Raw genomic sequence first — 57,671 nt, forward strand, 5'->3', positions numbered from 1 at the left:
GGCAGTAGAAAGTGTGCAGGCACATAACAAAAAAATTAAGTTCGCCCGCTGCGCGGGCTGGGACGCATACACGCAGGGCGGCTTCGCCAGTATGCCCTGCGCGCCTGCGCCCCTTATTTAAAAGTTAAACCCTTATTCAGCATCAAGTCTCTTTAATGCTTTTTTGTAAGCCTCATTTCTTTCGCGTTTTCCCACTGCAAGCACTGTAACTACTACTACGTCATCAAGTACCTGATACACCAACCTATATCCTGATTGACGTAATTTTATTTTATAAACATTATCGGCACCTAACACTCTATCTGGGGCTACGTGCGGTGTTTTTAACCTCTCTGCTAACTTCTTCTTCAATTGCTGCTGCAAAGTACTACCAAGCTTATTCCATTCTTTTAGGGCGCTTCTTTTAAACTCTAATTTATAGGTCATCCAAATTTACCGAAACGCTTTCTTCACCTTGCCTTTCTTTAACAAGCTGTAGTAGTTCCAGATCCTCCAAACGATCCATCATTTTTTCGTAAATCTCAGCTGGGACACAATAGAATGCGGGTTCATTCCTATTCAATATGGCGACAGGATCGCCATATGCACTGCTCGCAACTTTCATAGGGTTTGCTTTTAGTTCTGTAATACTTGCAGCAACTTCAGCCAAAACTCTAGCCGCCATAACGGTCTCCTAAAAGGTCTTTAATTAGGTCATTTTAGGCTATCATTGTTGGTTTAACAAGCGCATAAACTCGCTCACTACGTTCGCTGGGACAAAAATACGTAGGCTCCCAGCGCTTCGCTTGGTATTGTAGCCTACATATTTTTGCCCGTTATGCGGGTGTTATGTGACTCACTTTTTCATTTCGCGATAAACCGTATAGAATAGCATTTACGCCGTTTAAAGGAGTCAACCAAACCATGCCCGTAATTAGCCGGTTCTATGGAATTATTATCGCAATGTATTTTAACGATCATAATCCTCCCCATTTTCATGCTAAATATTCTGGTTACGAGGCACTCTTTGCCTTTGACGGCTCAATACTTGAAGGGGAGCTTCCTAATAGAGCCACAAAATTCGTTCAGGAATGGCTTTCAGAGCATCGAGCCGAACTAGAAGATAATTGGCATAAGGCTCAAAATGGCGAACCGCTAAACTACATTGCACCATTGGAGTAAAACTATGCTTCACGTTAGAAACGCAAAATATCTGGACGGCTTTAAACTGTGGGTAACATTTGACGATGGTACAGCTGGAGAAGTCAATTTAGAAAACAAGTTATCTGGCAGTGTCTTTGAACCTCTGAAGGACTCTTCGTTTTTTTCTAAAGTTGCTGTAGACCCAGAATTAGAGACAGTGGTTTGGCCGAATGGTGCTGATCTAGCGCCTGAGTTCTTAAAACGTCACATAACAAGGCGCTAAAGTTCACTCCCTTCGGTCGTTCGGACGCATTTACGCGGGGCGGCTTCGCCATTATGCCCCACGCAACTGCGCCGCTTAGCTTAAAGTTAGCTTTCAAATGAGTAACAAACTAGGTCTAGTCACTTTTTCAGTTGTCACTTTTTTAATTGTAGTTTTATATGCACAGATTTGGGTGACCGGTCCCGTTTACAGTAATCCGTCTCGGATGCAAGGTGTTGTATATTTAGGTTTCGAAAGTAGATTTTTTAAACCATGTGGCTCTGAAGAATCATGGTGGATTGCTATAGACGAAAGCAGTTTTATTAATCGCCTTTTTTATGAATTTAATGAGAAGACTAAAGGAACTAGAAAAAATGGCGTATTTGAAATTTACTTAGATGCTGATATCAATATTTCGAATAGAGGCAGGTTTGGTCACTTAGGTATGTCTGATAGAGAAGTGGAAATAATACAAATTCACGAAATAATAGACACTAAATCGAAAGGTTGTTTGAACAATGAAAGCTAACAAAAACATAAAGACGGACGTTTTGGAAGAGCGCCAAAATGTCGCTTATCCAAGGTGTTAATGTTCGATTTGGACCTGCAACCCGTCGAAAGATGGCGCTATAGTTATTACCGCTTTGTCGGATCAGCGGACATTATCAATGGGCTTTCTCATTGTCTGCAATTCACTCTTAGCAGCCAAAATTTTGCAATTAGCCAACGGCAACTTCACGTACACAGCTGCCGTTAAAATTGTTTAAACTCAACGACATCTTTTGGCACATAGCAGTAGTTGTAATTCTCTAAGCGAAACGCCCCATCCTTTTTTTGCTGATGAGCAGCCTTTCAAGAGCGACCATCAGCAATTTGCTTATGGTCGCTCGGCGTTCGTTTTACTCAAGCGTAAATTGGTCGATATTAGGGCCGCTTTCACCTACTGTTCTAAATTCTATATGGTTAGCACCCTTTACCAATGTGAAGCTTACTGCTTGATGTCCCCACTTGCTGTCCCAACTTCCTGTCGGTTCAAATTCAACCATTGCTGCTTTTTTATCGTTGATAAAAATAGCAAGTGGACGTTTTGATTCTGTGTCGTTGTGTGTGTACCTAAATACAGCTTTATATTCTCCCTCAGCGCCATCGTTTTCGTGATACCAATACATCGTACCTTCTTTATTATTAAATGTTCCGTAAGCGCCACCGTGAACTCCATGAGCACCTCTCACTGCCCCAGCACCCTTGCCATATTCAGCGTCTTCGCCTTGTAATGACAAGCCGCGCCCAATCCACATGTCCGCTGAGTTCTCATCGCCCCAAAAAAGACCAACACCTTTACCAAATTTTTGCGTCATTTGCATTTCAAGTCTACCGTTTACAAATATATTGGCGTATACCGTATCTCCATCATCTACATTGAACGGAGTTAAATACGCTTTCATGTTGGCTGCATTGTTACTGTTTACACTATAAAAAACTTCTATTTTTTGAGAAGTGATGTTGGCAGCGTCAGTAATGGCAATAGCTTGTACATCAATGGCAACTTTACTTGATAGCCTTAAAGCTTCATCACCTACTATTGCGCCTATTGTTACAAATTCACTGGCATCTGGATAAGTCACTTCAATAAACGCCCTGTTTTTACCCATAAATAAGTGCCGGTAATTAGATTTAACGCGGTTGGTGTGCTCGTAAGGAGAGCCGTTTTCAAGGGCTTTTACCTTTAAGCCTTCACTGAAATGGTAATAAGTTTTATGGCTTCCATAAGGATAAAAGTTATTTTCATCGTCAATAGTTTCAGTGGTGATTACTTTCGCAGTATTAAAACCACCTTCAGCTGCATAAGTGTCAATGCTGTGTCTTAAACCAATAGGGGAGTCAGCGGTTTTAAACTCTTTCTCTAAGATTTTTTGACCGTTTTTATAACCTACTGCCCTTATCGAACCTGGTGTCCATGGAACGAGCCACTCTACTTGCATTTTATTGGCTTGTTTACCTGGCTTATCACGACCAAGAGATTTGCCATTGAGAAACAACTCGACTTCATCGAGGTTCGAATACACCCATACTGGAATCTCAGTGCCTTCCTTCATAGTTGGATGTGTCCAACTGGGAAATATATGGAGTGAGGGTTCATCGAGCCATTGGCTTCGATAAAAGTGAAAAAGATCTTTCTTAAAGCCTGCAAGATCAAGTGCGCCGCCCATAAATGCAATGTAAGGCCAGCCTCCATGTGCTAAGCCAGCTTCACCATGGTAATCAAAACCTGTCCAACGAAAGTGTCCTGCATGATGCGGTAAATCACGGGCTAATTCCCAGTTTTGACGCGCACTAATACGCACGGTTGCGTTATCGTACGAAGAATTAAGGTGTTGCTTTTGATTCGACCAGTTTTTTGGGTCTTTCCAATCGTAGAAAAATATTTCTTTATTAGTAATGTTAGGTAGCTCGAACGTATCGTTTTTCGGACCGTCACGCCACCAAGTCTGAGTACGATAGTATCCTCTAGTTTGCCACGTGTGTGGTGCTTCTGTTGATACGAATGGCTTTTCAAAACGTCGTTCAAAAAAGCTCTTACTTTCCGAGCCTCCGTTAATACCTACTACGTCTAGCCCTTCTTTGTTCGTTGAACCGGAGGTCACCAGTCGGGTAGGGTCGTGCTTTTTCACGGCTGCAGCGAGTTCCGTAACAATTTCGCCGTGAGTTTCGTTACCCACGCTATAAATGATTATTGAAGGGTGATTTCTATTGCGGGTTACCCACTCGGTTAAGTCTTTCTCCCACCACTCATCGAAATGATATCTGCCGTAGTCGTGACGTGCTTTTTGTTTCCATCCATCGAACACTTCATCCATAACCATTATGCCCAGTTCGTCACAAAGTTCGTAGAACATGGTGGGGTAGGGATTGTGGCCGGTACGAATGGCGTTTACACCCATATTTTTTAAAAGGCTTAGCTTCCATCGCAAAAGAGGCTTTGTCCAAGCACCTCCTACAGGTCCGCCCTCATAATGTTCGGCAACGCCCTGAATCTTGACATTTTCGCCGTTTATCCAAAAACCGGTATCTGTTTCCCATTCGATGTGCCGGATACCAAACTTAACGCTATCAGTATCTACTGGCACATTGTCTTTCTTTAGTACAATATCAAGGTCGTATAAATATGCGTCATGTGGTTTCCACAATTGTGCGTTGTTCAAGTCAAAAGAAAATGTGTAGTTGTGATCACTCTTTATGTCTTTCAGCGTCTGCTCGTGTGAAAAACGCTCGGTCCCTTCTTGATCAAGCACGCGATATTGAATTGAAAAATCATCTTTATCGTTTGGTTGCACGTTCAACTGAAAACTAGTTTCAACCTCTGTACGCTCTCCAACTAACGGCGTATTTACGAATAAAGAGTTATGTTCAATATGTGTAGGATTGAGTATAGCAAGCTTAACCGGTGCGTAAATTCCGCCCGGGTGGTACCAACGCGCAGAGGGTTGAAGCTCATTGTCAACGCGCACGCTAATTACGTTGTTTTCTTTGTTGAGAAATTTAGTGAGCTCATATTGGAAGCTGATATAGCCATAGGGACGTTTTCCTAGAAAGTGTCCGTTTATCCAGACCTCGCTATTCATATAAACGCCTTCAAACTGAAGCCACACTTGTTTATCTTGCCAGTCATTTTTGAATGTGAAGTGCTTCCTATACCAAGCAGTTCCGCCGCCGTGATAGCCGCCAGACTGGCCCTGGGTTCCCGCTTTGTTCACGCCCTCCTCGAATATATAGTCATGAGGAACATTGAGTAATGTCCAACCGCTGTCGTTGAAAGTCGGCTCTTTATAAATACGGTTATCGCTTAAATGAAATTTCCAGTCATTGTTGAAATCAATATATTGCCTGCTATCCTGGGCGGCAAAAGTATCGTCCGCTGCAAGCAAACCGATAAAAATAATGACACTCATAATGAGATGGTGAAAAGTCTTCGCTCTTGGCAATGATGTTAAAGATTGCAACATACAATTTGATCCTGACAAATCTAAATCCAGTGGGGTCGCTAAAGAAGTTATTCTAGACCTTTAATTGGGAGCGACATCCTTATATGAGGCATGCTCGGAATCAGTCATACGTATTTCATCCAAATACAGATAGTGGTCATTTTGCATACCGCTTAGGTCGCCATTAAAGTACATACCCCATGAAGGGTAGATGCCTTTATCATCGTTATACCCAAATCGGATATTTTCTTTATCCAGCATTTTTTCGCCATCTACCCAAAGCTCTATTAAGCCCGTTCTTGCGTCGGTATAGTCAACTTTCACATGCAGTACAAAGTCAACCCATCGGTCTAAGTAGTCCTGCTTCGACCCTGGGATCTCGAAATGTTCCGTGCCGTCCCCATTTCTTGTAGGGCTTAACTCATATGGATCCCATTTCCAATTACCTTTCATTCCTTGTTCTGTGAGTGTAAGGCTAAAGGGAGGATTGCGGGAATGCTCTTTCAATCGTTTATCTGCACTACCGTGAATTTGAAAAAATAGCCAATCGTTGGGCTCACTTGTTGTGCCGTCACTCGGAAAATAAAAGCTAAAGCCGTACCACGCTTCAGCGCCTAATACCTTGCTGGTTTTAAAGCCATGAAACATCGCTTTTCTATCCACATTATCTAACTTTTTTGGGTTTCCGTTATAAGTTGCAGGCTTTTCGTGTTTCCAGTGCAGTTTTGCGGCGTATTTCCCGTTTCGTACAATCTCTTGTTCCACCGAAAATGCGGAGTTTGTTTGTAGCTGATTAAACATGAAGTTTTTTGATAATGCGCTGTCTAATCCTGGTGTAAAGCCAAGCGGGTAAGCGGCGTTCCAACCTGCATTTTCAAACGATTCATAAATCAGGGGGGCGGTGGCAGACAAACTATCATCAACTGCGCGTGGTTTAGCGGGCGTTTGAAATCCTCCATCATGCCAAAGGTATAAACGCTGCGATGCCCCTTTTTTAATATTTAATATAACCCCTAGATTATGCCCATTGTTGTCCTTTATCCCTTCCATTTGAATCCGAGTGTTTTTTAGCGCTACATGTTCTTCCAATACGTTCCAGCCCGTTCCGTTAGCACTTTCTACAGTTGCAAAGTGGGTTACTTCTTCCGCATCACGATAGACTGCAACGCCAGTGTGTCTATCGGGATCGGTACTCAATGTTTCCAAGCTTAGAATATCTGAAATAGTCTTGTTGTCTTTGTCGCTAAGCGTTCTATTAACCGTATTAGGCAAAGGCAAACTGTGTTGCCACTGACCATCGTTAAAGACCGCCATTCGCTGCTCACGGAAAGACTTGGTTCGGGCTTCATAAGCTACCGCCGGTTTACCATCTTCCAATATGAGTGGGGACGTGCCGAAAGGTGTTTCCTCTTTGTCTGTTGAATCGAACGCTAGCATTTTTTCGTTCGCCATATTAATGGTCACGGGAATGTCAATCGTTTCATCTTGAGCGTTATAGAATAGTCCGCTGGAAGTATCTAATCGCATGTAATAAGCGTTGATACGGGCATAAGTTTCTTTGTCGTGATATTCAAGAAAGTTGCATTCATGCCATAAAAAACTGATCGCTATTTCGGTATCAGATATCTTTAGTGGATTGATATAAAAAGTGTCAACATTAATTGGGTTGCCCGATTGCGGCGTGGGCCACGTAATAACTACGGGGTCTTCAAATCGTTTAGAACCCGCTGGCATTTTGTAATATACCCAAGGAGATTTATGTGTTCCGGCACGGGTAAATAAGTAAATGTCGCCGTTCCCCATTTTGTAGCTTTTGGTATAAGACGCAAAAGGAGAAATATCATCAACGTATTCAAACTCACTTATATCACGCGGTTTTTTGGAAACCACGTGTAGCATTCTTCCACCTGCATGAGGAGTATCGATCGACAATGGGTTTAAACCGTCTTCTCTTTCGCCGCCATGTCCTCCGTAAACAATGTGAAGGTAACCTCTGTCATCCATTTCTATGATTGGACGTCCGTGACTATCAATTTTCCTATTGCCTTTGGACAATGTGCTTTCAGCCGCTTTGAGAGGTTTTTGCCACTTTTTCGATGTTAAGTTATAGGATGTAATATAAGGGTCGGTAAGATGCCCCTGGTAGGTGATATATAGTGTATCGCCATCGAGATATTGCCAACCTCGATGAGGATTACCTGGTAAATTTTCAGTAAAGTGACCCTCTGGTAACGCTGGAAGAGAGTCAAGTAAAGGTGCTTTAGCACCGAAGTCTTCTTTTACTAAGGGGTAAATATCTTCAAATTCTCTTCCTGCTTTAAATGCATCATAAATTGGCTGATATTCTGGATATTGCCCATACATGTACTGATCAATTCGCCACTGCCAATATTGTGCACTCTCAGGATTTTTAGGCTCGATTTGTCCCTTCAATGCTGAAAAAACGTTGTCGTTTTTAGAGTGTGTCGCAATAAACGCGGCTCTTTGTTTATAAAAATCGTTTTCTGGTATGAATTCTTTCGCTGCCTCTGTTGGGGCACATGCTATGGTTAAAAAACTTATTGTAAGCCCAATAGCTGCACTTTTGAGGAGCCCCGCGGCTGGGAAACTTTGGGATGCGGCTTCGTTTCTTGTCTTCATGCGATTTTAATCTCATTAGGTATCACCATTGCCTCTTTGCTCTCTTTAACAAGTGGCAACGGTGATGTATATTCGTTCATATGTAATCACAATGTAACAAAAATAGTCAATATGAATCAAAATCAATTTGATAAATTGTTAAAAAGAACCGTGAAGCTACATGTTTTCACACTTATAGGCTGTATAGCAGTAGCCTCATCATCATTAGCTCAGACGACCCTTGAATCAGAGTTTGCAATGCCAGAGCCATCGTATCTTCCTAAGACATGGATGCATGCGATGAATGGAAATATAACGCAAGAAGGACTCACCGAAGATTTTAACGCTATGCGAGAAGCTGGCATCGGTGGCGCTATCTTCTTTCATGTGCACAGACGCAACGTACCTTTCTCATCTCGAGGCCCTATTAGGTTTGGAACCGATGAGTTCAATAAACATCTGGTCCATGCTGCAGCTGAAGCTGATAAACAAGGAATTGAGTTTGGTATACACAATTCTGATGGTTGGACATCTAGCGGTGGACCATGGGTAACACCTGAACAATCAATGAAGCGACTTACGTGGTCAGAAACAAGTATAAGTGGCGGGCAAACATTAATTCCTCCTCAACCGGGATACGCGGAGCAGCTGTACCGAGATATTGCTGTCATAGCTATCCCAAGAAATAAGTTTTCGTCAGATAATAGTTTCCAAAATGGACAGATTACCGTTTCAGACAGTTCACTTGATACCAGTGTGTTAAAAGACAGTGATTGGGATACGGAACTCACATTTTCTAAAAATGAAGAAGGTGTTTATTGGGTACAGGTGGAATTGGATTCTCCATCTTCTCTTCGGAGCCTTCAGATTGAAACACCGAACCGACATGGTGATGCCGCCCTTCTCATATCCCATGACGGTATACATTTTCGTAACGTTGTAGAGAAACTCCGTAGGCCAAGAACAGGCGCTAGGATGTGGGCATTCAGCCCACAACTCGTTTCTAAGGATAATGATGGTTTTAAAGCAAAGTTCTTTCGGGTTGTATTTGATAAGCCAATTGCCATTAAGCGTTTTGATTTGTGGTCAACACCGCGCATAGACGACTGGCTTTCAATGAATTCAATGGAGCGAGGAAAACTGAGTTTGACACCGAGTATAGCGCCTGGTGCCATAATCAAGCGCGATGATATTCTAGTGTTGAATCAAGGCGACTTGCCTGCCAAGGGTGTAGAGCTTCCAGAAGGCGACTGGCAAGTTTTGCGTTTTGGCTTTACCAGCACTGGGGCTTTCAATGTACCAGCTACCGTTGAGGGTGAAGGACTGGAAGTTGATAAGTTTAATGCAGAAGCATTACGACATCATTTTGAACAATTTGTCGGGAAAATAGTAACAGATGCCAAAGATGCTGGTATCGAATCATTAAAAACGGTTGAAGTTGATAGCTACGAAGTGGGTGGTCAAAATTGGACTGATGACATAGCAGAGAGCTTTCAACAGCAATTCGGCTACGACCTTATTCCGTGGTTACCGGTAATGACTGGAAGGGTTATCGAATCTCCTGAGCATACGGGAGCCGTTCTACAAGAGCTTAGACAGCATCAATCTGATCTGATGGTTGAGAACTATTTTGGAGAATTTACTCGTCTTGCAAATGAGTATGGACTTGAAACATATATTGAGCCCTATGGATGGGGCCCTTTCGATGAACTGGCCGCGGGTGGAAAGGCAGACCGCTTGATGGGTGAGTTTTGGGTACGGGAAACAGAGTACAATGGTCGCATTATGGCTGCCATATCTTCAGCACATATTTATGGAAAAAAAGTAGTTTCGGCTGAATCATTCACATCAATTAACACCGTAAATTGGTATGGCCACCCTTATTTTTACAAGCATTATGGCGACGAAATGTGGGCGAGGGGAATTAACGAAACTATGTTCCATAGGTTTGCTCATCAACCTAATAATCATGTAAAGCCTGGTATGACCATGGACTCCATTGGGTCTCATATCGATAGAACACAAACGTGGTGGAATAACGGCGGCAAGACATGGTTTAAATATTTGGCAAGGGGATCTTATTTACTTCAGCAAGGCGTTCCCGCCGCAGATTTTCTTGTTCATTTAGGCGACGTTGCGCCTCTTCGAGTCGGTAATAAAAACAACACTAATGTACCTAAAGGTTTTGGCTATGATTACACGAACACGGATGTTCTGCTTAATCGTGTAAGTGTTAAAGACGGCCTCTTAGTGCTTCCCGAGGGAACAACATACAAAGCGTTACATTTACACAGAACAGATTTCATGCACTTTAAAACACTAGAGCGAATCAAAGAATTAGTGGGGGCGGGTGCGACGGTTATTGGAGAGAGGCCACAACGTGTTATTGGTTACAGTGAGTGGGCGAAGCAAAAGGAGTTTGACCAAATTGTAAATGCACTTTGGGGTTCAGAGGAAGGACAAGCACATCAAATAAACCGTTATAAAAAAGGAATTGTGAGCAGCTACTCATTAGGTGACTCAATTAATGAGTTAGGGATGAGAGCTGATATGGAAATTGACGGCGTGCCAGCGCAGTTTTTTGCACACCGACGTATAGGACAGAACGATCTTTACTATTTCTATAACGATGATCCTGATTTCAAAAATGTTGAAATCACCCTTCGTGATGGCAATGGAACGCCGGAGATTTGGAATGTGGACGATGGAACCATAGAACAAGTTCAAGATTACCAAATAACCGACTCGGGCTTAAAAGCCAAGCTGCCGCTTGAGCCATTTGCATCGAGGTTTGTTCTCGTTAGACGTGATGATAAAAGCCCCAAATACAATGGCTCTCACAGCGAAATAGTTAATGATATTTACGCTCGAAAAAGTGACCACAATATTATTAATACATTTGCTAAGCCATGGAATGTAAAATTTGACAAAGCGTGGGCTGGGCCAGGTGAGGTGACGTTTGATTCACTTATAGATTGGACTGACAGTGAAATAGAAGGCATTAAGCATTACTCAGGCACTGCTAGATATCAAACTTCTTTCCAAGTGGATAGCGAGTACTTGAGCAGTATGTCATCTCTTTATCTTGATCTTGGGGATGTTCAACAAATTGCAGAAGTAACTGTGAACGGACAGTCTTTTGATACATTATGGAAGCCGCCTTTTGTGCTAGATATTCGAAGCGCAGTGCAACTGGGTGCAAACAGCCTAGAGATAAAAGTGACAAATACGTGGGTAAATCGACTGATTGGTGATGAAGCTCTTCAAGACACCAGTGGTTACTCAATGACAGGTGATACAGTTCCTTGGTTAGTCGAGAATAGACCGGCTCCTGAAAGTGAGCGTGTCACATTTACTGGTTTTAATTTCTTTGCAAAACAACCTAAAAAATTACAGGCATCTGGCTTGATTGGACCAGTTCGGCTTTTAACGATAAAGCAAAACTAAGATGGTGAGGTAAAAATGGCAATGGGTGGAACTATATTCCACCCATTTTTTTACAATGGGCGTGTAGCTATTGTGTAGAGTCGGGTGAGCTCTATAAAAATGTTCGTGTTTAGGAACTTATAAAATAAGTTATCAAAAGACATTTAGGTACTATACTTACCTCTTTAGATAGAACATTTTATAAAAAGTAGAAAGTACAAAAGTTTTACCTAATGCGAGATTTTGTTCATTTGTAGAGCGGATTCGTGAGTCGCTTACCCTCCTTAAGGTACTTTCGGTATTTACAAGTAAACACCTTCTTTTTTTGGCGTCTAAGACGTTCACTATTATTAATACGCCACTTTATTTTATTGTGAATAAAGTTGCTTTTTTGTAGTACGGTATGAATGCCTTGCTTTCTTTTCGCGGAGAAGATGTACAGTAAAAGATAGCTGGTCTTAATTAATGAAAATAAAATTGCACTTAACCGTTCTTTATATATAACGTATTTTAACAGGAAAGCTGTGTGACCTACTTATCCGCCTCACTAAGTGTAATTATCTTAATATTAACTGGCTGCTCGTTTTCGCTGCATGCTGCGCAAGTCTCGATATATATCGCAGACAATCAAGGAAAGCCGCTCACTAATATCGTTGCTCTTTTACACAGTACCGATATGTCGAAGGTAGCTAAGACTAAGCCAGCGATAGCAATCATGGATCAAATAAATAGAGAGTTCGTTCCCCACACATTGGTGGTACAGCAAGGCACCAAGGTTGATTTCCCTAATTCCGATAATGTTCAACATCATGTTTATTCGTTCTCACCTGCGAAAACGTTTGAGTTAAAGCTTTACAGTGAATTAGAGGTGGAACCTCAATTATTCAATACCCCTGGTGTGGTGGAGCTTGGGTGTAACGTACATGATTGGATGCTGGGATATATTTATGTTGCAGATACACCGTATTTCGCACAATCCAACAGTGAAGGCAAAGCGACCATAACAGTCCCCGACGGCGACTATACGATGTCTATTTGGCACCCAAGACTGTCAGAAAGCGACACCGCGAGAATGTCGAAAATAAACGTTGGTAATGATGATATTACCGTAAGCTTTTCTTTGTTTTCGCCTTTATTACCCAGTCTTGTTGAATATGATGCAGTGGAGGGCTTTACCGAATATGATTAAAACTTTGTTTGGCCGCGCCTTAAATTTGCGCACGACATTAATGGTAAGTTTTTTAACTATCGTTTTAGTGGTCGTGCTATTTACCTTGTATATCGTCCAGCAAGCCACATTCACTCATTCAACTGGACTGTTGAAAACGAATGCCGAGACATCGAGTCGAGTAATAAACGACTATATTCGAGATGTGGCTAATGTATTGCAATCCTCCGCAACCAACTTAGCAGCAGATTTCAGTGTTAAAGGTTTAATTTTAAGCGCAGATACTCAAGCGCAGTCACTAACGCTTGGCATGCGTAACTTTGCAGATCGCTTTGGTGCAGAAGAATTTGCCGTGATTGACAGTCAAGGTAAGGTGTTATCTACATCAAAGGGCTTCACATCAATAAAAAGTGTGGATGTTGAGAGGCTCGCCGTAGATGGTATTACGTGGGCAGAGATAGACGATAATATTTTCCTAGCCAAATCGGTTGCTGTGAAAAACACGCCACGTTCCAGAGATGCCATGGCGTGGTTAATATTTGCTAAGCCTATTGCGGGATTGATAAACGATGACCTAACGCGTCTCACCACGATGGACGTCAGCCTACTGCGTGAAACACAAAACTCATTTACTTATTTAGCGTCTAGCTATCATAGTGCCATTCAAAAAGAGTTTTCGAATGTGCTGATGAGTGAGAGCAACGACTTACAGGATGCTTACCTCTCCAGTGATCACTATGTTTATTTTGTTAGTGCGTTAGGCAGTACCCAAAGCGCAACTATACTACTTATGCTATCTACGGTAGAAAGTAACGCCTACCTGTCATACAACAGCTTGTTAGGGCGTTTAATCGGTTTGCTGGTTGTGGTTGCCATCGTTACGCTAATGGCAGCAATGTTGATTTCTAACAGTATTACCAAGCCAATTCTTATGTTAATAGGATTAACTGAGAAAATCCGCCAAGGATTGCATGTTAACCAGTTTCCAGAGGAAGGTGCCGCCGAGGTTAACAAGTTGTCTAATGCCATAAGCTCGATGCAAAGCGCAATTGTTAAAAGAGAGCACGAGATAGAAAGGCTGGCATTTTATGACAGCGTAACGTCTCTGCCTAATCGTAACCGCTTTATTCAATTACTTGAAGAGCAGATAACGCTTTATCCGAGTAATATGTTTGCGGTTGTGCTCATTGATATAGCTCGATTTAAAGAAATAAACGACACTATTGGTCACAGTACGGGTGACAAGTTACTCGCTTTGGTAGGAGAGCGATTACGCAGCGGTTGTCGCGACAATATATTTATAGCACGTTTAGGTGGAAACGAGTTTGCTGTCATCGACACTGAAGATGGAAATGTTGAGCAGTTGATGGAAGAACTGGCAAGTATGTTTAGCGGTGCTTTCAACATTAACTCACTTTCGCTAAACATAAACGTCAGTATTGGTGGAGCCCGGTACAACAACCATGGCACTCAGCCAAGTGAACTGATGCAGGCGGCAGATATTGCGCTTCATGCCAGCAAAGATTCCCATAAGCCTTACGTACTCTATCATGAAGAACTAAATACGTTCTCAGTGCTGCGATTGCGGCTAATGAGTGAGCTAAAAGAAGCACTTAATCAGGGTCAGTTGACGTTGTACTATCAGCCGAAAATGGCGTTGGCTAATGATAAGGTTCACAGCGTTGAATGCTTGATCAGGTGGATACACCCCGACCATGGCTTTATTTCGCCAGATGAATTTATCCCTTTAGCTGAGCAAACTGGCGCTATCCGCTATGTAACCAGTTGGGCGCTGCGACAAGCTGCCCAGCAATATGCACAATGGCGAAGCGTAGGAATGGACATTGCAATGGCGGTCAATATTTCTGCTGTGGATCTCACCGACTTATCACTTCCTCATACCGTGTCGGCGCTGCTGTCCGAATTTACTATGCCACCTGACAAGCTCATTCTTGAAGTAACTGAAAGTGCGGTTATGGGCGATCCTGAAGTGGCAATCAATGCGCTCAACATGCTAAGTCGAATGGGAATTAAGCTTTCGATCGACGACTTTGGTACTGGGTTTTCTTCAATGGCACAGCTGAAGAAAATGCCTGTCGATGAGATTAAAATTGATAAAGCGTTTGTGTTAGAGCTGGCTACCAATGAAGAAGACCAAGTGATGGTTAAAACACTGATCGCATTAGCTAAAAACTTAGGGCTAAGTACGGTTGCAGAAGGCGTTGAAAATGAAGATTCGGTGGTATTACTTCGCAATATGGGGTGCTCGACAGCTCAGGGGTTTCACTTAAGCCGGCCATTACCTGCAAAAGACATCACGCCATGGTTAGAAGCACATAGTGACATTCGCTAATTTTTAGCAATGTACTAACGTTGAATAAGGAAGGCAGTGAAATACTGGATTCTATTGTTATTGATTTGTGTAGTTATCAGTGCACCAATTAGCGCACAAGTGCTGTCTGGGCGTGTCGAAGTCGCCATTGTCGATGCCGACAAACTGACAACGTGGCAAAACAGTGGTACTGGTATTCTTCGGCCTGAAAGCGGGGGAACTCAGCTGCAACAGGCTTTCATTAGAACCCACTTCGACTTAAACAGCGATTGGTCTGTAGATGCCGTGCTCAATGCGTATGAAGACGGTGAAGATCACATTGGTTTTACTCAGGGTTTTCTGCGCTATAAACCTCTGACATCAAATAAGGTTAAGGTAAAGGCAAGACTCGGTTTTTTCTACCCATCAATGTCGATTGAAAACGTTGCCGAAGGCTGGCTTTCCCCTTATACCTATACACAATCTGCTATTAACAGCTGGATAGGCGAAGAGCTTAGAAACGCAGGTGGAGAAATTAGCTTTTTTGAAAATGGTAGAGCGAGTCGCAGCCCCTGGAGTTGGGAAGCCACATTCGGTGTGTTTAAAGGTAACGATCCGCTAGGCTCTCTGCTGACATGGCGCGGCTTTGCGATGCATGACAGGCAAAGTCTCCATTCAGACAGAATAAACTTTGCGAAGCTGCCAAGTGTTATTCGCGAAGACGCAATCAATTCACCCGCATGGGTAGAACCCTTCACCGAAATTGACGGAAGGTGGGGAGGCTATGTCGGATTTCATTTACGCCATTTTCGAACATCAGAAGCACGATACTACTTTTACGACAATAGAGCCGATCCAAGCGCTATTAATCAGGCGCGTTTGTATGCCTGGCGCACCAAATTTCATTCCCTAGCACTACAGCATAATTTCAATAGGCAATGGCGTCTGATGTTTCAATTTATGGACGGGGCGACAAACATGGGCCCCAATATCGTCAGAGCTGACTTTACTGCATGGTATGTTGCTGGGCGATATTCTCAAAACAAGCATTCAGTGACCCTGCGTTATGATTGGTTTGATGTTCGAGAAGACGATTCTATGCCTGCTGATCAAAATAACAGTGACGGGTATGGCGTTACGCTAGCATGGCGTTATCAATATACCCATCACTGGGAGTTTGGCGCTGAGTATCATCGAAACGAAAATAAAGCAGAAAACAGAGTTCAACTTGATATTCCCCTGAGCCAAACTCAAACGCAGTCTCGCTTTGTTGCGTCATATCGTTTCTAATAGGTTTAGTACTTTCGATGAGTAAATTACAGACCACCTTCAAGTAAGTGTATTTTATAGGTTTCCCTCATCCACCACCGAGGTGCCCCTCTTGCTCAACTCGCGCGCGCCTTCGGCTGGTTCGGCAGGGCGGAGTTGCAGGGTTGATGCCACTATTGAGCTGTCGCGGGTGGGTTTTATGGGTGTTTTTAAGTGAAGGTGGTCTGTAAATATAATACAATAGAGGTAATGTTAATTGATAAGAGTATGTGGTGATGGTGAATGACTTTGCGCGCTTTAATAGTTTGCTTACTACATTGGATGAATTGTATGAATCGTTGTACAGCGAAATGCGGTTGGCGCCCACGGCATATTTTGCCAATATTGATGACGTGACTAAAGAGGATTTCAAAGCGTTCTCTGCCGGTGAGCTTATGCTTGGCCATCGCGACATGTTCAATGTTCAGGCACAGATGCGTTGTCTTAATGCCTTAAAGTGCTTCCATCGTCCCTCTCACGATATTTCAGGCCGCGTTGCGGGCAAATACCCTGGCATTCTTTTGCTTGAAAACCATGACGACGTCATTGATACCGTCATAGCCATTAACAGTACAAAGACGGCTATCAAGCATAGCGTGCAGGATAGAAAGCCTGATGGCTCTCACGGGCGCAATCATCTACAAAAGCATGAGTTCTTACATCAGCATCGTGGCGCCGAGATTATCTCGTATCAGCTGTATCGGCATATCGATGTGATTAACTGCCGCCCGGATACCAATACTACCCTTAAAAGCGTGAATTTTTATTGGGCCTATAAAAATGCAGACCAGCGACTTACGCCAGAGCGTGCCGTTTTGTACCTGTATAACAGCAAGTCTGGGCTTACTGATACACAACTGAACGATGTAAAAGCGCGCATTATGGACACCCAGCACACCCATCGCTTTTATATACGCAAGACACGCAATGCATCGGTGAATTTGTCGCTGTATTACGGGGCAGTGGATGGTAAGCCAGTGGTCAATACAATTAATGCTGCCCAGCCCATTATTTTGTGTAATTCTGAAGATGTCCCCACAATTCGTCCGTTAGGCGCCCATGTGCCGCAAAAACGCAAAGCGAATAGGAAAGGGCACGCGTGGGAATGTTTGAATGAAACCGTGAACCTTTATACAAGGCCAATTACAGAGGCGGACAAAAAACGTGAAGCTCAATTACCCAAAATCTAGCTTGGTTAGGTTCCCTCGATAAGGAGAATGCAAGTGCTTTACTAGAGCGTGTGGGTAACGTCATACACTGGGCTAAGTTGTATGTCTGACTGACTGACTAGTAGAGTATTGCAATGAAAAGTTTTTAAGGTGCGCATCGCCGTTTCCAATCAAGCAGTTGAATGCAATAATCTTAAACATCTTTTCAACTTCTTCAGGGGAGTGTGTATTTCGGTGTGTTGCCTTCATCACATTTTCATAGCTACCTAAATATTTCTGGTCTCCAGTGCGCCCCATAAGCGTAGCATAATCCTCGATACCTATTTTATTTCCGTCATTGTCTACGTCAAAACGCTCTACCACATAGTGCTGCAAATCATCTGATAGCCATACCTTGGGGATATCCAGACCACAGTACTCGGCGCATTTCATGCAAACAAACTCGTTGACTGTCAGCAATGGGAATTCGTCATCAAAGGTTTTAACAATAACGTCTTGTTGCAAGAGAGTCGAACGGGATACCACTACCTTAGGCTGAACGCCGGATGCCATACCATTTAAGTAGTAACGGTCCAGTAGTTGAGGGAATAAACTTTCTTTGTCAGACCAGTGCAGTATGTCATCGATGGTGATGGGATCAGGCTCTGGAAGGGTGATGCCGGCATCGTAAGATAAGTGGCCTATCCCTTTCTCCCCCATGAGCGCCAGTAAGTACATATCATCTACATTAGCGTATCGTATGAGCTTCTCAGAAATATACCGACGCAGATACCCTTCAGGCAAATTCTGCGTGAATATTGGATGCAGTGTGCCATGCGTATACGACTCAGGTTGATAAGGCATCGTTAGCGATACTGGTAAATCTTCATTAGTATGTGTATAGCTAAATTGGGCCGTTCGATTTAAGATACCAGACTATTGTCCGGCCACATGAACGCTCAGTCGGAGAACCTGTTCGGGTAAGCTTGCGAGAATTAAATTAGTCGTCATCGTAAATTGCCCCAAGTTCATCAAATTTCGGGCGGTGATTAATGGGAGTGGCTGTTAACTCTAAGCCCATTAGAGTCAAGTAACGCTCAAGCAGTTGCAGTGATCCCTGATAACGGCCGTTCTCAATTTGTGAGATCCGAGGACGGCCTGTTTTGAGTTTGTTGGCAACATCATTCTGAGTCATGCGGTGATGTTTTCGCTCTGCTTTTAGCTGATTACCGATAGATTCTCTGCTCATTTCTCATACTACAAATGTATCTATATATATACAAATAACATTTTCACACAGCATTGTACATATATAAGTACATTTAATCTAAGAATGAAAAAGACTACCTTACGTTCGCCATACCTGTTTTCGTTACATCAAATTCTTCACCGTAATGCATCGGCATCGCTGAACTTGTCCATCCACCGGCTTTTTGAATCTGATCTAATGATACGCCACGTTCAAACATGGTCACTACGCCACCAACCCGCGTGCTATGACAACTTGGTGTGAATTCTAAATTGAGTATGGACGCTAAGTTCTTATATCTGGCCAATAATGCATGGTATTGCATCGCGGTATCTTGCACCGTTTGCTTTGGGGATAGTTTTCTTAATAAAGGACCATCGACAATGCCGGTTAATGTGAGCCATTTGCCAATCAATTCAATGGTGGTTTTTGAGATGTATCCGTACTGGCCTTTACCTGATTTATCGGTTTTAGAGCGCGGAGCGAAAATGCGCTGCTTATTAAAATCGATATGCACCAAATCGATAGCCAGAAGATTTGATGCCCTGAAAATGGTATCAATGGCCGTATTAAAGATGACGGCGTCACGTAATCCAATCAGAGAATCAGTGTCGAGTTTTGCATTGATAGCATCGATGTTTTCAAGACGCATGGGTGCTGCTTGAGACTGACGGCTGGGCTTTTGATTTATCTTATGATTGGTGTATTCGGCAAAGAGTTTTGATTGTTTCCAGGGGTCGGGCAATTCGCTCACACCAATAAAATAGCGCACTGAAGCAATTTTTCGGCGTATGGTGTGATGCTTCAGTTTGGTAGACATCAAATAGTCTAGATAAGCCCGACACGATGCTTTTGTGATGCTAACTTCGCTGGCCATGGCCGGCAGCGTGTTATCTTTGCAGAATGCCAAGTACTGATTAAAGTCATATTGATAAGCCCGTTTCGTGTTTTCCGATTTGAGTTCCCATACGTCATCTTTCAATTCACGTAAATTCTCTATGACGCGGTCGCGATCTGACTCAGCGATCGCCATCGGTACATTATCGACATGAATTAGCATGGAGGACATAAATTCGCTCTTTTTATTATTTAAGATAATTTGGGTTATATTGAATAATAGAACAAATTCGTTTGTAGAACAACGAAAGATAAAACGTGTTACATCATGCTTTAAATAATCAGTAGGATAGGGGGCGAAGCTAATTAATATAAAATCATGATGTAACACTTTAAATTGATGGAGACAAGGGTTCTACGCTGGAAAAATCGTGATACATCATGATAGAGTGAGAAAACCATCTTGAATCACTAATTATGGAATTGGTTAATTATGCCCTCAACCACGCCAGATCCTATTTGGATTGCTTATCGAGACTCACTTCTATGTGCATTTATGTCGACAATAGACCAACATGATTATATCGATGGTGGAAAGTTCGCTGATGATGTGTCAAACAGCGTATTAAATAGCATTACACTTCGTGACGCCGTTCGAAGTATGCGGGGTGTTATCAGTGAAGAAAAAATAGAATTATTGAGGGTTAGATATCGCAGTTACAAGTATAGGAAAAGTAAGGAAAAGAAAACTCTTCAAATTGAAGGAAGCACCCATAAGTGGATTATGAGTGCGAAACAGGAACACTACTTTGACACTGTTGATGAGGCCTTGTATCACTTGTTAAATCCTAATTACTCACAACAACGAGAATGGAAAGAAGAAAGAATTCAAGTTGCAAATAATTCTATCGAAGGAGATAAAAATTATATTTACAGCCTGTTAGAGAGGCTGACGGCTAATGACAAAAAAATGGTTTTATTATCCATAGAACGTGCATTTATGGACGGTTGGAAAGAAGCCAAAGCCAGCAAAACTAAAAAGGTTAGTGCGCTCGCTGAGTCTACAGAAAACTATATTAACCAATTTAAAGATTCAAAATTTCTTTAACAACCTTACGGTATCCGGTTTTTTGTAAGCTTAAGTTTTCGCTGACGGTTGGTGCGAAGTACTATTGTTGAGTCTTTGTGAAGGCGGTCTGTAATTAATTTTAAGCCCAGCTTGTCATACATCTACCGCCTTAAATTTTTTTTATTCCTACAAATATGGATAGCCACGAACTTGTAAGTGACTATCCATTAGCTTTGATTAAAAACTATAGGTAATACTGACTTCGTAGATTCGTCCGGCATAACGAACGCGAGATATGGCATCTTCATTACCACCAATAAATTCATACTCTTGTCTATTATTCAAATTGAATCCTCTGAAATTGAGCCTAGCGCCGTCATAAAATTTGTAGGAGGCAGATAAGTCGAGTCTTCCTCCAGAAGTTTGCTCTCTTGAGTCACTTCCTAAGAAAGATGTGTTTCCGCCAACATCCAATAATTTCGAAGCCTGCCAGTTATAGGCCAGGCGTATACTCACATCTCTATCTTCCCAATAGCCAATCAAGTTATAAGACCGCGGAGCAATACCTGTCATCCGTGTACTCTCTCCCTGATCCGTATTAACGTATGTGTAATTGAAAACGCCACCAAAACCATTCCAAGGATATGGCAAAAAATCTAGTTTTTGCTGAACAGCCAATTCATAGCCGTTAACAGATATAACATCATCGCTGTTGAATGAACGATTAACAGTAACGGTTCTATTATCGAGCACCTCTCCATTTTCTGCTACAAATGGTGCGATTTCTTGACATAACGGCAATGACTGACCCGCCACAGAAATAGACTCCAGCTCACCAAAAACATTTCCAAATAGAAGCTCCTGTCCGACTGGACAGATAGTTTCCCGTTGAAATAGTCCCGTTATTTCTTTTTTGAAAGCGCCTATTGAGATGGCACTTCCGTCTCGGTTGTACCACTCGAGAGAAAGATCGTAGTTATCCGAAGTGTATGGCTTTACGTCACTGCTAGGGAGTTCTAATTGGACTCTAGAGGGAGTGTTAGTCAGTGAGGATGAAGGTGTTTGAGAGCGTAAATTCGGCCGAACAATTCCTTTATAAAATGCGCCCCGCAAAATAACGTCTTCATGTAATTCTAACGCTAAATTAAAGGATGGTAGCGTATGTGAGTAATCAGTGTCGCGCTGAACAACCACAAGGGCTTCATTTTCTAACCCTGCTCCAACAATATCGTTATTTGTCTTGACGTATCTAATGCCGATGTTCCCAGAATAGCTGTAATTACTTATCTCCCCGTCGAACTCACTCATAACATAAGCTGCCTGAATCTTTTGTTCGACGCTAAAATTATCAGCAAACAATTGGTTAATACCATTTTGAGTTCTTACATAGAAACCTGTTGGGTCGGCAATAACACCCCCTTCAATATTCTCTAGACCATCTTGAAGAAGCGTCTTTAACCCTCGAGAGTTTAGAGACCGCCAGCCTTGCCCTGAGCCGAAGTATCCTGGGAAGTCTCCATTAAAATATGGGTTCTGGGCATCCACAAATAACACATCGTTGAAAATATTCTCCTCCGTTAAAGCACGCGTGTTAATTCCACCGGCACCGATTCGCAGATCGGTGTTTACTAGCTCTTCTTGGGATTGATAAACACCAAATTTTAAGGAAGTTAGTCTGCTAGTGTCACTTCCCAAATCGAAAAAGCGCTTTGCATTAAATTCAGCGCTATTAAACTCTCGTTCTGGGCGATCTACTCGACCATTTACGAAAAACGTTACGTCTCGAAAGCCTATACTATTTGGATCTAATCGACTGCTGAAGCCAGATAAGTCTACATTGGACCATACGCCGCTGTAGTCGAAATTATTAAATCCAGATGCATTTGTGAAAGCTTTTGATAAATCACCGTTACCTGTGTTTATCTCTACATCGATACCGGTTGGTGCCCAATTTGTTCTTACACCCGTATTGGGGTCGCGATACTGCCCTGGTCTCGTGGTGTGTCGAACATCTAGCCCTTGGTTTTGGAACTCGTTAAGTGACTCGGAGTAGGTAAGCTTTCCATCCAGTATCCAATCATTTGTAAGATAATCGCCGTAAAGTATTGCTCCTTTGGCCGTTTCTGTAAAAGACATCAGGCGGTTAGCTGGCGCCCAGTTAGCGTTTTCTATTAGTACATGAGATACAGCGTATACGGGTGTACCATCTTCTTCGCTATTGAGTTGAATTGGCTTGCCTAATGGCGTTATCGCTTGGCTAGCTACATCTACTTGGTTTCTTGCGGAAAACGAGACATCTTCAAAGTTGCTTTCAGTAAGGTCGCGTTTAGTATAAAGAAAGTGCATACCGAGTTTAAAGTCATCGGTTACACGATACTCAATATTCGCTGTTGCAGATATTCTGTCACCATTTTGAATTTCAGAAACTTGACCCGCTCTTGTAATCGCTCTTATAACTGCATTATCATCTAGACCGTGTGTGGCTTTATACTCAGCTAGGGAAGGTGTCACTATTTCATTTAATGTTGAATACTGAGTATAGTTCGCAGTATCACGACGATAGATTTGTTCAGAGCCGGCTAGCTTAAATGCAATGCCCAACTTATCTTCAATTAGATGTTTTACACCTGAAAATCTGAATTGTTGATTCCATTTGTCAGTCAATTCTTCATAGCGACCACCTAAGTTAACAGAATACTTATCACTCGTTTTGGAAAGAGCTTGCTGTAGCTTCTGATCTACAGTTCCAGCAATACCGCCTTCCTGTATGTCTGCAGTAGGAGATTTAATAACAGTTACACCATCAAAAACACTTGCTTCAAAAGATCCGAATGGATTTGAACCTCCCACTTCGCCCTCGCTACGGCTCGGCGTAGCAAAAGATTGACCTTCAGCAGTAGTTTTTACAAAACCTCCCGACAAGCCTCGAAGATTAATTTCAGAATTGCGTTGGCCATCATCAGTATTCAACTGAATACCAGGTATGGCTTGTAGTGCTTCACCTAAGTCTAATGCTGGTAGGCTATCGATATCTGAGGCTGAAATAATGTCAACAACTGAAGGCGCTTCTCTTTTTGTATTAAGTGCAGTTTCCAGCGACGACCTAACTCCTCTTACTTCAATGATTTCAGTATTATCATCGCTAGAAACACTAGATGAACTTGGGCTTTTTTCAAGATCTTGAGCAAATAAAGAGTGGGACCCAATAGAAAATAGTATACAGGCAGTACCACTTACTCTACCTGCTTTTGGAAATTTGATACGCATAAACGTTCCTTTTGAATACGTTATTGATGAATAGGTCTTTTAAGCAATAAGTAGCCTTCAAGACTGCTGGTCTCGGGACTATTAGCTTAATTCGCGATCAATACACTAAAAATCATTTACAGTAAATATTTATCAACACCAATCACACACTTTCATTACCGATCATTAACAATTGTATTTTTCACGACAAAAAAATATATTTAGTCTTAGTATCAGCTGCTTAATTTATGTAAAGATAATGTAAAGTTATTCGCAACACGAAGACACTCTCCACAGTTAGTACTATTATTTCAACGCACCATAATCTATAGAGATGAACCCACTAGTGAAGAATGTTGTTGCAACAAACCGCTTCGGATTAGGCGCTCATCCAGGTGAACTAGAGAAAGCATCAAGTGATCCACTGGATTACGTACTTAACCAAATAGCGCCTATTTCATTTGAAATCTGGGGCTCGGCACATTCTATAGCGCTAACGCTAAATCGAATGCGTAAATTAGATTCAGAAAAATCAAAAGAAGAGTCTAGGAAATATGGACAAGCCACGTATAGGCAACTAGCAGTAGGTACGCTTAATAATGCGATAAATAGTACACAGCCATTTATGTGGAGAATGCTAGATTTCTTCTCAAACCATTTTAGCGTTACTGCTCAAGGTGCATACCTAACTGCGCTATCAGGCACATTAGAACGTGAGGCAATAGCACCAAACCTGTTGGGTAGGTTTTCAGATATGTTACTTTCCACTTACCGTCACCCAGTTATGCTAGCGTATTTAAATAATGAAAAGTCAGTTGGTCAAAATTCTCGACTGGGTAAAAAGGGAAAAGGACTGAATGAGAACCTAGCCAGGGAAATACTTGAATTACATACATTGGGCATAGAGGGCGGATATACGCAAAAGGATGTTATTGCGCTTGCTAACGGCATCTCAGGTTGGGGCATACAGAATCCAGATAAAACAGAGGGGGAGCTTTTTTCTTTTAGGAAAGCGGGCCACGAGCCAGGTTCGCAAAACTTGCTTGGCCGCAAATTTGATCAAACCAACCAACAGCAAGGCGAAGCCATGATTCATTTTATAGCATCTCAACCAGCTACCGCTAAATTCATAAGCGGAAAACTGGTTAAACATGTTGTCAGTGACTCACCCTCACCTGCATTACTCAAATATGTTGAACAGACTTGGATAAACACGAAGGGAGATTTGAAAGCGGTTTACACCGCGCTTGTTACCCACCCACACGCTTGGCTTATCACCAGTGAAAAATTTAAAACACCTAGGGAGTTTTTTATATCAACGAGCAGAGGTCTCGGTCTTAAGTCAGTAAAAGAGGGAAGCTCTATTCGTATTTTGAAAAATATGGGCCAAGCACCACTTAAAGCAGGAAGCCCTGCTGGCTATGCAGACTCAGAAGACTTCTGGAACAGTGGTTATGGATTGATGGCTAGAGCCGACTGGATAGCGTCGCTAGGTATAGATAAGAACATAGAAGTAAAGACAATAGCAGATAGTGTTCTTGGGCCGGCGCTATCTAAAAACACCCAGCAACTAATGATGCGAGCAGAGAGTCGTGATCGAGCTTTCGCACTATTGTTTTTGAGTCCCGAATTTATGAGGAGATAAAAATGCAACGGCGTACATTATTGAAAATTCTAGCGAGCGGTGCCGTTATGCTTCACTCGCCTACTTTATTTGCGGCTCAACAGACCGATAAAACAAAATCATTAAAGCGTGTGGTTTGGATATTGCAACGAGGCGCTGTAGACGGCTTGCATACAGTTATACCTGCCTTTGAGAAAAGTCTATCATCGATGCGCCCAAATTTAATGTCAGGGCTTGACGATGCCTTTGCTGTAGACAATAACTATAAATTTCATCCGTCACTCTACAATCTACACGATTTATTTAAGCGCAAAGAACTATCGTGTGTTGTAGCGACATCGACTGGATATAAAGGCCGATCTCATTTTGATGGTCAGGATTACTTGGAAAGCGGGTTGGCAAGTGCAAACTTACAGTCTGGCTGGCTTGGCCGTGCGATGAATGTCCTTGGCACCGAAGGTATAGCAATATCCAAGACAATGCCTTTAGCTTTTAGGAATTCACTACGAGGCAGTAACTTTTATCCATCTAAATTTAATAAATCAATAGATAGCTTAACCGATGATCTAGCTGCGCTCTACCAATTTGATGAAAAACTCGCGAAATCACTGTCGGCAGGCAAGGAAATAAAAGATGCATTGATGGGCGATAACAAGGGGAGCCGTCAATCCTCGTTTTCAAAATTGTGTAGCGAATGTGCCGATATAATGAAATCAAAATCGAATATACAGTTTGTAATGTTAGAGAGCGGAGGCTGGGATACGCACAAGGCACAAAGCGCGAAATTGTCTAGAGAGTTAAAACAACTAGATAGCGGTATTGCACAGCTAAAGAAAGGCCTAGGCAGTGATTGGAACAATACTCTTGTATTAGTTACATCAGAATTTGGGAGAACTGTGCGAGAAAATGGCACAGGCGGCACTGATCATGGCACGGCTGGTAGTATGTTTATTGCAGGGGGTTCTCACCTCGGTGGTTCCGTTCGTGGAGAATGGCCGGGCATTTCTGAATACAAACTATTTGAGAACCGCGATTTACTGCCAACAACGAATACAATTTCTTGGATTGCCACAGCACTAAAACAGCACCTTAGTCTAAGCCCGAGTCAAATCAAATCTATTTTCCCCAACGACTCCCCGTACGAACATAGACTTTTTGACTAACTTACTGTGTATTAGGCTCGAGAAGCTATCAAAGTTTAACTAGCCAAAAATTAATTCATGAGGCTGTAATGTTTTTCAAAATCGTCTGTCTTAGACACCCTACCCAACGGGTTTACCATGTAAAGGCTATCATTGATATCCCTCGTCAAAATGAACAGACATCAATTATTCCATATTTGCGATCATGCCTTAATTTTGGTTCGAATATCTAAGTTGCTTGCCCCTGAATTTACTAGGCTATCCTTAACGCCTCAAACGAAAACGTGAGCTACTTTTTTGCTCACCATTATTCAAAATAGGTTATATTGTTAGGAGTCGCACAGCTTTCAGTAATGCATCAACGGAGTGAATATGCACAAAGCTTTTATATTTTTTGGATTGTTAGTTCTGTGCATGCCAGCTCTTTCCCAACAACCCAAAAATGTCATTTTTATTCTCGCGGACGATCTTGGATGGAACGACACATCAATTTATCAACCAAATAAATTTTATGAAACACCTAATATTGATGCTCTAGCTCAGAAGGGCATGACCTTCACTCATGCCTTTAGTAATAGTCCGCTATGCTCACCCACTAGAGCGTCAATACTCACTGGACAAACACCAGCACGCCATAATATTTTAAATCCCAATATAAACAATACAGCAGTTAGACTCACCGCATTAGAACAGTCCGCGGGGCCAAGCGATCAACCTGCCACCACCCCGTTAACCGCCACGCGGTTAGATACTTCACTGCCAACCCTCGCGAAGGTTTTAAAAACAAAAAACTACCAAACTGCACATTTTGGCAAATGGCACCTTGGTGCTTCTCCATACAGCGCGTTAGAACACGGCTTTGATATTGATATTCCTCATTTTAGCGGTCCAAGTCCTACTGGAGGGTATCTTGCACCTTGGTCATTTGCCCCCAACCTTGAGCCAGATATACCGCTAGAACATATCGATATGCGCCTGGCCAAAGAAGCTAAGCAGTGGATTGCTGAGACTCATGCAAACGGTCCGTTCTTCGTTAACTTCTGGCCATTTTCCGTTCACGCTCCATTTAGTGCCAAAGCTGATTACGTCACGTATTTTAGAGAGAAGCGCTCACCATTTAATAGCCAGCGCAGTGCGACCTACGCAGCGATGATCAAACATTTTGATGACGCTATTGGTATTTTATATAGCGCATTGGTAAATGCTGGTATAGAGAAAGACACCATAATCGTTTTCACCTCTGATAATGGTGGAAATATGTATGATGTATTAGGTGAAATACACCCAACGAGTAACTTTCCATTAAGGGGAGGTAAGGCAACGCAGTATTCAGGCGGAAATCGGGTTCCTACCTTTATAATTTGGCCGGGGTTGACGCAAAAAAATACAATAAGCGAAACGCCAATTCAGACAGTAGATTTTTATCCAACGCTACTTAGAGGACTGAATATTGACTTACCTAATGAGCACTTAATAGATGGTACTGATATAAGACCTATTTTGACCGGCGACACCATTGATATGCGGCCCATTATTACGTATTACCCGACAATGCCGCGTATACCTGATTGGCTCCCCCCGTCAGCAACAATAATGTATGACGGCTGGAAACTTATAAAGACTTTTTTTTATGGCGAAGGTGAGCCTCACCGACACGCCCTATACAACATGGTTGATGATATCGACGAAACGGTAAACTTGGCCAATGCAGCAACCGATAAACGCGACGAACTCGACAGTCTGTTGACAAGTTACCTTATGCTATCAGGTGCAGCGCTTCCTTTACAAAATCCAGACTATCAACAAGGGGCGTTTAATTTCGATAGTATTGGTAACTCGGCAAGCAAATATAGATTGCCCGAGGACCGCGTATCTTCAAAATTAACGCTTAATATCAACGCGTCGCGGCGTCAGGCTAGTGCTGGCGACAAAATCACCTTGTCATGGGAACTGTTAAACACAGAGGGAAAGAGCCAAGTAGACTATCAACAATTTATGGGCCCAGATATCAGTGTTGAGGCAACAAGAGATAGACTTTCATTCATAGCTCCAGTGGTTAGTACTTCTCAATTCATCAGTTTCGCATTTATTGCACAGGACAGCGTTAAAACAATTCGCAAGCAAATTGCTGTGCAAATACTACCCGTAAATAGCCCTCCCACTATTCGCATACTTAACAACAGTCTTTCAGCCACTGCTGGTAGCTCGGTATCCATTGAATACAAGCTCAGTGATACCAATAAAGATCTGCTTTCCCTGCAAGCAGTAAGCGCCTCACTTTCTCTGAATGAGGCTGTGGATGTAACGCAGAGTACTTACGGAGTTAGCATACCTAAGTCATTTTCCGGGAAAGAAGCCTCACTAAAGCTAACTGTGTCTGATGGCGATACAACGGACAGCGAAACATTAATTATTTCAGTCTCACAGCCTAAGGCAGAAAGTAATACTCCAGATAATAGCTCAACTCCTGACACGTCCAATGGAGGAAGCATATTTTGGTCAATACCAGTCCTTTGGATATTTTTACGTGCGAGAAGTTATTTTGGTAGCAAGGCTTAAAACAGTTCTATTACCAATATTTACTCGGTGCTTTGTTATGTCGCCATAGCACATCGTAGAGTTCTGGAAGCCCTTCAAATTACATCGCGGCTCTCGAGCTCAACTTAAAAATAACATAAAAGTTCTGTTACTAACGTTCCTTAAGTTTCCACTATTTGCTCTCAGTTAAATCCTACCGAACACCAAGTGATTAATTATGATTGTTAATGATATTTAAAAAACTCAACCTTGTGGACATTACAATTATCAAAATATTTTGTACAACACTGAAATACTTAAACAAAATTATTTAATAATTTGACCCTTGAAAATAAATGTCGAAAACGTAGAAGCGATATCACTCAAAAATATTCAGTATTAGACTAATGAATAGTCTAAGTTTCATTACAAATGATGACAAATGACTTGTTTTGACTGTTTCATGTGGTTAATATGGGTTCACAAAGATTTAACAATACATTTAAGAAACACACTTAAATCACACAACAAAGAGAATGGGTCGATGCAGAATACAAGATCAAATATAAATAGAAAGCTGTTGGGCAACACAGCAGCACTTTTATTAACCATTAGTTCTCCTACATTGCTCGCGCAAGAAGTGAACACGGCAGTTAATAGCGCACAGCAGAATACTGACAAAAAGCAGCAAGACGAGAGCGTAGAAGTTATTGAAGTCTCTGGTGTAAGAGCCTCGCTTGAAGATGCGCTTAATACCAAACGTAACGCCGCATCTATCGTTGATGCTATCTCAGCTACTGATATCGATGCTTTGCCTGCATTAGATTTTGGTGAGGCACTTCAAGCTATTCCGGGCGTTCAGTTGAACACTGATGAAGAAGGCAGACAAAGTACTATCAGTCTTCGTGGTTTAGGTAGTGGGTTCGTAAAAACAACGGCAATGGGCCAATCGTTTGCGACGCCCTCGGGCGCAAATAACATTAATGCTGTGGGCGAACCAAATCCATTTGCAGCATTTGAAGCCAGTATTTTTGACGGTGTAACCGTTGTTAAAAGTCCGACAGCAGACCTTCAGGCTGGAGGTATTGCCGGTATCGTCGATCAGAAGCTTCAGCAAGCCTTGTCAAAGAAAGACGGTTCAGCATCAATAAGTGTAGGCGGACGCTATGAGGATCTAACAGGTAACGTAGACCCGAACTTTAGGATCTCTGGCGTTAAACACCTTATGGACAAGAAATTAGGTGTAGCTTTCAAGCTGGCGGGTTCAGGACAAACATTTAGACGAGATACTTTTGATATTGTCGATTATACATCTGTAGATACTGTGGACGGAGATGTTCGTGCCACCAATATTGCCGAGTATCGCGAGAAATGGGGCTTAGCTGAAGATGCACAACTTACAGCGCCAGCGCGCGCTCGAAACGTAAGTGAGTACAGTGATGGCGATAGAATCTCGTTCTCTGGTAATATCGAGTACCGCGTCAGTGAAAACTTTAAGCTTGGCGCGCATTTACTCTTCTCAGAACGTGACTTAGCTGACGGAACGAAAGAAGCTTCAACTATCAGCCCTGGCTTTAATACTCGCCGTCGTGACAGAGATAATTTCGATGCTCGCGTAACACTAGATATGGATACAGCACCGTTTGCTTACGATAGAACTTCTGACGAAGAAGGCGCTCCTTTAGTGTATGCAGTATCTAACTATGACTTCACGGATGGCTCTCTTCAAACAGAAAACCGTAAGACCACTTTTAGAGAGAAAACAGAAGGCATTATTCTTTACGCTGACTACTTCACAGACGAATGGGCTTTCGACGGCACGCTTACGCATTCTGAGGCTAGCAATGAGTTTCAAAACGTAGGATTTACATTTTTATCTAACCAAGATTGGCGCGACTCTTTCAATTTTACAGACGCAGACGGTCGTCGAAATGGCGTAGATAGCGTTCCAACTGGCTTTAATGGCTCTATTAACTCAGGCAACGGCAACTTAGACAATATCTTTGTTCAAGGTGAATACGATCAGCCATATGTTTATAACAACCTAGTATGGCAGGTTCCAAATTTAAGTTCGTTAAGCGTTAACTCAGTATCTGACGCTAACCAAGGCAGACGCCTAGCATTCAGAATTACAGGCCGCGTTCGCGATTTGTCTAGAGAAGTAAGCAGTGCTGAATTTAACGCAGAGCGCTTCGTTGATTTTGGCTTAGGCGACGCACTAAACTTTGAAACTATAAAATTTGGCGCGAGGTTCTCAAGAGAGTCTCTTGAAAGTATCGACCAAGGACAAGGTTTAGCCGGTGTTGATACAAGTAATATCTCTGATGCATTCTTAACCGATAACATATTGTCTTCAGAGCAAGGTGATTACTTTGGCGGAAATATCCCTGGTACATTTGACAACACATCAGGATGGTTGACCATCGACAATGATTTAGCATTGGACATGTTACAGCAAGGCATCGAGACCGATGTCAATAATATCCCGACTGCGACCTCTTTTAGCACTCCATTTGCAGGTTTAGAGCGCAACAGAACCGGGTTTTGGGACCAGCAGGACCGAAACAGCGGTTTACCAAATAACCTAGGCTTTAACTTTGCTGCAGACCAAGATATCTTAGCAGTGTATGCCATGACTGACTTTGGCGGAGAGCTAGGATCAGTTCCGTATCGCGGCAATATTGGCGTTCGCCATATTCAAACCGATAATACGTTTGATGGATTTGAAACCCAAGTGGATGATCGAGGTCGAAATGGTATAGCAGCACCGGTTACTTTTGAAGACGATTATCAACATACGCTGCCTATGGCAAACATTACTTTCGAAGTTCACGAAGACGTGTTGCTCAGAGGTGCATACTATGAAGGTATCGTTCGTCCTAACCTACTTGCACAGCGTCCAACTGCCGCTTTGCGCGGAGGCAATCAATCGGTTCGTTTAGACCTACCGACAGCAACAGTACGTCCTTATGAAGCGAAGAATTACGACCTTTCAGTAGAGTGGTATAACCGCGAAGGTAGTGCAATCTCAGTAGGTTACTTTAAGAAAGAGATCACAAACTTATTTGATTCTGAACAAGGCTTTTGTCCTGAGCCAGGTACAAACCCCATTGTTGACCGCTTACTGGGCGACATAGAGCGCACACCTGGGACTAATGGACGAGAGTTTGGTTGTATTCAAACGACACCTATCATTGACGATGACGGTAACGAAAACTTGAGAGAAGTAAATATCACTGCTCCTATCAATATTTCAGATAAAATTACCGTTACAGGCTATGAGGTTGCAATCCAGCAGAAGCTTGATTTTCTTCCTTACCCGTGGAACGGCTTTGGCGGTGTATTTAACTACACAAGCTTAGATCAAGAAGGCAGTGAAATTGAGTTAACGCGTGTATCACCGGAATCGTTCAACGTAATTACCTACTGGGAAAATGACGGAATAAGCTTACGCTTGTCGTACAACTGGCGTGACGATCAAACGCTTAGAGGCGCTAACTCGTTCTTAGGTACTAATGCCCGTACAAGAAAGGCAATAGGCCGATTGGATTTTGTAGGTCAATATGCGCTTAATGACAAAACTAAGTTGTTCTTACGTGCTTTCAACTTAACTGATGAAGTTGGCGAGGAGTTCTTAGGCACAGACGAACGTGCTGTCAGCCGTTTAACGTATACAGGACGTATCTATCAATTAGCTGTTAACTACAGATTCTAATTGTAACAAGTAAGGTTGGCTGGGGCGCAAGCCCTCGCCTTCTTTATAGTTTTCACAAGAACCTTCAAAATTTTACGCAAATTTTACGCGTTTTCACTTCCCTTCCTTGATACATTTAACACAGTATTTTCACAAAGAACAATTGAGTTAACTGTATGCGCGATATCGCAGTTACATGCTCCATTATGATATTTGCTGTTCTGGTAAGTTGGCTGCTAAGCAGTTCATTTTTACCGTTAGGTGGTACGCTACTCATCTTGCAGCTTGGCTCTGTTGCCTGTGCAATTATATTTTCTCGCTTTAACGGTATTTTAGCGGCTCTGTTTGGCGCCGTGAGCTTCAACTTTTTCTTCACCGAGCCTTTTTATTCAGTTCGAATGAGCAATGCCGACGATGTCGTTAATATGGCAACTTTCATTGTCGTCGCCATTCTGACAAGTGAATTAACTGCGTTTTATAAGAAACAACAAACAGCCCTTCGAAAGGCCCAATTACAGGCGAATGTACTTCGTTCAGTTTCACACGACTTACGTACACCACTCTCCTCAATTATAGGCTCTATGGAAACATTAGATTCTTACTATCACTCATTATCTGAAGAAGATAAGCGAGAATTAATAAAAGGCAGCATCTCTGAGAGCAGGCGTTTACACACCTATGTCGAGAATATTCTTCAAGCCACAAAAATTCAGAGCGACTTACTCATTGCAGGAAGAGAGAAAGTCACTATCCGCTTTATCATTGATAACCTCTTAGCTAGGTTTAGCACCAACCGGATTTTCGTTACCTATAAAAACAGCAATGAGCATTTTACTGCTAGCGGGCCGCTTCTGGAGCAAGCGTTATTTAATATAATCGACAATGCACTTAAATTTAGCAGCCAAGCAGTGAAAGTGATTGTTAGCAACGACGCGAAAAACACATACTTTTCTATTGAGGACTCAGGCATTGGCCTTAAAAATGGCGATACTGAATCACCTTTCCTCCTGTTCTCTTCTTCACGCGATGGTGATGTTGGAAGAGGCGGTATTGGTCTTGGACTTAATGTGGCCAAAGGAATAGCAGAAGCTCATAAAGGAACGCTGATACTTCAAAATTTGGATCAAGGTTGTCGTGCAATTCTTTCTATCCCTAATTTAAGCGAGCAGTTTTCATGAATACCGTTCTGATTGTTGAAGATGAAACTCACATTCGCCGAATGATAAGTATCGCTTTGAAAGCTGAAGGGTTTAAAACTAAAGAATCAGGTAGCGTGCAAGACGGACTAGTACTTGCTCTAAAAGAAAAGCCTGAATTAATAATATTGGATCTTGGACTTCCTGATGGGGATGGCAAAGAAATCCTAAGGCGCGTGAGACAGACTAGCAGCGTACCCATTTTGGTTTTATCAGCGCGACATTCAGAGGATGACAAAGTCGAGCTTTTAATGTCAGGAGCAAATGATTACGTGAGTAAACCGTTCAGTATAAAGGAACTGATTGCTCGTATAAGGGTTCTCCTACGCGATATTACGCCAGTTATTCCTGAAGCTGAACGCATAAGAAATTTTCAAGACCTCAACCTCGACTTAAATAGTGGGTTGTTAACCTTTGGAAAGACGCATGTTTCGCTCACACCCAAAGAGCTCTTGTTGATGGATGTTTTAACAAGGGATGTTGGGATTTTCGTCAACCAGACAGTGCTTATGCGCACAATTTGGGGGAACCATAATAGCGAAGATACCCATTACATTAGAATTTTGATTAGCCACTTAAGAAAAAAACTTTCATCACTGAACACAAATCAATTTTCAATAGAGACTTCCGCGGGCCACGGCTACCGGTTTGTATTTAATCACTCGGAGTAAACTTATGGCACATTTTACGGTAATAGGGTTAGGCCGATTTGGATTAACAGCTAGCACTGAACTTATACATATGGGGCATACTGTCACTGGGATCGATAAAGACGAGAAGCTCGCTGAACAATACGCAGGACAATTAACTCAAACGCTTATATGCGATGTCACTGATGAAAGGGCGCTTAAAGAATTAAACCTTTGTCAAAGTGAAGCGGTTCTTGTTGCAATAGGTGAAGATATGCAAGCCAGCTTGCTGTGTACACTGCATATTAAAAACTTAGGCGTCAAAGACATCTGGGTGAAAGCAAACACAGCAGCACACCATACAATACTCTCCAAATTAGGTGTGACGCGAATTGTACACCCCGAGGAAGAGATGGGTGCGCGTGTTGCACAGGCATTAAATTATCCCATGGTGAGTGATTATCTAAGCGTTGGCCATGGCAATTATATAGTCGACATACATCTTCCATTGTCTTTTCAGCCTACTAGCATAGAGCAATTAATTAAAGGTTTTGAAAATTCGATACATTGTTTACTGTTAAAACGGGAGCAAGAAGTAACACAATCTCCATCCGCTTCTCATATTGTACGCGAACGCGATACACTTATTATGTATGGCCCTAAAGAGGCCTTAGTCAGAATTGCTCCAAGGTTGAAGTAATGACGCGCTGGAACTTACAACAACGCCCAATATCCAGAAAAGCAAAAAGCGCTTACAAAATACAGGCAGCACCGCCTCTCATTTTATCGCTGAGCTTTTTAGCAGTAATAGCGATTGGTACCTTGCTACTACTGCTTCCCGGCATGACCACTCAACCTATTTCATTTTCACAGAGCCTATTCACTGCAACGTCGGCAGTAACTGTCACTGGATTGGTCGTTGTTGATACAGGAACGGTATTTACTCAAGTAGGGCTCACTATCATTGCTCTATTGATTCAAATTGGCGGCCTTGGATTGATGACCTTCGCAGTAGTAACCTTAATTGCACTAGGCAGCAAAATATCGTTTTTACAGCAATCTGCTATTAAAGAGGCATTTAATCAAACGGATTTATCTACACTAGTTTCTACCGCTAAATCAGTGCTCTTGTTTGCGTTAATAATCGAATTGCTAGGCTTTATTATTTTATCGATTTTTTGGTTACAGACTAAGCCTATCGGAGAAGCGCTGTTTCACGCATTTTTCTATACGGTTTCTGCTTTCAACAACGCAGGTTTCGCCCTTAGCGCCAATAGCCTATCCTCGTATGTCGGAAATCCTGTGATCAATCTCACGATAACTGCCTTATTTATCATTGGTGGTTTAGGCTTCTCCGTATGGATAGATTTAAACAAAAAGCGAGCATGGCGGCCTCTTTCTGTTTATAGCAAGCTAATGATTAGTAGCACTTTTATCATCAACGGCATCGCGCTAGTTTTGATTTACTTTATTGAAAAAGATAATCCCAATACCCTTGGTGGTTTAGACTCATCGTCTAGATTTTGGGCAGCATGGTTTCAAGCCGTAACGCCTCGAACCGCTGGATTTAACACTATCGATATAAGTGCGCTAGAAAATGCTACAACGTGGCTAACGCTTCTGCTTATGTTTATAGGGGGAGGGTCTATGAGTACAGCGAGCGGAATTAAGCTTGTTACTTTTGTCGTGCTAATCATGTCAGCATATAGCTATTTGCGCCGTGACCCCTCGCCATCAATATTCGGAAGGTCGCTATCTACCGAGACCAGAGGAAAAGCACTAGCACTGACTCTTCTTTCAACTGCGGTATCGTGGCTAGCAATATTCATTCTATCAATAACCGAAAAAGCTGATTTCCTAGATGTAGTTTTTGAAGCTATTTCCGCTCTCGGCACGGTGGGGTTATCTAGGGGGTTAACGGGTGATTTGTCTGATGCTGGTGCAGTCGTAATTATCTTTTTGATGTTTATAGGCCGCTTGGGACCGTTAACTATTGCGTACTTCCTAGCTAGCCCTCGTCAGGTAACAATTAGATACCCAAACAGCACTATTCCTGTAGGATAAAAGATACATCGAAAGGCGTCAGATGACGCCTTTCTCTTATTAAATCAAAAGTTACGAGACTAAAGACTTAACATATGACGTTATTGATTCATCTTTGCCATTTTCAAAAAGGCATTTCTGAAAACGTTCTCCAGATAAAGCAACTTTCACAAGCTCTTGGTCAATTTTCTTCAACGTATCGACGTAATCATCGCTCGACAACGCCGCTTTTAGATCTGCTAAGATGGCGGCATTGCGAACCTGAGGCTCTTTTCTCTCAACAGGATATCCAGCGCCTCGCTCACCAGTTAATGCTTTCTCAAAGATATAACGTGCATTAAGCTCTGCACCCCAGCCAAAACCTTTCGCAAAAGGAAGTGCCAATGCATTACCGTTGTTAACTTGGTTAAACAAAAATGCATCTGAAGGGTCGATACAATAACCACAGAATACACCGGGTTGAGCATTCAACGACATCAGAGCACCTTGCCCAGTACCACAACCAGCAATAACGAAATCTACTGCACCAGAATTTATCAATGTTCCGGCCATGATACCCAAATGCACGTAGGTAAGATGATGATCGGTTTCACTGTTCATCCCTACATTGTGGACACTATGACCTAGGGAATCGGCTACAGATTCTAGCTCTTTAAGAATTACAGGATTTTTTGACGCCTGGCTATTTTCCATCATTAATGCAATCTTCATGACTACTCCTGAATAAATTTGAAAGACATGCTCATCATAACATCTTTAACGATCATTAATAAGCACGCCAGATAAAATCATGCACTTAAGAACCTTAATTTCCAAAGTATTTCACAATCCAAGTGCCATTACTCGTTGATAAGGTTAATCAATTGTTAGCATCCGCACTCTTCCCATGATATTTTATGATTGGATATAATCGATTTTGGCACCAATAGTTCATGTTTCGACAACTCTTATTACTTATTCTCACAGGTATTGTGCTTAACGCTTTCGCTGGTGAGCCTGAACAGTGTGGTTCGTGTCATCAAGAGCAATTATCTGACTGGCTAAAATCGGATCATAGTAAAGCTATGGATGTAGCCACAGAAGCAACGGTAAAAGGTAATTTTGACAACCTTGTATTTGAGCACTTCAATCAAAAAGCGACATTTTTTAAGCGCGACGGCAAGTACTTTATAAAGTTTGAAGAAAATGAACACACTACAGACTATGAAGTGAGTTACGTATTTGGTCACTTTCCTCTTCAAGAATACCTTATCAAAACTGACAGCGGAAAAATGCAGGTGTTCCCTTTTGCATGGGATTCAAGAGAAAAATCAATTGGTGGCCAAAGGTGGTATCCCATTTATCCCGATGAAGAAATTAGCCAGCAAGATAGGTTACATTGGTTGCAACCGTTACAGAATTGGAATGGGATGTGTGCAGACTGTCACTCATCAGGTTTACAAAGAAACTACGACAGTGAAAGAGATTCCTTTAAAACAGTTTGGAACGAAGTTAACGTTTCTTGCCAATCATGTCACGGTAAGCTTTCTAACGGTCACTACAAAAAAAGCAAAACATCCCATTCTGCTCTTACTAAAGACGAACAGAAAAATATTGGCAATTGGTTGCTAGGCGAAAATGACGATATCGCTTCTTGGACAGGTCCCGAAAGAGACAACCGTTTTATGGATACCTGTTTTGCTTGCCATTCGCTTCGCACGCCGCTCACTGATGGGATCGACCCATCTGAACCGTTTTTATCACAATTCAAGCCTGCCTTGTTGTCAACGCCTCAGTATCATGTAGACGGGCAAATTCGAGATGAGGTGTACGTATATGGGTCCTTTTTACAAAGTAAAATGTTCGAGGCTGGTGTGAATTGCAATGATTGTCACAATCCTCACACTGCCAAAGTAAAAGTAGAAGGAAACGGGCTTTGTTTACAATGTCATAAATCATCGACATTTGATGATGTGAAGCACCATCGTCACGAACCTGATACCGCAGGTTCACAATGTGTGAACTGTCATATGCCGACGAATACCTATATGGGTGTCGATGAACGACGAGACCACAGCTTTCATATTCCGACACCAAGTTTAAGTGAAAAATTCGATACGCCAAACGCTTGTAATGGTTGCCATGAAGATAAAAGCGCAAAGTGGGCTAAAGATAGCTTAATTGACTGGCATGGCGCTCCAACTTCTCCACATCCTACAGAAATGCAATATATGCGATTACTAAGTGGTGAACGTTTAACAGCAAATCGCCACATTGCGTTGGCAAAAAATAGCTCACTTCCAGACATTAAGCGAGCCACCGTCATATCTTTATTGCCTAACACTCTTCAAACCCTACCCTACAATTACGCCAAGGTATTAGCATCTGACAGCAGCCCGTTGGTGCGACTTGCCTTTGCAGACATCTCATTTCTAGTTGATAGAAACAAAAGGTCCCAACTTTTAAAACCTTTGCTTCAAGACCAATTCAGAGCCATCAGAATTGCCTCGGCAGAGCAACTGATCGCTTCAGGTGAGGTGTCGCTCGTTTCATCTACTGTTTTGAGTGAAATGACAGAGTCATCACAACAGACACTATGGCGAGGTGAGGGCAATTTAAACGCTAGCTTGGTTCAAGCGAACTTAGGGAACTTTGACAAAGCAGAAGAATTCTTAAAAGCAGGCATATCAAGAGACCCTTTCTTTGAGCCTAATCACATTAATTTGGCCAATCTGTATCGCTCATTGGGCAAGGATCACTTAGAAGGCTCAACACTTAAAGACGGTCTAGAAGCTAACCCTCAATCTTCATTAATGCATTACGCTGAGGGTATGCGTTTGATAAGAGCCCAAGATATAGATACTGCTATTATCCACCTGACAAAGGCCAACAATATCGAGCCTAGCAATAGTAACTATTTGTACATTTTGATGTTGGCTTTAGACAAAGCGGGAGACACCAAAGGTGCGATAGAAATTTTGAAAGACAAGGTTTCATCAGTGAATAATCAATTTGAATTGCTTCAACTTGGTCTAAATTTTTCTCAAAAATTAGGGCTTCGAATTGAATACATGCACTTTAAGAAAGAATTGGAAAAAGCGCAACGCCAATAATTTATGCAGCTAGTGATATAGATAAATTTAACATTATTGTAGGGAGAAACTGAATGTCTGAAAAGTTAGGTGTAGTCGAAGATATGGGAGGCGGCATTAAGCGCCAAATACTTGCTTATAACAATGATGCTATGGCCGTCAAAGTATGGTTTGAGAAGGGCGCAGAGGGCTACGCTCACAGCCACCGTCATACCCAAATAGTGTATTGCGAAGAGGGAGAGTTTAACTTCACCATCGGAGGCGAATTAAAGGTATTAAAGGCAGGTGATAGCTGTGCTATCGATCCACATGTTGAGCATGGTACAACAACAGAAACGGGCGGTATCCTTATAGATATGTTTAGCCCGATGCGAGAAGATTTTTTGTAAGACTCTAGCTAGGAGTATTACTGTCTTCGCCTCATAAAAAAAGCTGCAAATTTGCAGCTTTTTTGACTATCGTAAACCTTTATTTGTAAATGATCTGATTCACAATATTCTCTAGACCTTCCTGCTTTCCTGAAATAGGCTTAGGATCTAAGGATTTCACTTTAGTGTGCTCGGCTAAAGATTCCAACGACATATTTCCATCAAGAATTTCTCGTCCGAACACCGAGTTCCATTCTGCATAGCGACTCTTTACATTACTGCCTAGCACGTCGTTTGAAATAAGCTCGTAAGCTTTCTTTAAGCCTAACGCACACGTGTCCATACCGCCTATGTGACCTAAAAACAGATCTTCGGCGTCTAAGCTTTGGCGCCTTAGCTTCGTATCGAAGTTAAACCCACCTGATGTATAACCACCGTTCTTTAAAATTTCATAACAAATGAGCGTCATTTCTTCCACTGAATTAGGAAACTGATCGGTGTCCCAACCCAGCTGAGCATCTCCGCGATTCGCATCGATAGAACCAAAAATATCAAGTGCAAAGGCAGTCGCCACTTCGTGATGAAATGAATGCCCTGACAAAGTTGCATGGTTTGCCTCGATATTTACTGCAAACTCTTTCTCCAAACCGAACTCTTTTAAGAAACCATACACAGTGGCCGTATCATAGTCATACTGATGCTTAGTAGGCTCTTGCGGCTTCGGCTCGATAAGCAGTAAGCCATCAAAACCAATTTTATGTTTATGCTCAACAACCATATTCATAAAGCGCCCTAGCTGCTGACGTTCTCGCTTTAAATCTGTATTCAAAAGAGTTTCGTAGCCTTCACGGCCACCCCATAACACATAGTTAGCGCCGCCAAGCGCTTTCGTCGCATTCATCGCGTGATACACTTGTGTCGCTGCGCGAGTGAAAATCTCAGGATTAGGATTGGTAGCTGCGCCTGACATGTAACGAGGGTGGCTAAATACGTTTGCAGTGCCCCACAAGAGCTTCATCCCGGTTTCTTCTTGTTTGCGAGCTAAAACATCGGTCATCTCAGCGAAGTTTCGAATATAGTCTTGTACTGAATCACCTTCAGGGGCAACGTCGATATCATGGAAGCAGTAAAACGGCGTGCCCAGCTTTTCAAAAAAGGAAAACGCCACATCTGCTTTCTGCTTAGCTCGCTCCATTGGGTCGCCGGCAGCAAGCCACGGTCTATTAAATGTGCCACCACCAAAAACGTCAGCGCCGTCCCAACAGAAATTGTGCCAGTAACACGTAGCAAAGCGAAGGTGCTCTTCCATTGTTTTTTCACCAATAACCTCTTTAGGATTATAGTGTTTAAACGCCAAAGGGTTGGTTGACTCCGGTCCTTCATATTTAATTGAAGGTATGCTTTCAAAATAGTTGCTCATTATTTTTCCTTTTTTGTACGCGCTGTATGGCCACGTAGCTGTCGTTTCTAAATTTTTACTCTCAACTTGATTTCAAGAGAAGAATGGTTCAACGGCGTAGTACAGTTCTCTAAATTTTTGTCGTTTACTGAGGTAGTGAACATGGACCTCGCTGTTCGGCACATAAGTTCCCTCTAGCGTAGGCTTGAAGCACACATCTGAGATATCTAAACTTGGGTTAGCCGCTAATTGCGCTAAACGCGCCGCTCCTAAAGCCGGTCCAACATCCCCTCCTTGACGATATTCCAACTCGTAGCCACTAATATCACTTAGTAGCTGACGCCAAAATGTGCTTTTCGCGCCCCCACCAATAAGACTGATAGAGGTTGCAGCAATACCACTTTGATGCACTGCATCTATGCCATCGGCTAGTGCCATAGAAACCCCTTCTATAACCGCTCGCGCCATGTGTACACGCTCAGTTGATGCAGATATGCCAAAAAAAGCAGCTTTTGCCGAAGGATTGTTATGAGGGGTTCTTTCACCGGTCAGATATGGAAGGAATACTGGGGTTTGTGTATCTAAATGACTGGTGTGTGCTTGCACATCATCAATCATGCTGCCGACGTCTTTATAACCGCTCTGCTTGGCGTGCCAATCTAAGCAACTTGCGGCACTCAGCATCACTGACATCAGATGCCATCGGTTGGGGATAGCGTGGCAAAAGCTATGAACGGCTTGGGCGGTGTTTACAGTAAACCGATCGGTGACCGCAAAATAAACGCCTGATGTGCCGAGCGACAGCATGGCGTGACCAGATTCATAAATACCGCAACCGATTGCGCCTGCCGCATTGTCTCCTGCACCACCTGAGAGAATCACATTCTGCATTCCCCAACGAGTTTGGAGAGAGTCTTTTAAGTGTCCTGTAACACTATTACCCTCATAAAGAGCAGGCATGTTGTCCACATTTAGGCCACATGCGGATAACAGCTCTTCATCCCACGAGCGAGATTCAGTATTTAACCACATCGTCCCTGCCGCATCAGACATATCTGTGCCAAACTCGCCCGATAGTTGATAACGCAAGAAATCTTTAGGAAGAAGGACCTTGCTAACTTTAGAGAAAATCTCAGGCTCATTCTTTTTCACCCAAAGTACCTTCGGGGCTGTAAAGCCCGCCATTATAAGGTTACCGGTGCGAATAGACGAATCTGGAACTAAGCTACTTAGCTCCTCACATTCTTGCGTGCTTCGGCCGTCATTCCACAAAATTGCGGGTCTTAAAACGCTTCCTTTATCGTCAAGTAATGTGGCTCCATGCATTTGACCGCTCAATCCAATTGATTTCACTTTTGATAAATTTACTTCACGGCTCAGTTCATCTAAGCAATCACAGGTAGCTTGCCACCAATCTTGGGGATCTTGCTCAGACCAAAGCGGATGAGGCATTGAGACACTCAAAGGTCGTGATACGGTTCTAACTACATCACCCGCATCATTCATTAACACCGTTTTCACACCAGAAGTGCCTAAATCTATTCCTACGTACATCATCTTGTCTCATACAAATAAGAGCTTATGAACAGATGTTGATTACTAAAAGCGTTTATATCAATTACGAAATTTTGTAATCGTTTTGTTAATTACCACATACTGGTTTAGTATGCTTAAAACTAATAAACATAATAGTTATTATGTAATTTGTTTATACGCGGGAATCTGACATGTTCGAGAAAGCGCACAGTATTACGCTACTCCTTAATGCAAGTAAGATATTTGACAGACAAATAATTGAAGGTATCGGACGCTACCTTCAGGCATCAAATGCTGACTGGGATTTGTACTTAGAGGAAGATTTCTTAACTCGATTAGATCATTTCGATGAATGGCGCGGCGATGGTGTTATTGCAGACTTCGACAACCCGGCAATAGAGAGAACATTATCGAATACCTCTGTTCCTGTAGTTGGTGTTGGTGGCTCTTATCAAGATAAAGATAATTACCCTGGCGTACCTTATGTTGCGACAGATAATTACGCGTTAGTTGAAGCGGCCTTTGAACACTTAAGACAAAAAGGCATTGAGCGATTCGCGTTCTATGGAAGCCCAATTAGTCACAATCAACGGTGGGCGCAAGAACGAGAACAAGCGATGCTAAACATAACTAAACGGCATGGATATGAATGCTATGTGTATCGCGGTCATGCGGTTAGAGCTGAGACGTGGCAGTATTCCCAAAAACGTTTGACCGACTGGCTTAAAAGCTTGCCTGCGCCTACCGGTATAGTCGCTGTTACAGATTCCCGGGCGCGCCACCTGCTTCAGGCATGTGATCATTTGGGCCTTTTGATCCCAGAGCGTTTTGCCGTCATCGGTATAGATGATGATGAACTTACTCGTTTTTTAAGTCGAGTTAGCTTGTCTTCTGTTAGACAAGGCTGTCTAGAGATGGGCTTCCAAGCTGCAAAAATACTGCACAAACAGTTAAAAGGAAATACCCATAAAGCCACACAACTGCTCGTTCCTCCCGTAACAGTTGCAGAAAGGCAGTCTACCGACTTCAAGGCCATAAAAGATCCTCTCGTCATGCAGGCATCTCACTTCATAAGAATGAATGCATGTAAAGGGATTAAAGTTGACCAGGTCCTAGATCATATAGGTATTTCTCGTTCGAACTTAGAAACCCGATTTAAAGAAGAGCGAGGCCACAGTATCCATACTGAGATACACAACGAGAAACTCAACCGAGCTTGCAGCATGCTTAAGGAGACAGACATACATAGCAGTGAAGTGGCACAACGTTGTGGGTATCCTTCTGTGCAATATATGTATGCGCTATTTCGAAAGCACTTTGACCAAACACCCGTAGAATATCGCCAAAAATTGCAGCCTGAACATTATAAAAACCGGTCAGAAAGCTCACTTACAAACATCTCCTAAATTACGACAATAACAACAGAGAAAACGATATGGACACAACATCAGCAAATGACTTCTCACAAGAACCCACTAGCACAGGGTTTATTCTCTTTATCACTATTGTAGCAACAATAGGAGGCTTCCTGTTTGGATTCGATAGTGGCGTGATCAATGGAACAGTAGATGGCCTTCAAGCTGCGTTTAACTCACAAAGTATAGGTACCGGTTTCAACGTATCGAGTATGCTTTTAGGTTGCGCCGTAGGTGCTTTTTTTGCCGGCCGACTAGCCGACAAATATGGCCGTAAGTCTTTGTTACTTGTCTCTGCGGTTTTCTTTTTAATAAGCGCGTGCGGCTCCGGAATTGCCACTAGCAGTTTTGAATTTGTTATTTATCGCATAATTGGTGGACTTGCTGTAGGAGCAGCTTCGGTAATGGCACCTGCCTATATCGCAGAAGTGTCTCCAGCAAAATATAGAGGTACGCTAGCCTCTATACAGCAAATCGCCATTATTGGCGGGCTATTTACCGCTTTTCTCAGTAACTACTTCCTCGCCGATTACGCGTCGGGTTCAACGCAGAAACTATGGCTTGATTTTGAAGCGTGGCGCTGGATGTTTTGGATGGAAATTGCTCCTGCATCACTTTTCTTATTAATGTTACTTTTTATTCCGGAAAGCCCTCGCTTCCTTGTCGTTAAGCAGAAAACTGAACAGGCAAACGCGGTACTGAATAAACTGTATGGCTCTCAGGGTGACAATAAGCTTTCTGAAATAAAGGCCTCATTGTCCAACGATCATAATCCCCAATTGAAAGATCTCATTGATAAGCGTTCCGGCAAATTAAAGTCGATAGTCTGGGTTGGTATTGGGCTAGCGGCGCTTCAACAACTTGTTGGTATTAACGTTGTTTTTTATTACGGAGCGGTGTTATGGCAAGCAGTAGGATTTTCAGAGTCCGATGCCTTGCTGATAAATGTTATCAGTGGCGCTATAAGCATTGCAGCATGTCTTGTTGCATTAGCAATCATTGACAAAATAGGTCGTAAGCCACTACTAAAGTGGGGTTCTATCGGTATGACAATCACACTTACTATTTTAACGATTGCATTTTTGAATGCGGAGCAAACTGCTGATAACAAACTAGCTCTTAATGACTGGGGCCCCGTAGCATTGATAGCCGCTAATCTATACGTATTTTGCTTCAATTTTTCATGGGGACCAGTAATGTGGGTAATGCTTGGAGAGATGTTTCCAAACCAATTACGAGGCTCGGGCCTTGCGGTAAGCGGACTAGTTCAGTGGTCGACTAATTTCCTAATAACGTGGTCGTTCCCTATGTTGCTCGCAGGAATTGGTCTTGCCGGCGCTTATGGGCTTTACGCCATATTCTCATTACTATCAATTGTATTTGTCATTCGCTATGTATACGAAACGAAAGGCTTAGAGCTTGAGGATATGAAGGGCTAATCATCTTTCAACGGAAGGGTCGAAACGGTCTTCAAATTAAAAGGTGCCCTTAGCAAGACTAGGGGGCACCTTTTTAATCTGGCTTCTATACAGTAATAAATTGACCGAATCTCGACAGTTTTTCTTTTATGTGTGTGGCTATGATTTTATTATCAGGGCAAGAAGAGGCTTCAAGTACAGGTTTATAGTATTTAGCTACATCGTTGCACAACTTTAAGTGATTTTTATTAAAGTAAACATAATAATCACCCTATGAGGAGATTAATAAATCAAATAGTCACATACTGTAATTTTTATAAACACGCTCCTCATTCACACTGCAATATGAATATTAATGAGGAAATAGATGGGACTGAAAAAACAATTTTTTTATCCGCTTATTCTGCCAAAGGAGGAGATCTTTAGCGTCTGTTTCCCTTCAGGACTTCCCTGAAGGGAATTTTTTTCAAATTAAAAGGTAGAGCGAACGCCTAGAAGGAAGCGCCTACCGGTGTATTCATTCAGAATTACACGCTCTCTGACATCTGCGAACTTAATAGTATTTTCATCTAATAGATTACTCACATCTAGAGTGATTTTGGTATTTTCACTAAGTGCATAGCCAAACCCTAAATCTAACTGTCCATAAGCATCAAAGTGTTCAGCGATACCGGCTAGTCCAGTCCGCTTCACTAAAAACTGGTCTCTCCAGTTCCATGAAACTCTTGCAGAGAAATTATCATCTTCGTAGAACCCAACTATATTATATGAGTGTGGTGTAAAACCTTCCAATCCGTTTCCTGGAGCCGTCGATAGAGGTAATCCTTGAGGCGATGCAAGCGCCTCGTCGTCTTGACCAGTTACGAATGTATAGTTTGCTTGTATACCTGCATTACTAAGAAAACTTGGAAGAAAATCGAAGTACATCAAACCAGCGAGCTCGTAGCCTTGAATTGACCCACCCTCTCGATTTCTATCTGTAGTATCACGAAATATAATTTCACCAAATGCCGGATGGCTAAAACCAGATGAAACCAGCTCGGTACTTTCAGAGATGAACCTTTCAATATCTTTATAGAATAGTGATATTGAAAAAGCGTTACCGTTGTCGGCGTAATACTCTAAAGAAGCATCGTATTGCCATGCTTCGTAAGGCTGCAAATCAGTATTATTAGAACGACGTGTAGATAATCCGTACAAACCGCTAAAACTCTGATTTGGAGTAATATCACCTAAATTTGGTCGCGTAATAACTTTTGCTACTGCTGTTCTTAAATCTACATTATCACTCAGTGAAATTTTCGCATTCAAACTAGGGAGTAAATTAGAGTACGAATTTTTCTTTTCAATTATTTGTCTTTCTGTCGTCACGTAGTCTAAACCTGATGTGGCTCCGTCAGCATCTACCGGATCAATTCTAATTAACTCGACCGAAGGGCCAGAAGCAGTGGTATCAGTCTCTACATACCTTAGGCCAAAATTTGCAGTCCAAGGAAACGCCTTAAATTCTCCATCAAGATCTAATCTAACATAAGCACCATATGTTGTTTCCTCTACATCACGTGCTAGGTCAGGACGTGCTTGGGAAGAACAGACATCGCTATTTCCTGACCCTTGACGCACAGCTTCGCAGTAACCATCTTTGTCAGTTAATAAAAATGATGTAGGAAAGCTAGCGCCTGAGTCACTAAGTAAACCAGCCACAGAAACAGGTGTGAAAATATCTACTGGTAATGAAAAGAATCGGCCACCCATATTTGGTCTTGGCCCATTGGGCACATTAATCCCTTCCCATGGCGATTGGATTCCATCCGTTGGATCAAAAGGAGCAACAAAATTTGAATCCCAGAATAAGGTCCCAGCGGAATTATAGCCCGGATCGAAAGGTCCTTCTGGTGCGTTTGGCCTGTAAATTCCCGAGTTAAAAGGCAGTGCGCCTTTTTTACGATCACTATAAAACACTCCGGTTTGAAGACCGCGAATTGCTCCTAAATCTAATTCAAATCCAACATCAAATTTACTCTCGAAAACCTCATCCTCTAGTTCAATAGAAGGTGTTAGCGCAACGTGAGCACGAGCGTTTGCAGGGTCGGCTAAATCAAGAGAAGTCGACCAAGACGGAACATCTCCATTTTCCCAAGTGATAATATTTGTCTCAAAATCAGGACTTGTTTCTCCGGCTCTCGGGTCATCAACGCTTCCAGGCGCTAACGGGTTATCCCAAGGGTTATTATCTTTTATCGCCGCTTGTAGTCTCGTCGCATCGTTTCGTGCTGTAGCACGCGACCAAGAAATATCAGCGTTAAATGACACACCATTATCCAAATAGAGAAAACCATTCCACCCTAATGCAAGAGTTTCGCTATCGCCGCCCCCCTCTTCAAAACGATAATCAACAGGACCAAAGGTTTTAACAAACGACGTAGCCGTGCCATTTTCATCAGTTTCCACATTGGAAAAGAACGGAAACTGCATCGGCGCGTTAATACCTTGAGTCATTGTCGTTCGCTTAAAATCAACATATAAGGCGTCAACTGTCATGCCCATGTCAGCGCTTGGCTCATACTGAAACGTACTATTAATACTTAAACGTTTTCTATCATCTACAGTGAAACTTTGTCCCATTTCTTGAGGGAAGCGGAATTCTACAATTTCATCCGAGTCAACAGTAGGACCATTGTAATAAGACCAAGCTCCCCCGCGGTGCTCCTCTAGCCTTGTCTTTCTATCTTCATAAGACACAGCAAAGAGCAGTCCCATTGAATCTTCAGCAAATGTATTACTAATAAGCCCAGACAACCGAGGTCCCCACTCTTCCCCAAGGTCTTGATAGCGGGCTTGTGCTGAACCTGTCATATGAAAACCAATATTATTTAACGGGCGCGCTGTACGCATGTTAACACTGGCTCCTAAACTACCTTCCCACATATCAGAGGTTGGGCTTTTAACAACATCGGCACCGCTTAAAACCTCTGCAGCTAGAGCTTGAAAGTCGAATGCCCTTGAAAGATTGACTTCAGAAAAGAAGTAATCAACCTCGCCAGTTTCAATGGTCGCAATGGTTCGATTATTAAGCCTTACAGTATTAAATTCAGGCCCAAAACCGCGAACGGTTACCTTTGAACCTTCACCAGATTGCCTATCGATGAAAACACCAGAAATTCGTTGTAAAGATTCTGCAATATTCTGGTCTGGAAATTTCCCAAGATCTTCAGCTGAAATAGAATCGACAACGCTGTCTGCAGAACGCTTGTTATCTAACGCACCTGTTAGAGATGATCGAATGCCGAGCACTTGAACAATCTCGACGTCTTTCTCCTTCGCGGTGTCCTGAGCTTGAGACTCATGTGAGGTATAAAGTGCAGATACGCACGCTAAATAAATTAAGCTATGTTTTAGTGTGTGACTCATTTTTATCCTTAAAATTTAACAAATGAGGTAGGTATTAACTTCCGTTGTTGGACATTAAAATCACTTATTGTCAATAACTTATACTTGTCCCACTTCTAATAAATATTTCCACAAACGAATAGTTAACACAAAATTAACAATACCACTAATTCAGTTTTTTTAAATCACTTTTGATCATTAATGGTCAATTTAATAAAAAATATAACTATTTTGATAAATTGGATAGCATACTAGCTTTTACGTTAAGCAGACTTATTCTAGTAACAGCAACACACTAGGCATCCATATTAGATGCGTTGCTAAGGGCACTAGACAAGGTTCTAAGTTCTGCGTCGACAGTTTGGTAGAAGTCGTAGAAAGGGTTGAATTCTTGCTATTCAAAAGCGACCTCATTGGGAACAATGTTTCAAATAAACAAAAATGCCCCTTACAAAGTAGTAAGAGGCATTTTTTGAGCTTAATTTACAAGGTTGTAATAGAACTTACTAAAGGCTAGCTGTTACTCCTAAAACTATACGTCTATCTGTGAGGCCTTGTGCACATAAAAGCGCACCTTCGTTAACACACCACTCAGTTCGGTCTTCACGCAGCAGGTTGATGCCGTCTAAACCCACTGTAAATGTGTCATTGATGTCATAGCTAACACTCATGTTAAGCTGTGCTCTATCGTCGACGATACGCGGCATATCAAAGCTTATTAGCTCTCCCGTCTTAAACGCTGAACGCCATGTATAACGTGCGCGAACGCTTAAATCGTATTTATCGTAAAACAATGTAATGTTATAAGCATTTTGCGACAAATCTTCTAGTTCAATGCGTTCTTCCACAATATCGTCGGCTAAGGTTGCCGTAGATTGATTGGTGTCGGTTCTACCCAAGAGTTTGTTCAGTGCGTTAGCATCGCCAGTAGCAGGACGGAAAGTCTCAATACCCGCGCCCGATTCTTGATAGGTATAATTAGCGATTACCCCAAAACCTGATGCCCAGCCAAGGTCTTTTTCATAGGCCGATAAATCGTGCTGAAACGCAAATTCAATACCTGTTTGAGTTTCCTCATTAGGTAAATTAATGGTGGTTTGAAGCGGTACACATATTCCCGTTCCAGGAACTGATGACCACACATTTCGATCGGTAACGGTTGGGTTATAAATACCGCCGCCTTCACATGGCGCCGTAATATCGCGTTCAATTTGACCATTGTCGCCAATTGGCTCTTCCGGATTATCTCGAACTGCGGCAAAGATATCGGTTCGCTCTTTATGAAAAAGACCCACGCTTACGAAGCTAGACTCTGCAAAATAATATTCTGCAGATAAATCATAGGATATGACTTCCTCAGGAGTTAACGACGGGTTACCTACTCTTACCGCTGCGCCAGCCCCGCCAGGAAAGTTAATTGACGTGGAAAGATTATCAAAATTTGGTCTGCGAATATCTTTCGCTACACCCGCGCGTATTACCACATCATCAATCACTTCAGAGACTATATTGAACCTCGGTAGGAAATAGTCATAGGAAGACGTTTCCTCACGTAACCCCGTCACTTGGCCATTTTCAATGTTATTGCCTACTGAGGTCACTTCAGTGTCTATGTATCTTAAGCCTACATTTCCGCGAAAAGTAATATCGTTGATATAAAAGAAGTAGTCGCCCTGCAAATATAGTGCGCTAGTTTCTTCTTCAATATCGAAAAATGAATCTAACTGCAGTTCGGGCTCAGACAATAATGGGTAGCCTTCCGTGATATTTCCGTTAGCTATTTGCAAGGCGTTATTTTCTTCAATTGCTTGATTAAGCGCACTGATTACCGCACCGGGATCGGAAAATGACAAATCGCCGTTAATGGTTAAATAGTTTTGAATATAAAGTCTTCGACCGTCTGCATCGTTAAAGTTAGAGGGCCCTGCACCAACAATACTTGAAAATAAGTCCGCAGTAGGCCGATAAAAAGTCGTATTTGGATTTGAAAAATTTGATGCGGTATTGATGTCACTGCTTAACGCTGTGTTCTTATTCCAGCGATAACCCGCTTTTATTCCTGAAAAATAGGGATTAAGGTCGGAAATATCATAGTCCGCATCAATTCTAAATGCAGTTTCAGCGTTTTCTTGTGTATTTCTACCAACACCAACTCCTCTTAGCGCATAGTTCGCTGGATTGAGAAGATCTTGGTCTGAAGGCCCGAATTCTGCTCCTTGGGCAATACCGAATTGTAACGTGCGATCAGATGCATCAAACTCAACCGGTACACCGTTGTCTATGCTAAGCCCTTCACTAGGTTGCGGTCCATTGGGATTAATGAAGTCCAATGTTGTGTTTAAACGGGGGAAGAACGAATCTGAGCTTGAGTAAGAGACTTCAGAGGAAAGCTTAAGCCGGTCGCGAAGCCACGTAAAACCGGTTGCGAAAACGTCGCTGTCTGTAAAGCGAGAGCCGGTATTAACGCTCGTTCTCAGGTTGGGGTCAATATTATTATTATTGCTATCGACGCCTACTCCTAACGTTCCAGAAAGTACCGCCTGCACTTCACCTAAATTTAATGGCCCGTTAGGCCCATCAATGGTTCCTAAGTTAATTGTCTCAAATGCAGTATTATTTGTGTTATCTACTACAGCTGCACCGCCAGTCCCTGATATAAATGCTCGCGAGCTCTTCTGAGCGCGTTCTTGTCTATTTAACGTAGCATCGAAATAGAACTTGAGGTCGTCAACAGGCTCAAACTCTATGGAACTCGTAAAATTTTTCGTTTCATATTCATAGCGAGAAATGACTTGGTCTAAAAATTGTGCCCGCAAAAACGGAAAGGCTTCCGCGCTACCGCTGCCAGAGTCAGGAAGTACCTCTCTATCTCTATCAAAACGTGGGTCGAAAGAAGCCACTTGCTGCTCAGCATAACTTCCTGTCAAAACAATACCCACACGACCATAATCAGTATCATAGCTATCACCAAACGTAGCCGAGACTCTTGGCGATGTCGCATCGGCTAGATCGCTGTTTTCTGCCTGCGCTCGCACAGATATTAACTGCTCTTTGAGACTTAAACCGCGAAGTGTTCTCAAGTTTATTGTTCCACCAACAGAGCCTTCTATCGTTTCAGCTGACGGAACCTTTATGACTTCTAAAGATGAAATAAGTGCTGCTGGCAAGTCATCAAAACCGATACCTGAACGGCCATTACCGCTACCCACTGTCGAAACGCCATTTATTTCAACTCGATTAGCACTGGTACCTCGAATTTGAACGCCAGTACCAACGCCGGCAGTACGGTCAATCTGCACACCCGTTATGTTTTCTAAAACTTCGGCTAGGTTTTGATCAGGAAGCTTACCTATGTCCTCTGCTTGAATAACCTCTTTAATACTGTCTGCAGAACGCTTTTCGGCAAGTGCACTCGCTAACGCACTCCTTATTCCTCTTACTTCGATAACCTCTGTCTCTTTCTGACTATCTGCGCCGGAACCGACGTCTTGTGCATAGGCGTTGCTCGTCAGGCAACCGATAGCAGAAGACACTGCAACGGCTACTTGCAATTTTTTAGCAGTAAATTTCAACATCCATACTCTCCCTTAAACAATCATTGTCAATCAATACGCAATCACAATAGATCACAAGTTAATCACTATCAATACAATTGTTAATAAAACGTAAATATAAGGTATTGTGAATTTAACGTGCATCTAGTTCATTTATTCAATATATTCTTGCACTTATGAGAAAAATGAGAGTAATCGTTATTTAGCGCAAAGCATTAACGTTGCAATACCAGCCCCATTAGTGCAAAATCAATCACAATCAATCAAGGCGCTTATCTTTAAGCTAATTAGGTTAATCTAGCGCTTCATTTAAGACCCAGCTTACTGTGTGTTAGAGGGGCGACGTTTTTCAGGAGATGTTAATGTTTAATCGCAAGCAAGTGGGTGTTGCACTATCAATGTTAATGGGGTTAACAACCATTGGCTGTTCGTCTGACACTTCTGTGGATGACGCACAAAACCTTAGCGTTGAATCGAAAAACGTTAAGTCCTACGCAAAATTTGTCCCTGAAAGACGTGACGACTTTGCTTGGGAGAATGATAAAGTTGCCTTTAGAGTATACGGACCAGCGGCCCCACTCGCAGGCCACGCCAGCGGCGTTGACGCATGGCTTAAAAAAGTCGATTACTCAATCATTGATAAATGGTACGCCATGCACTTTGCAGGTAAGTCATACCACGAAGACCGCGGCGAGGGTTACGACCCATACCACACCGGCATTAGCCGGGGTGTCGGCGGGTCCGCAGTATGGATAAATGAAACGCCATACTATGCACACAACTTCACACGATATGAAATTCACGAAAACAATACCGACGAGGTGCGCTTTACTCTTTACTACAAATTTGAAACGCCATTAGGGCAAGTGGATGAAGAGAAAACCGTTTCGTTAGCACTCGGTTCTAGAATGTATGAAGTACAGTCAACATTTTCGCTTAATGGTAAGCCTGCATCTATTCCTATTGCTATTGGTGTAGCGACACACGACGAAAAAGCGAAGGTATTTCAAAGTAAAAAATATGGCTGGGTTGCAGCATGGGAAATGATAGACGGTCAGGGCCTAGGTACCGGCGCACTTATAGACCCTAGTAAAGTACAAAAAATTGTCCATTCACCATCTGAAATAAAAGATAACAGTCATATATGGCTAGTTACACAATCATCCTCTGATGGCTCACTTAACTATTATGCAGGCTATGGATGGTCGGGTGCTAACGAGATAACAACCACGGCCCAATGGCAAGAATATCTCAGTAAATTCGGTGGATAGAAGATGGAAAAGATCGCATTTGTAATGACACTAAAACCGGGGCTCGAGCAAGAATACGAAAAACGGCATGACGAAATATGGCCAGAGCTTGTCGACGAATTAAAAGAAGCGGGAGTTTCAGACTACAGCATTTTTTATGAAGAGAGCTCGAATAAACTTTTTGCAGTACTCAAGCGCGAAGAAAATCATTCAATGGATGACTTACCTGCTAAAAAAATCGTCAAAAAATGGTGGGCGTTTATGGCCGATATTATGGAAACCCATGACGACAACTCCCCAGTAGCAACAGATCTTAAACGCGTATTTCATTTAGACTAAATCTCAGTAAGAAACTCAATAAATACGGTGCCACTCAACTAATAATAAAGGCGCCGTAACATAGACGCTTATTTTTTGCGCACGGTAGGGTTTCGTTTAAACGCATCAGTAAACGACAGAAAAGTATACTGAATGAGATTTCTCATTCTCCTCTATGTTTTAGGAAAGGAGATATAATTGAAAATCCTAATTTTAAACGAAGCTAAGCGCTCATCAATGCTCGGGCACGTAGAGCGGCGATGCGCCGCAACGCCTGCCACTGTGGGGAAGTTTTCTCGAATAGGCATCACTATTTACGTAGAGCGTGATGCTGGACTACTTTCACATTATACCGACAGCGAATATGAAGCTGCGGGCGCAACCGTGGTTGCATTATCAGATGAGATAGTTGGCGAAGTCGATGTACTAGCCTGTGTTAACAGTCCTGACGAAAAAACCATTTCGATGTTATCGGCCAGCACAATTGTAATTGGTCATTTAGATCCATTTTTTCAGCCATCAATGATTAATAAATTAGCTGCGTCAAATTTGACAGCGCTTTCTGTTGAAATGATACCTCGCAGCTCTAGAGCACAAAAAATGGATGCGCTGAGTTCGCAAGCCAGTCTTGCTGGATACGTTATGGTAATGAAGGCAGCAAATTACCTCCCATCAATCTTACCAATGATGATGACACCGTCTGGCACTATTAAACCAGCTAAGGTTTTTGTGATAGGTGCAGGTGTTGCTGGTTTGCAAGCTATTGCAACTGCAAAAAGGTTGGGAGCAAACGTACTCGCTTACGACACTCGCCCTGTAGTTGCAGAGCAAGTAGAGTCTTTAGGCGGTAAATTCTTAAAGGTTGATATTGGAGAGACTGGGCAAACAAAGGACGGTTATGCTAAAGAGCTTACCGATGAACAAAAACGTACCCTAGCGGAAGCTCAAAAAGAGGCTATCGCCACTTCGGATATCGTAATAACCACAGCCCAATTGTTTGGGCGCAAACCTCCAGTTTTGATAAGTAAAGAAACACTGTCATTGATGAAGCCAGGAAGTGTTGTAGTCGATATGGCAGCGCTTTCGGGTGGTAACGTAGAAGGATCGGAGCCTGGTAAAATTGCAGTCATAGAACAAGTTACCGTTATTGGCTCTGGAAATTGGAGTGAAGAAGTTTCCCGAGCGGCAACCGACATGTACGCCAATAATATCTTTAACCTACTAGATGAATTCATAAGTGGCGAGCCTCTTCATTTTGAGCTGTCATTTGATGATGAAATTCTTGCTTCATCTGTCATCACTCATGACGGAAAAATAACAAATGAAACACTAATCAAAGCATACGAGAGCGCGTAATTATGGAAATCATCTATTTACTATTTATTGTTTTACTTGCCGCTTTTCTTGGCTTTGAACTCATTCGAAAAGTACCGGCTACTCTTCACACGCCTCTGATGTCTGGGTCTAACGCGATTTCGGGGATTACCTTAGTCGGAGCGCTTGTTGCGTCCGGCTCAGACAGTAGTCTGTTGACCACCATCTTAGGCACAACGGCGGTTGCCTTAGCCAGCATTAATGTTATTGGTGGTTACCTAGTAACTGACCGCATGCTCGGCATGTTCAAGAAAAAAGAAAATAGCTAAGAGAGTGGCAAACATGAATTTAGAAATATTAATAAACTTTGCCTACGTAGTGTCTGCTGGGCTATTCATTTTTGGATTAAAACTATTAAGTCATCCGTCAACAGCTCGCAGAGGCAACCTTGTATCAGCAGTAGGTATGTTCGTCGCAGTAGTTGTTACCTTGCTAGATCAGCAGATTATAAGCTACCACTTTATTTTGATAGGCGTCCTTGTGGGCGGCTTATATGGCGCATGGAAAGCTAAAAGTGTACAGATGACGCAAATGCCTGAGATGGTATCTTTGTTCAACGGCTTTGGCGGCGCAGCCTCACTGCTTCTCGGATGGGCAACAATTAGCAGTATGTCTCAACAAATGCTTGTTAACGCAAGTAACTTCGTTTTCATTACAGTGCTATTAACGCTGCTTATTGGCGGCGTCACTTTCTCAGGCTCTGTTATAGCTTGGGGAAAACTTTCCGGAAAATTATCATCTAAAGCACTCATTTTCACAGGCCTTAGAGAGTTAAGCATATTGCATTTAGTCGCTATGGCGCTGGTGGGATATTTGTTTGTCACAGACCCTGCTAACAATTTGTGGTTATACGCTATCATCGCTATCGGATTGAGCTTTGGACTGTGGGCTACAATATCGATAGGTGGTGCTGATATGCCAGTTGTTATTGCACTACTCAATAGCTATTCCGGTATCGCAGCTACTGCCGCCGGCCTTGCTGTTGGCAATACCATATTGATAGTCACAGGTCTTTTAGTCGGTGCCTCTGGTTTAATATTAACCAATATCATGTGTAAAGCGATGAATCGCTCGCTAATGAATGTGTTACTGTCGGGCTTTTCAACACCGATTGAACAAGGCGAAGTGATTACAGGCGAAATTAAGGTTCTGTCGCCTCAAGATGCGTTCTATGTACTTGAGGCAGCTCAAGCAGTACTCGTTGTGCCTGGTTACGGTATGGCGGTAGCTCAAGCTCAGCATGCAGTAAGAGAATTACATACCTTGTTAGAAGGTAATGGTTGTACTGTAGATTACGCTATTCATGCGGTAGCTGGACGCATGCCAGGTCATATGAACGTGTTACTTGCAGAAGCAGACGTCCCATATGATCAGCTTTATGAAATGGATGATGTCAATCCCCGCATGGAAAATTATGACGTCGTTATTGTTATTGGCGCTAATGATGTAGTGAACCCTGCGGCTAAAGAGATGAAAGGTAGTCCTATCTACGGCATGCCTGTCATAGAGGCCTACCGAGCCAAAACCGTATTTGTATTGAAACGTTCAGCAAATGCAGGCTTTGCCGGTGTAGATAATCCGTTATTTTTCAAAGATAACACCCGTATGATCTTAGGGGATGCAAAAGACACGATAAATAGCTTAATTCGTGAGTTTGGCGATTAATCACAATACCTCTCGGCTCGTGGCTATATAGTCATGAGCCCATCTTTTAGCTTTTATTCGGTACAATACTATTATGCCTTATGAAGTCCTTGGCCAGCTTTTTGGGGTACTTGCCTTTTTGGTAGCCATCTATTCTTTTACCCACAAAAGCGACATTAAATTAAAGCTTAGCTTAATTGTGATGTTTATCTTTCAAACTGGCCACTTTTTCTTTTTGGGCTCAGTAACCGGAACCATCGCGAATTTATTAAACTTCTTCCGTACCATCATCTCAATAAAGACCAATCACAAATATATTGGCGCTATATTTATAGCGATTA

General features: G+C 42.4%; 40 protein-coding genes (1 of these 40 running past the window's edge). 27 read left to right on the forward strand and 13 right to left on the reverse strand.

The genetic code is table 11. From position 1 onward, the window contains the following. Nucleotides 1-132: 132 nt before the first annotated feature. Together O9X84_RS15720 and O9X84_RS15725 are read right to left on the reverse strand one after the other, a co-directional pair. Entirely contained in the window at nucleotides 133-426 is a 294-nt protein-coding gene (locus O9X84_RS15720; protein WP_007991254.1) for a type II toxin-antitoxin system RelE family toxin, read from the reverse strand. Then, entirely contained in the window at nucleotides 416-664 is a 249-nt protein-coding gene (locus O9X84_RS15725; RefSeq protein WP_032095995.1) for a type II toxin-antitoxin system Phd/YefM family antitoxin, read from the reverse strand. The genes O9X84_RS15720 and O9X84_RS15725 overlap by 11 nt, the downstream gene beginning before the upstream one ends. A 239-nt stretch (nucleotides 665-903) precedes the next feature. Between O9X84_RS15725 and O9X84_RS15730 the strand changes: the two genes are divergently transcribed. The 3 genes from O9X84_RS15730 to O9X84_RS15740 all read left to right on the forward strand — a co-directional run bounded on the left by O9X84_RS15730 (nucleotide 904) and on the right by O9X84_RS15740 (nucleotide 1,913). Further along, on the forward strand, nucleotides 904-1,161 hold the full coding sequence (locus O9X84_RS15730) for a DUF4160 domain-containing protein (protein WP_269520641.1): 258 nt from the start codon (nucleotides 904-906) through the stop codon (nucleotides 1,159-1,161). Nucleotides 1,162-1,165: 4 nt separating this feature from the next. After that, nucleotides 1,166-1,405 (forward strand): DUF2442 domain-containing protein, encoded by a 240-nt coding sequence (locus O9X84_RS15735; protein WP_156085898.1) that lies wholly within the window; start codon nucleotides 1,166-1,168, stop codon nucleotides 1,403-1,405. 97 nt (nucleotides 1,406-1,502) lie between these two features. Continuing rightward, complete coding sequence (locus O9X84_RS15740; protein ID WP_269520642.1) at nucleotides 1,503-1,913, forward strand: hypothetical protein; 411 nt, start codon at nucleotides 1,503-1,505, stop codon at nucleotides 1,911-1,913. 370 nt (nucleotides 1,914-2,283) lie between these two features. On the opposite strand, the gene O9X84_RS15745 is transcribed toward O9X84_RS15740, so the two are convergent. Beyond that, nucleotides 2,284-5,388, reverse strand: coding sequence for a glycoside hydrolase family 2 TIM barrel-domain containing protein (locus O9X84_RS15745; protein ID WP_269520643.1), 3,105 nt, complete (start codon nucleotides 5,386-5,388; stop codon nucleotides 2,284-2,286). 60 nt (nucleotides 5,389-5,448) lie between these two features. Beyond that, on the reverse strand, nucleotides 5,449-8,007 hold the full coding sequence (locus O9X84_RS15750; protein WP_269520644.1) for a heparin lyase I family protein: 2,559 nt from the start codon (nucleotides 8,005-8,007) through the stop codon (nucleotides 5,449-5,451). Between the two features lie 111 nt (nucleotides 8,008-8,118). On the opposite strand from O9X84_RS15750, the gene O9X84_RS15755 reads away from it, so the two are divergent. The 5 genes from O9X84_RS15755 to O9X84_RS15775 all read left to right on the forward strand — a co-directional run bounded on the left by O9X84_RS15755 (nucleotide 8,119) and on the right by O9X84_RS15775 (nucleotide 17,389). Further along, complete coding sequence (locus O9X84_RS15755) at nucleotides 8,119-11,433, forward strand: glycosyl hydrolase (RefSeq protein ID WP_269520645.1); 3,315 nt, start codon at nucleotides 8,119-8,121, stop codon at nucleotides 11,431-11,433. Nucleotides 11,434-11,938: 505 nt separating this feature from the next. Continuing rightward, complete coding sequence (locus O9X84_RS15760; protein WP_269520646.1) at nucleotides 11,939-12,601, forward strand: methylamine utilization protein; 663 nt, start codon at nucleotides 11,939-11,941, stop codon at nucleotides 12,599-12,601. Continuing rightward, nucleotides 12,594-14,933: a bifunctional diguanylate cyclase/phosphodiesterase gene (locus O9X84_RS15765; protein WP_269520647.1), complete on the forward strand. Its 2,340-nt coding sequence runs from the start codon at nucleotides 12,594-12,596 to the stop codon at nucleotides 14,931-14,933. The genes O9X84_RS15760 and O9X84_RS15765 overlap by 8 nt, the downstream gene beginning before the upstream one ends. A 36-nt stretch (nucleotides 14,934-14,969) precedes the next feature. Further along, nucleotides 14,970-16,181: a hypothetical protein gene (locus tag O9X84_RS15770; RefSeq protein ID WP_269520648.1), complete on the forward strand. Its 1,212-nt coding sequence runs from the start codon at nucleotides 14,970-14,972 to the stop codon at nucleotides 16,179-16,181. A 254-nt stretch (nucleotides 16,182-16,435) separates the two neighbouring features. After that, nucleotides 16,436-17,389, forward strand: coding sequence for a DNA replication terminus site-binding protein (locus O9X84_RS15775; RefSeq protein WP_269520685.1), 954 nt, complete (start codon nucleotides 16,436-16,438; stop codon nucleotides 17,387-17,389). Nucleotides 17,390-17,461: 72 nt separating this feature from the next. Here O9X84_RS15775 and O9X84_RS15780 read toward each other — a convergent pair whose 3' ends face one another. The 3 genes from O9X84_RS15780 to O9X84_RS15790 form a co-directional block, all read right to left on the reverse strand. Further along, a complete protein-coding gene (locus O9X84_RS15780; protein WP_269520649.1) occupies nucleotides 17,462-18,211 on the reverse strand; it encodes a type II toxin-antitoxin system HipA family toxin in 750 nt (249 codons plus the stop codon). Nucleotides 18,212-18,347: 136 nt separating this feature from the next. Further along, nucleotides 18,348-18,596, reverse strand: a complete 249-nt coding sequence (locus O9X84_RS15785) for a helix-turn-helix transcriptional regulator (protein WP_269520650.1) — start codon at nucleotides 18,594-18,596, stop codon at nucleotides 18,348-18,350. A 94-nt stretch (nucleotides 18,597-18,690) separates the two neighbouring features. After that, the gene (locus O9X84_RS15790; RefSeq protein ID WP_269520651.1) at nucleotides 18,691-19,665 is read right to left on the reverse strand and encodes a tyrosine-type recombinase/integrase; all 975 of its coding nucleotides are present in this window, start codon (nucleotides 19,663-19,665) and stop codon (nucleotides 18,691-18,693) included. A gap of 261 nt (nucleotides 19,666-19,926) precedes the next feature. Here O9X84_RS15790 and O9X84_RS15795 point away from each other — a divergent pair, with 261 nt between their 5' ends. Then, complete coding sequence (locus O9X84_RS15795; RefSeq protein ID WP_269520652.1) at nucleotides 19,927-20,541, forward strand: hypothetical protein; 615 nt, start codon at nucleotides 19,927-19,929, stop codon at nucleotides 20,539-20,541. A 198-nt stretch (nucleotides 20,542-20,739) separates the two neighbouring features. Here O9X84_RS15795 and O9X84_RS15800 read toward each other — a convergent pair whose 3' ends face one another. Next, nucleotides 20,740-23,769 (reverse strand): TonB-dependent receptor, encoded by a 3,030-nt coding sequence (locus tag O9X84_RS15800; protein ID WP_269520653.1) that lies wholly within the window; start codon nucleotides 23,767-23,769, stop codon nucleotides 20,740-20,742. Nucleotides 23,770-24,094: 325 nt separating this feature from the next. On the opposite strand from O9X84_RS15800, the gene O9X84_RS15805 reads away from it, so the two are divergent. From O9X84_RS15805 to O9X84_RS15840, 8 genes are all read left to right on the forward strand, one after another. Beyond that, nucleotides 24,095-25,393 (forward strand): DUF1800 domain-containing protein, encoded by a 1,299-nt coding sequence (locus O9X84_RS15805; RefSeq protein ID WP_269520654.1) that lies wholly within the window; start codon nucleotides 24,095-24,097, stop codon nucleotides 25,391-25,393. Nucleotides 25,394-25,395: 2 nt separating this feature from the next. After that, complete coding sequence (locus tag O9X84_RS15810) at nucleotides 25,396-26,535, forward strand: DUF1501 domain-containing protein (protein WP_269520655.1); 1,140 nt, start codon at nucleotides 25,396-25,398, stop codon at nucleotides 26,533-26,535. A gap of 351 nt (nucleotides 26,536-26,886) precedes the next feature. Further along, a complete protein-coding gene (locus O9X84_RS15815) occupies nucleotides 26,887-29,073 on the forward strand; it encodes a sulfatase (RefSeq protein WP_269520656.1) in 2,187 nt (728 codons plus the stop codon). A 502-nt stretch (nucleotides 29,074-29,575) separates the two neighbouring features. After that, the gene (locus O9X84_RS15820) at nucleotides 29,576-32,746 is read left to right on the forward strand and encodes a TonB-dependent receptor (protein ID WP_269520657.1); all 3,171 of its coding nucleotides are present in this window, start codon (nucleotides 29,576-29,578) and stop codon (nucleotides 32,744-32,746) included. 155 nt (nucleotides 32,747-32,901) lie between these two features. Then, the gene (locus O9X84_RS15825; RefSeq protein WP_269520658.1) at nucleotides 32,902-33,903 is read left to right on the forward strand and encodes a sensor histidine kinase; all 1,002 of its coding nucleotides are present in this window, start codon (nucleotides 32,902-32,904) and stop codon (nucleotides 33,901-33,903) included. Continuing rightward, entirely contained in the window at nucleotides 33,900-34,592 is a 693-nt protein-coding gene (locus tag O9X84_RS15830; RefSeq protein ID WP_269520659.1) for a response regulator, read from the forward strand. Before O9X84_RS15825 ends, O9X84_RS15830 begins: the two co-directional genes overlap by 4 nt. Before the next feature lie 4 nt (nucleotides 34,593-34,596). Then, nucleotides 34,597-35,250: a potassium channel family protein gene (locus O9X84_RS15835; RefSeq protein ID WP_269520660.1), complete on the forward strand. Its 654-nt coding sequence runs from the start codon at nucleotides 34,597-34,599 to the stop codon at nucleotides 35,248-35,250. Further along, nucleotides 35,250-36,614, forward strand: a complete 1,365-nt coding sequence (locus tag O9X84_RS15840) for a TrkH family potassium uptake protein (protein ID WP_269520661.1) — start codon at nucleotides 35,250-35,252, stop codon at nucleotides 36,612-36,614. Before O9X84_RS15835 ends, O9X84_RS15840 begins: the two co-directional genes overlap by 1 nt. A 51-nt stretch (nucleotides 36,615-36,665) precedes the next feature. Here O9X84_RS15840 and O9X84_RS15845 read toward each other — a convergent pair whose 3' ends face one another. Next, entirely contained in the window at nucleotides 36,666-37,304 is a 639-nt protein-coding gene (locus tag O9X84_RS15845) for an RpiB/LacA/LacB family sugar-phosphate isomerase (protein WP_032096132.1), read from the reverse strand. A gap of 221 nt (nucleotides 37,305-37,525) precedes the next feature. Between O9X84_RS15845 and O9X84_RS15850 the strand changes: the two genes are divergently transcribed. Together O9X84_RS15850 and O9X84_RS15855 are read left to right on the forward strand one after the other, a co-directional pair. Further along, nucleotides 37,526-39,685: a multiheme c-type cytochrome gene (locus O9X84_RS15850; RefSeq protein ID WP_269520662.1), complete on the forward strand. Its 2,160-nt coding sequence runs from the start codon at nucleotides 37,526-37,528 to the stop codon at nucleotides 39,683-39,685. A 53-nt stretch (nucleotides 39,686-39,738) separates the two neighbouring features. Then, nucleotides 39,739-40,053: a cupin domain-containing protein gene (locus O9X84_RS15855; RefSeq protein WP_269520663.1), complete on the forward strand. Its 315-nt coding sequence runs from the start codon at nucleotides 39,739-39,741 to the stop codon at nucleotides 40,051-40,053. 79 nt (nucleotides 40,054-40,132) lie between these two features. Here the strand turns inward: O9X84_RS15855 and xylA are convergent, their stop codons facing one another. Next, nucleotides 40,133-41,452, reverse strand: a complete 1,320-nt coding sequence (xylA, locus tag O9X84_RS15860) for a xylose isomerase (RefSeq protein WP_269520664.1) — start codon at nucleotides 41,450-41,452, stop codon at nucleotides 40,133-40,135. A gap of 72 nt (nucleotides 41,453-41,524) precedes the next feature. After that, nucleotides 41,525-42,985 carry a xylulokinase gene (xylB, locus tag O9X84_RS15865; RefSeq protein WP_269520686.1) on the reverse strand — a complete coding sequence of 487 codons (1,461 nt, stop codon included), beginning with the start codon at nucleotides 42,983-42,985 and terminating at the stop codon, nucleotides 41,525-41,527. A gap of 173 nt (nucleotides 42,986-43,158) precedes the next feature. Here xylB and O9X84_RS15870 point away from each other — a divergent pair, with 173 nt between their 5' ends. Next, on the forward strand, nucleotides 43,159-44,373 hold the full coding sequence (locus O9X84_RS15870; RefSeq protein ID WP_269520665.1) for a XylR family transcriptional regulator: 1,215 nt from the start codon (nucleotides 43,159-43,161) through the stop codon (nucleotides 44,371-44,373). Nucleotides 44,374-44,402: 29 nt separating this feature from the next. After that, nucleotides 44,403-45,821, forward strand: a complete 1,419-nt coding sequence (locus O9X84_RS15875; protein WP_269520666.1) for a sugar porter family MFS transporter — start codon at nucleotides 44,403-44,405, stop codon at nucleotides 45,819-45,821. 450 nt (nucleotides 45,822-46,271) lie between these two features. Here the strand turns inward: O9X84_RS15875 and O9X84_RS15880 are convergent, their stop codons facing one another. Together O9X84_RS15880 and O9X84_RS15885 are read right to left on the reverse strand one after the other, a co-directional pair. After that, nucleotides 46,272-49,211: a TonB-dependent receptor gene (locus tag O9X84_RS15880; protein WP_269520667.1), complete on the reverse strand. Its 2,940-nt coding sequence runs from the start codon at nucleotides 49,209-49,211 to the stop codon at nucleotides 46,272-46,274. Nucleotides 49,212-49,696: 485 nt separating this feature from the next. Beyond that, nucleotides 49,697-52,765, reverse strand: coding sequence for a TonB-dependent receptor (locus O9X84_RS15885; protein WP_269520668.1), 3,069 nt, complete (start codon nucleotides 52,763-52,765; stop codon nucleotides 49,697-49,699). Nucleotides 52,766-53,106: 341 nt separating this feature from the next. Between O9X84_RS15885 and O9X84_RS15890 the strand changes: the two genes are divergently transcribed. From O9X84_RS15890 to O9X84_RS15915, 6 genes are all read left to right on the forward strand, one after another. Then, a complete protein-coding gene (locus O9X84_RS15890; protein ID WP_269520669.1) occupies nucleotides 53,107-54,015 on the forward strand; it encodes a DUF4861 family protein in 909 nt (302 codons plus the stop codon). Nucleotides 54,016-54,018: 3 nt separating this feature from the next. Continuing rightward, nucleotides 54,019-54,333 (forward strand): L-rhamnose mutarotase, encoded by a 315-nt coding sequence (gene rhaM / locus O9X84_RS15895; RefSeq protein WP_269520670.1) that lies wholly within the window; start codon nucleotides 54,019-54,021, stop codon nucleotides 54,331-54,333. A 177-nt stretch (nucleotides 54,334-54,510) separates the two neighbouring features. Continuing rightward, on the forward strand, nucleotides 54,511-55,668 hold the full coding sequence (locus O9X84_RS15900; RefSeq protein ID WP_269520671.1) for an NAD(P) transhydrogenase subunit alpha: 1,158 nt from the start codon (nucleotides 54,511-54,513) through the stop codon (nucleotides 55,666-55,668). Nucleotides 55,669-55,670: 2 nt separating this feature from the next. After that, on the forward strand, nucleotides 55,671-55,955 hold the full coding sequence (locus O9X84_RS15905; protein WP_269520672.1) for an NAD(P) transhydrogenase subunit alpha: 285 nt from the start codon (nucleotides 55,671-55,673) through the stop codon (nucleotides 55,953-55,955). Between the two features lie 13 nt (nucleotides 55,956-55,968). Beyond that, nucleotides 55,969-57,351: an NAD(P)(+) transhydrogenase (Re/Si-specific) subunit beta gene (locus O9X84_RS15910; RefSeq protein ID WP_269520673.1), complete on the forward strand. Its 1,383-nt coding sequence runs from the start codon at nucleotides 55,969-55,971 to the stop codon at nucleotides 57,349-57,351. 73 nt (nucleotides 57,352-57,424) lie between these two features. Continuing rightward, on the forward strand, nucleotides 57,425-57,671 hold the 5' portion of the coding sequence (locus O9X84_RS15915) for a YgjV family protein (RefSeq protein ID WP_269520674.1). 275 nt of this gene lie beyond the right edge of the window; 247 of the gene's 522 nt are visible here — the first part of the coding sequence; the start codon lies at nucleotides 57,425-57,427; the stop codon falls past the right edge of the window.

The sequence above is a fragment of the Alteromonas sp. BMJM2 genome, assembly GCF_027257845.1.
In the GTDB taxonomy this organism is placed as follows: Bacteria; Pseudomonadota; Gammaproteobacteria; order Enterobacterales; family Alteromonadaceae; genus Alteromonas.

Excerpts from the sequence above, each read along its gene's own strand:
- O9X84_RS15720 (WP_007991254.1), bottom strand. The coding sequence starts at position 426 with ATGACCTATAAATTAGAGTTTAAAAGAAGCGCCCTAAAAGAATGGAAT.
- O9X84_RS15725 (WP_032095995.1), bottom strand. The coding sequence starts at position 664 with ATGGCGGCTAGAGTTTTGGCTGAAGTTGCTGCAAGTATTACAGAACTA.
- O9X84_RS15730 (WP_269520641.1), top strand. The coding sequence starts at position 904 with ATGCCCGTAATTAGCCGGTTCTATGGAATTATTATCGCAATGTATTTT.
- O9X84_RS15735 (WP_156085898.1), top strand. The coding sequence starts at position 1,166 with ATGCTTCACGTTAGAAACGCAAAATATCTGGACGGCTTTAAACTGTGG.
- O9X84_RS15740 (WP_269520642.1), top strand. The coding sequence starts at position 1,503 with ATGAGTAACAAACTAGGTCTAGTCACTTTTTCAGTTGTCACTTTTTTA.
- O9X84_RS15745 (WP_269520643.1), bottom strand. The coding sequence starts at position 5,388 with ATGTTGCAATCTTTAACATCATTGCCAAGAGCGAAGACTTTTCACCAT.
- O9X84_RS15750 (WP_269520644.1), bottom strand. The coding sequence starts at position 8,007 with ATGAAGACAAGAAACGAAGCCGCATCCCAAAGTTTCCCAGCCGCGGGG.
- O9X84_RS15755 (WP_269520645.1), top strand. The coding sequence starts at position 8,119 with ATGAATCAAAATCAATTTGATAAATTGTTAAAAAGAACCGTGAAGCTA.
- O9X84_RS15765 (WP_269520647.1), top strand. The coding sequence starts at position 12,594 with ATGATTAAAACTTTGTTTGGCCGCGCCTTAAATTTGCGCACGACATTA.
- O9X84_RS15775 (WP_269520685.1), top strand. The coding sequence starts at position 16,436 with ATGGTGAATGACTTTGCGCGCTTTAATAGTTTGCTTACTACATTGGAT.
- O9X84_RS15780 (WP_269520649.1), bottom strand. The coding sequence starts at position 18,211 with ATGCCTTATCAACCTGAGTCGTATACGCATGGCACACTGCATCCAATA.
- O9X84_RS15785 (WP_269520650.1), bottom strand. The coding sequence starts at position 18,596 with ATGAGCAGAGAATCTATCGGTAATCAGCTAAAAGCAGAGCGAAAACAT.
- O9X84_RS15790 (WP_269520651.1), bottom strand. The coding sequence starts at position 19,665 with ATGTCCTCCATGCTAATTCATGTCGATAATGTACCGATGGCGATCGCT.
- O9X84_RS15795 (WP_269520652.1), top strand. The coding sequence starts at position 19,927 with ATGCCCTCAACCACGCCAGATCCTATTTGGATTGCTTATCGAGACTCA.
- O9X84_RS15800 (WP_269520653.1), bottom strand. The coding sequence starts at position 23,769 with ATGCGTATCAAATTTCCAAAAGCAGGTAGAGTAAGTGGTACTGCCTGT.
- O9X84_RS15810 (WP_269520655.1), top strand. The coding sequence starts at position 25,396 with ATGCAACGGCGTACATTATTGAAAATTCTAGCGAGCGGTGCCGTTATG.
- O9X84_RS15815 (WP_269520656.1), top strand. The coding sequence starts at position 26,887 with ATGCACAAAGCTTTTATATTTTTTGGATTGTTAGTTCTGTGCATGCCA.
- O9X84_RS15820 (WP_269520657.1), top strand. The coding sequence starts at position 29,576 with ATGCAGAATACAAGATCAAATATAAATAGAAAGCTGTTGGGCAACACA.
- O9X84_RS15825 (WP_269520658.1), top strand. The coding sequence starts at position 32,902 with ATGCGCGATATCGCAGTTACATGCTCCATTATGATATTTGCTGTTCTG.
- O9X84_RS15830 (WP_269520659.1), top strand. The coding sequence starts at position 33,900 with ATGAATACCGTTCTGATTGTTGAAGATGAAACTCACATTCGCCGAATG.
- O9X84_RS15835 (WP_269520660.1), top strand. The coding sequence starts at position 34,597 with ATGGCACATTTTACGGTAATAGGGTTAGGCCGATTTGGATTAACAGCT.
- O9X84_RS15840 (WP_269520661.1), top strand. The coding sequence starts at position 35,250 with ATGACGCGCTGGAACTTACAACAACGCCCAATATCCAGAAAAGCAAAA.
- O9X84_RS15845 (WP_032096132.1), bottom strand. The coding sequence starts at position 37,304 with ATGAAGATTGCATTAATGATGGAAAATAGCCAGGCGTCAAAAAATCCT.
- O9X84_RS15850 (WP_269520662.1), top strand. The coding sequence starts at position 37,526 with ATGTTTCGACAACTCTTATTACTTATTCTCACAGGTATTGTGCTTAAC.
- O9X84_RS15855 (WP_269520663.1), top strand. The coding sequence starts at position 39,739 with ATGTCTGAAAAGTTAGGTGTAGTCGAAGATATGGGAGGCGGCATTAAG.
- xylA (WP_269520664.1), bottom strand. The coding sequence starts at position 41,452 with ATGAGCAACTATTTTGAAAGCATACCTTCAATTAAATATGAAGGACCG.
- xylB (WP_269520686.1), bottom strand. The coding sequence starts at position 42,985 with ATGTACGTAGGAATAGATTTAGGCACTTCTGGTGTGAAAACGGTGTTA.
- O9X84_RS15870 (WP_269520665.1), top strand. The coding sequence starts at position 43,159 with ATGTTCGAGAAAGCGCACAGTATTACGCTACTCCTTAATGCAAGTAAG.
- O9X84_RS15875 (WP_269520666.1), top strand. The coding sequence starts at position 44,403 with ATGGACACAACATCAGCAAATGACTTCTCACAAGAACCCACTAGCACA.
- O9X84_RS15880 (WP_269520667.1), bottom strand. The coding sequence starts at position 49,211 with ATGAGTCACACACTAAAACATAGCTTAATTTATTTAGCGTGCGTATCT.
- O9X84_RS15885 (WP_269520668.1), bottom strand. The coding sequence starts at position 52,765 with ATGTTGAAATTTACTGCTAAAAAATTGCAAGTAGCCGTTGCAGTGTCT.
- O9X84_RS15890 (WP_269520669.1), top strand. The coding sequence starts at position 53,107 with ATGTTTAATCGCAAGCAAGTGGGTGTTGCACTATCAATGTTAATGGGG.
- rhaM (WP_269520670.1), top strand. The coding sequence starts at position 54,019 with ATGGAAAAGATCGCATTTGTAATGACACTAAAACCGGGGCTCGAGCAA.
- O9X84_RS15905 (WP_269520672.1), top strand. The coding sequence starts at position 55,671 with ATGGAAATCATCTATTTACTATTTATTGTTTTACTTGCCGCTTTTCTT.
- O9X84_RS15910 (WP_269520673.1), top strand. The coding sequence starts at position 55,969 with ATGAATTTAGAAATATTAATAAACTTTGCCTACGTAGTGTCTGCTGGG.